General features: G+C 55.0%; 56 protein-coding genes (1 of these 56 running past the window's edge). 22 read left to right on the plus strand and 34 right to left on the minus strand.

Annotation, left to right across the window (positions count from 1 at the left end; all coding sequences use genetic code 11):
- Window positions 1–4: 4 nt before the first annotated feature.
- Both HX773_RS13540 and HX773_RS13545 read right to left on the minus strand, forming a co-directional pair.
- Window positions 5–658, minus strand: coding sequence for a hypothetical protein (locus HX773_RS13540; protein ID WP_176971936.1), 654 nt, complete (start codon window positions 656–658; stop codon window positions 5–7).
- A gap of 514 nt (window positions 659–1,172) precedes the next feature.
- A complete protein-coding gene (locus tag HX773_RS13545) occupies window positions 1,173–2,036 on the minus strand; it encodes an aldo/keto reductase family oxidoreductase (RefSeq protein WP_176971937.1) in 864 nt (287 codons plus the stop codon).
- Window positions 2,037–2,133: 97 nt separating this feature from the next.
- On the opposite strand from HX773_RS13545, the gene HX773_RS13550 reads away from it, so the two are divergent.
- Window positions 2,134–3,042 carry a LysR family transcriptional regulator gene (locus HX773_RS13550; protein WP_176971938.1) on the plus strand — a complete coding sequence of 303 codons (909 nt, stop codon included), beginning with the start codon at window positions 2,134–2,136 and terminating at the stop codon, window positions 3,040–3,042.
- Between the two features lie 55 nt (window positions 3,043–3,097).
- On the opposite strand, the gene HX773_RS13555 is transcribed toward HX773_RS13550, so the two are convergent.
- From HX773_RS13555 to gbpA, 3 genes are all read right to left on the minus strand, one after another.
- Complete coding sequence (locus tag HX773_RS13555) at window positions 3,098–4,564, minus strand: aspartate aminotransferase family protein (protein WP_176971939.1); 1,467 nt, start codon at window positions 4,562–4,564, stop codon at window positions 3,098–3,100.
- 12 nt (window positions 4,565–4,576) lie between these two features.
- On the minus strand, window positions 4,577–5,962 hold the full coding sequence (locus HX773_RS13560) for a diaminobutyrate--2-oxoglutarate transaminase (protein WP_176971940.1): 1,386 nt from the start codon (window positions 5,960–5,962) through the stop codon (window positions 4,577–4,579).
- A 300-nt stretch (window positions 5,963–6,262) separates the two neighbouring features.
- Window positions 6,263–7,690, minus strand: coding sequence for an N-acetylglucosamine-binding protein GbpA (gbpA, locus tag HX773_RS13565; protein ID WP_176971941.1), 1,428 nt, complete (start codon window positions 7,688–7,690; stop codon window positions 6,263–6,265).
- Between the two features lie 285 nt (window positions 7,691–7,975).
- On the opposite strand from gbpA, the gene gspS reads away from it, so the two are divergent.
- Window positions 7,976–8,347 (plus strand): type II secretion system pilot lipoprotein GspS, encoded by a 372-nt coding sequence (gene gspS, locus HX773_RS13570; RefSeq protein WP_218168248.1) that lies wholly within the window; start codon window positions 7,976–7,978, stop codon window positions 8,345–8,347.
- Between the two features lie 46 nt (window positions 8,348–8,393).
- Here the strand turns inward: gspS and HX773_RS13575 are convergent, their stop codons facing one another.
- The 15 genes from HX773_RS13575 to HX773_RS13645 form a co-directional block, all read right to left on the minus strand.
- Window positions 8,394–9,164 (minus strand): A24 family peptidase, encoded by a 771-nt coding sequence (locus HX773_RS13575; RefSeq protein WP_176971943.1) that lies wholly within the window; start codon window positions 9,162–9,164, stop codon window positions 8,394–8,396.
- Window positions 9,154–9,612: a type II secretion system protein GspM gene (gene gspM, locus HX773_RS13580; RefSeq protein ID WP_176971944.1), complete on the minus strand. Its 459-nt coding sequence runs from the start codon at window positions 9,610–9,612 to the stop codon at window positions 9,154–9,156. The genes HX773_RS13575 and gspM overlap by 11 nt, the downstream gene beginning before the upstream one ends.
- The gene (gene gspL, locus HX773_RS13585) at window positions 9,609–10,652 is read right to left on the minus strand and encodes a type II secretion system protein GspL (protein WP_176971945.1); all 1,044 of its coding nucleotides are present in this window, start codon (window positions 10,650–10,652) and stop codon (window positions 9,609–9,611) included. Before gspL ends, gspM begins: the two co-directional genes overlap by 4 nt.
- Window positions 10,649–11,536: a type II secretion system minor pseudopilin GspK gene (gspK, locus tag HX773_RS13590; RefSeq protein ID WP_176971946.1), complete on the minus strand. Its 888-nt coding sequence runs from the start codon at window positions 11,534–11,536 to the stop codon at window positions 10,649–10,651. Before gspK ends, gspL begins: the two co-directional genes overlap by 4 nt.
- Window positions 11,533–12,081: a type II secretion system minor pseudopilin GspJ gene (gene gspJ / locus HX773_RS13595; protein WP_176971947.1), complete on the minus strand. Its 549-nt coding sequence runs from the start codon at window positions 12,079–12,081 to the stop codon at window positions 11,533–11,535. The genes gspK and gspJ overlap by 4 nt, the downstream gene beginning before the upstream one ends.
- On the minus strand, window positions 12,078–12,428 hold the full coding sequence (gene gspI / locus HX773_RS13600) for a type II secretion system minor pseudopilin GspI (protein ID WP_176971948.1): 351 nt from the start codon (window positions 12,426–12,428) through the stop codon (window positions 12,078–12,080). The genes gspJ and gspI overlap by 4 nt, the downstream gene beginning before the upstream one ends.
- On the minus strand, window positions 12,425–12,907 hold the full coding sequence (locus tag HX773_RS13605; protein WP_176971949.1) for a type II secretion system protein: 483 nt from the start codon (window positions 12,905–12,907) through the stop codon (window positions 12,425–12,427). The genes gspI and HX773_RS13605 overlap by 4 nt, the downstream gene beginning before the upstream one ends.
- Before the next feature lie 2 nt (window positions 12,908–12,909).
- The gene (gene gspG / locus HX773_RS13610) at window positions 12,910–13,356 is read right to left on the minus strand and encodes a type II secretion system major pseudopilin GspG (RefSeq protein WP_176971950.1); all 447 of its coding nucleotides are present in this window, start codon (window positions 13,354–13,356) and stop codon (window positions 12,910–12,912) included.
- 6 nt (window positions 13,357–13,362) lie between these two features.
- Window positions 13,363–14,556 (minus strand): type II secretion system inner membrane protein GspF, encoded by a 1,194-nt coding sequence (gene gspF, locus HX773_RS13615; protein ID WP_370463606.1) that lies wholly within the window; start codon window positions 14,554–14,556, stop codon window positions 13,363–13,365.
- The gene (gene gspE, locus HX773_RS13620) at window positions 14,553–16,016 is read right to left on the minus strand and encodes a type II secretion system ATPase GspE (protein ID WP_176971952.1); all 1,464 of its coding nucleotides are present in this window, start codon (window positions 16,014–16,016) and stop codon (window positions 14,553–14,555) included. The genes gspF and gspE overlap by 4 nt, the downstream gene beginning before the upstream one ends.
- On the minus strand, window positions 16,013–17,887 hold the full coding sequence (gene gspD, locus HX773_RS13625; protein ID WP_255433227.1) for a type II secretion system secretin GspD: 1,875 nt from the start codon (window positions 17,885–17,887) through the stop codon (window positions 16,013–16,015). Before gspD ends, gspE begins: the two co-directional genes overlap by 4 nt.
- Before the next feature lie 11 nt (window positions 17,888–17,898).
- The gene (locus tag HX773_RS13630; RefSeq protein ID WP_176971954.1) at window positions 17,899–18,399 is read right to left on the minus strand and encodes a type II secretion system protein N; all 501 of its coding nucleotides are present in this window, start codon (window positions 18,397–18,399) and stop codon (window positions 17,899–17,901) included.
- Between the two features lie 4 nt (window positions 18,400–18,403).
- The gene (locus tag HX773_RS13635) at window positions 18,404–18,841 is read right to left on the minus strand and encodes a hypothetical protein (RefSeq protein ID WP_176971955.1); all 438 of its coding nucleotides are present in this window, start codon (window positions 18,839–18,841) and stop codon (window positions 18,404–18,406) included.
- Window positions 18,842–18,928: 87 nt separating this feature from the next.
- On the minus strand, window positions 18,929–19,438 hold the full coding sequence (locus HX773_RS13640) for a cytochrome b (protein ID WP_176971956.1): 510 nt from the start codon (window positions 19,436–19,438) through the stop codon (window positions 18,929–18,931).
- A 201-nt stretch (window positions 19,439–19,639) separates the two neighbouring features.
- A complete protein-coding gene (locus HX773_RS13645) occupies window positions 19,640–19,849 on the minus strand; it encodes a hypothetical protein (protein ID WP_176971957.1) in 210 nt (69 codons plus the stop codon).
- 243 nt (window positions 19,850–20,092) lie between these two features.
- On the opposite strand from HX773_RS13645, the gene arnB reads away from it, so the two are divergent.
- The 7 genes from arnB to arnF are packed head-to-tail and all read left to right on the plus strand — an operon-like array spanning window position 20,093 to window position 27,433.
- On the plus strand, window positions 20,093–21,229 hold the full coding sequence (gene arnB / locus HX773_RS13650) for a UDP-4-amino-4-deoxy-L-arabinose aminotransferase (RefSeq protein ID WP_176971958.1): 1,137 nt from the start codon (window positions 20,093–20,095) through the stop codon (window positions 21,227–21,229).
- Between the two features lies 1 nt (window position 21,230).
- The gene (gene arnC, locus HX773_RS13655; protein WP_176971959.1) at window positions 21,231–22,217 is read left to right on the plus strand and encodes an undecaprenyl-phosphate 4-deoxy-4-formamido-L-arabinose transferase; all 987 of its coding nucleotides are present in this window, start codon (window positions 21,231–21,233) and stop codon (window positions 22,215–22,217) included.
- Entirely contained in the window at window positions 22,214–24,193 is a 1,980-nt protein-coding gene (gene arnA, locus HX773_RS13660; protein WP_176971960.1) for a bifunctional UDP-4-amino-4-deoxy-L-arabinose formyltransferase/UDP-glucuronic acid oxidase ArnA, read from the plus strand. Before arnC ends, arnA begins: the two co-directional genes overlap by 4 nt.
- Window positions 24,190–25,074: a 4-deoxy-4-formamido-L-arabinose-phosphoundecaprenol deformylase gene (arnD, locus tag HX773_RS13665; protein WP_176971961.1), complete on the plus strand. Its 885-nt coding sequence runs from the start codon at window positions 24,190–24,192 to the stop codon at window positions 25,072–25,074. The genes arnA and arnD overlap by 4 nt, the downstream gene beginning before the upstream one ends.
- An 18-nt stretch (window positions 25,075–25,092) precedes the next feature.
- Window positions 25,093–26,754, plus strand: a complete 1,662-nt coding sequence (gene arnT / locus HX773_RS13670; protein WP_176971962.1) for a lipid IV(A) 4-amino-4-deoxy-L-arabinosyltransferase — start codon at window positions 25,093–25,095, stop codon at window positions 26,752–26,754.
- Window positions 26,751–27,071 carry a 4-amino-4-deoxy-L-arabinose-phosphoundecaprenol flippase subunit ArnE gene (gene arnE / locus HX773_RS13675; protein WP_176971963.1) on the plus strand — a complete coding sequence of 107 codons (321 nt, stop codon included), beginning with the start codon at window positions 26,751–26,753 and terminating at the stop codon, window positions 27,069–27,071. Before arnT ends, arnE begins: the two co-directional genes overlap by 4 nt.
- Window positions 27,068–27,433: a 4-amino-4-deoxy-L-arabinose-phosphoundecaprenol flippase subunit ArnF gene (gene arnF, locus HX773_RS13680; RefSeq protein WP_176971964.1), complete on the plus strand. Its 366-nt coding sequence runs from the start codon at window positions 27,068–27,070 to the stop codon at window positions 27,431–27,433. Before arnE ends, arnF begins: the two co-directional genes overlap by 4 nt.
- A gap of 59 nt (window positions 27,434–27,492) precedes the next feature.
- Here arnF and HX773_RS13685 read toward each other — a convergent pair whose 3' ends face one another.
- A complete protein-coding gene (locus HX773_RS13685) occupies window positions 27,493–28,653 on the minus strand; it encodes an alpha-hydroxy acid oxidase (RefSeq protein ID WP_176971965.1) in 1,161 nt (386 codons plus the stop codon).
- A gap of 377 nt (window positions 28,654–29,030) precedes the next feature.
- On the opposite strand from HX773_RS13685, the gene HX773_RS13690 reads away from it, so the two are divergent.
- From HX773_RS13690 to HX773_RS13705, 4 genes are all read left to right on the plus strand, one after another.
- Complete coding sequence (locus tag HX773_RS13690; protein WP_176971966.1) at window positions 29,031–30,467, plus strand: sugar porter family MFS transporter; 1,437 nt, start codon at window positions 29,031–29,033, stop codon at window positions 30,465–30,467.
- 131 nt (window positions 30,468–30,598) lie between these two features.
- Window positions 30,599–31,420 (plus strand): TIM barrel protein, encoded by an 822-nt coding sequence (locus HX773_RS13695; RefSeq protein WP_176971967.1) that lies wholly within the window; start codon window positions 30,599–30,601, stop codon window positions 31,418–31,420.
- Between the two features lie 11 nt (window positions 31,421–31,431).
- Window positions 31,432–32,442: a Gfo/Idh/MocA family protein gene (locus HX773_RS13700; protein ID WP_176971968.1), complete on the plus strand. Its 1,011-nt coding sequence runs from the start codon at window positions 31,432–31,434 to the stop codon at window positions 32,440–32,442.
- A 228-nt stretch (window positions 32,443–32,670) separates the two neighbouring features.
- The gene (locus HX773_RS13705; protein ID WP_176971969.1) at window positions 32,671–33,891 is read left to right on the plus strand and encodes an aromatic amino acid transporter; all 1,221 of its coding nucleotides are present in this window, start codon (window positions 32,671–32,673) and stop codon (window positions 33,889–33,891) included.
- Window positions 33,892–33,931: 40 nt separating this feature from the next.
- Here HX773_RS13705 and otnK read toward each other — a convergent pair whose 3' ends face one another.
- Together otnK and HX773_RS13715 are read right to left on the minus strand one after the other, a co-directional pair.
- Window positions 33,932–35,212, minus strand: coding sequence for a 3-oxo-tetronate kinase (gene otnK / locus HX773_RS13710; RefSeq protein ID WP_176971970.1), 1,281 nt, complete (start codon window positions 35,210–35,212; stop codon window positions 33,932–33,934).
- Window positions 35,206–35,871 (minus strand): aspartate/glutamate racemase family protein, encoded by a 666-nt coding sequence (locus tag HX773_RS13715; RefSeq protein WP_176971971.1) that lies wholly within the window; start codon window positions 35,869–35,871, stop codon window positions 35,206–35,208. The genes otnK and HX773_RS13715 overlap by 7 nt, the downstream gene beginning before the upstream one ends.
- A 205-nt stretch (window positions 35,872–36,076) precedes the next feature.
- Here HX773_RS13715 and HX773_RS13720 point away from each other — a divergent pair, with 205 nt between their 5' ends.
- A complete protein-coding gene (locus tag HX773_RS13720; RefSeq protein ID WP_008106273.1) occupies window positions 36,077–37,324 on the plus strand; it encodes an alpha-hydroxy acid oxidase in 1,248 nt (415 codons plus the stop codon).
- A 2-nt stretch (window positions 37,325–37,326) separates the two neighbouring features.
- A complete protein-coding gene (locus tag HX773_RS13725) occupies window positions 37,327–38,001 on the plus strand; it encodes a substrate-binding domain-containing protein (protein ID WP_176971972.1) in 675 nt (224 codons plus the stop codon).
- Here HX773_RS13725 and HX773_RS13730 read toward each other — a convergent pair.
- Window positions 37,998–39,032, minus strand: coding sequence for a LacI family DNA-binding transcriptional regulator (locus tag HX773_RS13730; protein ID WP_176971973.1), 1,035 nt, complete (start codon window positions 39,030–39,032; stop codon window positions 37,998–38,000). The genes HX773_RS13725 and HX773_RS13730 overlap by 4 nt on opposite strands.
- Window positions 39,033–39,294: 262 nt before the next feature.
- Between HX773_RS13730 and HX773_RS13735 the strand changes: the two genes are divergently transcribed.
- From HX773_RS13735 to HX773_RS13765, 7 genes are all read left to right on the plus strand, one after another.
- Window positions 39,295–40,602 (plus strand): MFS transporter, encoded by a 1,308-nt coding sequence (locus HX773_RS13735; protein WP_061719470.1) that lies wholly within the window; start codon window positions 39,295–39,297, stop codon window positions 40,600–40,602.
- Between the two features lie 13 nt (window positions 40,603–40,615).
- Window positions 40,616–41,254 (plus strand): aldolase, encoded by a 639-nt coding sequence (locus tag HX773_RS13740; protein ID WP_176971974.1) that lies wholly within the window; start codon window positions 40,616–40,618, stop codon window positions 41,252–41,254.
- A 35-nt stretch (window positions 41,255–41,289) separates the two neighbouring features.
- Window positions 41,290–42,438 (plus strand): beta-propeller fold lactonase family protein, encoded by a 1,149-nt coding sequence (locus tag HX773_RS13745; protein WP_176971975.1) that lies wholly within the window; start codon window positions 41,290–41,292, stop codon window positions 42,436–42,438.
- Between the two features lie 42 nt (window positions 42,439–42,480).
- Window positions 42,481–43,188: a hypothetical protein gene (locus HX773_RS13750; protein ID WP_061719467.1), complete on the plus strand. Its 708-nt coding sequence runs from the start codon at window positions 42,481–42,483 to the stop codon at window positions 43,186–43,188.
- 115 nt (window positions 43,189–43,303) lie between these two features.
- The gene (locus tag HX773_RS13755; protein WP_176971976.1) at window positions 43,304–44,713 is read left to right on the plus strand and encodes a cytochrome c; all 1,410 of its coding nucleotides are present in this window, start codon (window positions 43,304–43,306) and stop codon (window positions 44,711–44,713) included.
- Window positions 44,703–45,221, plus strand: a complete 519-nt coding sequence (locus HX773_RS13760; protein WP_176971977.1) for a sorbitol dehydrogenase family protein — start codon at window positions 44,703–44,705, stop codon at window positions 45,219–45,221. Before HX773_RS13755 ends, HX773_RS13760 begins: the two co-directional genes overlap by 11 nt.
- Window positions 45,218–46,870, plus strand: coding sequence for a GMC family oxidoreductase (locus tag HX773_RS13765; RefSeq protein WP_176971978.1), 1,653 nt, complete (start codon window positions 45,218–45,220; stop codon window positions 46,868–46,870). Before HX773_RS13760 ends, HX773_RS13765 begins: the two co-directional genes overlap by 4 nt.
- 72 nt (window positions 46,871–46,942) lie before the next feature.
- Here the strand turns inward: HX773_RS13765 and HX773_RS13770 are convergent, their stop codons facing one another.
- The 10 genes from HX773_RS13770 to HX773_RS13815 form a co-directional block, all read right to left on the minus strand.
- Entirely contained in the window at window positions 46,943–48,046 is a 1,104-nt protein-coding gene (locus HX773_RS13770; protein WP_176971979.1) for an NADH:flavin oxidoreductase/NADH oxidase, read from the minus strand.
- 97 nt (window positions 48,047–48,143) lie between these two features.
- Window positions 48,144–49,424, minus strand: coding sequence for a type II toxin-antitoxin system HipA family toxin (locus tag HX773_RS13775; RefSeq protein ID WP_176971980.1), 1,281 nt, complete (start codon window positions 49,422–49,424; stop codon window positions 48,144–48,146).
- A 9-nt stretch (window positions 49,425–49,433) separates the two neighbouring features.
- The gene (locus HX773_RS13780) at window positions 49,434–49,883 is read right to left on the minus strand and encodes a helix-turn-helix domain-containing protein (protein ID WP_176971981.1); all 450 of its coding nucleotides are present in this window, start codon (window positions 49,881–49,883) and stop codon (window positions 49,434–49,436) included.
- A 153-nt stretch (window positions 49,884–50,036) separates the two neighbouring features.
- Window positions 50,037–51,422, minus strand: a complete 1,386-nt coding sequence (locus tag HX773_RS13785) for an amidohydrolase family protein (protein ID WP_176971982.1) — start codon at window positions 51,420–51,422, stop codon at window positions 50,037–50,039.
- Window positions 51,419–52,192 carry a cysteine hydrolase family protein gene (locus HX773_RS13790; protein ID WP_176971983.1) on the minus strand — a complete coding sequence of 258 codons (774 nt, stop codon included), beginning with the start codon at window positions 52,190–52,192 and terminating at the stop codon, window positions 51,419–51,421. The genes HX773_RS13785 and HX773_RS13790 overlap by 4 nt, the downstream gene beginning before the upstream one ends.
- Before the next feature lies 1 nt (window position 52,193).
- On the minus strand, window positions 52,194–52,616 hold the full coding sequence (locus HX773_RS13795) for a cupin domain-containing protein (RefSeq protein ID WP_176971984.1): 423 nt from the start codon (window positions 52,614–52,616) through the stop codon (window positions 52,194–52,196).
- 3 nt (window positions 52,617–52,619) lie between these two features.
- A complete protein-coding gene (locus tag HX773_RS13800) occupies window positions 52,620–53,558 on the minus strand; it encodes an ABC transporter permease (RefSeq protein WP_176971985.1) in 939 nt (312 codons plus the stop codon).
- Window positions 53,555–54,670: an ABC transporter permease gene (locus tag HX773_RS13805; RefSeq protein WP_176971986.1), complete on the minus strand. Its 1,116-nt coding sequence runs from the start codon at window positions 54,668–54,670 to the stop codon at window positions 53,555–53,557. The genes HX773_RS13800 and HX773_RS13805 overlap by 4 nt, the downstream gene beginning before the upstream one ends.
- Window positions 54,654–56,207, minus strand: coding sequence for an ABC transporter ATP-binding protein (locus HX773_RS13810; RefSeq protein ID WP_176971987.1), 1,554 nt, complete (start codon window positions 56,205–56,207; stop codon window positions 54,654–54,656). Before HX773_RS13810 ends, HX773_RS13805 begins: the two co-directional genes overlap by 17 nt.
- A gap of 5 nt (window positions 56,208–56,212) precedes the next feature.
- A protein-coding gene (locus HX773_RS13815; protein ID WP_255433229.1) for a BMP family protein crosses the window boundary here: on the minus strand, window positions 56,213–57,179 show its 3' portion. It continues 41 nt past the right edge of the window; the window shows 967 of its 1,008 coding nt (coding positions 42–1,008); its start codon lies off the right edge, out of view — the gene reads right to left on this strand; it ends in the stop codon at window positions 56,213–56,215.

Raw genomic sequence — 57,179 nt, forward strand, 5'->3', positions numbered from 1 at the left:
AAATTCAGTATGCCACTACAGCCCGTGCGCTACCCAGTACAGTGTGGCCGGCGTACAGCGTCACGATTTGGAGCGCGCCTGCGGTGCCATGGAAGGTTGGACGTATATCGTCGCTTTTTTCGCTGGACTCATTACGCAAGACTTGCTTCTCACCAACTTTATCTATAGCTAAGTTGATGACCACAGGCGTGATAGGTTCTTCAGGGGATTCAGGAAGCTCAGGCTCGGAGGGAACAACGGGTAACACAGGTTCTTCGGGGACTTCAGGTTGTGCAGGCTCGGGTTTGACAAAATTAGGGTCAGTAGTGATTTGAATCGTCTCGCTAAATAGTACACCGCTACGGACAGTCACATTGAGTGTATACCCCATAAGATGTGCGGGGGCACCTACAAACCATTCCCCCTCCGCATTAGCTGTTGTTCGGGCCGAAAATACCCCTCCATTAGGGAGCTTAAAAGAAATGGATATAACGCCAAAAGGTTCTGCTTTGCCGGAAAAGTTCGGTACGGATGCTACGGTGTCTCCGTTACCAATTATTTCACCCGAGTTAACGTCGGTAATCTTTAATGTAGGAGCAACAGCGGCGATAGCCATGAGTGTGTTTTGAGTAGAGGGTATATTAGATGTCGAACGTGAGGTGTTCAATTTATCTGTCATTGATAAATTTCCTTTTTTAAATGAACGGAATCATACTTCTTATCAATTATGCAGTTTCATTTTATGAATTATGCCCGAGAACTTTCTCGAATATGACTTATAGCAATAGCGAAAGGGCAAGCGGATGGTGATTGGTTGAATTAATGAAAATGATGGCTTTCAGATTATTCCTCATCAAGTCTCATAAGAATGATTGATGCGATTTAATTTTTTTTGAGAGGGCGTAAGTTAAGGGGTGTTATCTACCGCGCGTGGTGATTCACTTTGTTTATTACACATTTACCTACCTGTTCGCGGGTATAAATACTAATGAATTGATATTGTAGTAAGAGATTTCCGCATCTTCCCGAGAAGCTAATACGAACAATCATCATCAAGCTCACCTTGGCGTATATATTTTATCACGCGGCTCGCGTCTTTAATTCATTCAATTTTACCATTCAGAAATCATAGCGGCAAAAGCCTGACTGCAGCCTTTGCCGAATGGATTACAGCCACGATTTATCGTGTGTAATTATGGCTGAGCAATGCTATCTAAACGCTGCACAATTTCAGGCGTAAGTTTCACTTCGCTACTCGCCATGTTCTGCTTCAGGTGCTCCGGCGATGACGTCCCCGGAATTAGCAGAATATTAGGCGAACGCTGCAGCAGCCACGCCAGCGCCACCTGCAGCGGCGTAGCGTTAAGTTCATTCGCCACCTCGCTCAGTTGATCCGATTGCAGCGGTGAAAATCCGCCGAGCGGGAAGAACGGCACGTAAGGAATGCCTTGCGCTGCCAGCTGGTCGAGCAGCGCCTCATCCTGACGATTAGCCAGATTGTAGAGGTTCTGCACGCAGGCAATCGGCGTCATTGCTTGCGCATCGGCGACCTGTTTAGCGGTAACGTTGCTCAGACCAATGTGACGAACCAGCCCGCGCTCTTTCAGCTTGATCATCGCTTCAACCTGCGGCTCCAGCGAACCCTCTTTCGGTCCATGTACGTCCAACATCGAACGCAGATTAACCACTTCCATCACATCGAGTCCGAGATTGCGCAGGTTATCTTCCACTGCTTGCGTCAGCGCTTCTGGCGTAAATGCCGGTAACCAGCCGCCTTTCTCGTCACGGCGTGCGCCCACTTTGGTAACGATCACCAAATCGTCGGCGTAAGGATGTAACGCTTTTTTGATCAGCTGATTGGTAATGTGCGGACCGTAGAAGTCGCTGGTATCAATGTGATTCACGCCCGCTGCGACCGCATCGCGCAGCACCTGCAAAGCACGCGCTTCATCTTTCGGCGGACCAAACACGCCGGGACCGGCTAACTGCATGGCACCGTAACCGAGTCGTGCAACCTGGCGATCGCCAAGGGTATAAGTCAATGCTGGATGAGACATGGAAAGCTCCTTTGTCAGTGTGTGGTTAGATTGTAATCGCCAAAGCGCTGTGCAACTATCCGTACAAAACGGGACACAGTGTACGAGGTGACGAACAATGGCATTGGATATCGCATTGCTGCATGCGGTGGTGGCGGTGGCAAAAGCGGGCGGGTTTCGTGAGGCGGCGCGCATCACCGGCAGCAATCCGTCGCGCTTGAGTGATGCGGTGCGCCGCGCTGAAGAGCAGCTCGGCGTGCGGCTGTTTAATCGCACCACGCGCACCGTGGCGTTAACTGAAGCTGGTAGGGCGCTGATGTCGCGCCTGCTACCAGCAATGAACGAAGTGGATGCGGCGCTGGATGCGCTGAATACGTTCCGCGATACGCCGGGCGGCACTTTGCGCTTAAACGTGCCGGTCAGCGCCGCGCGCATCGTGTTACCGGCGATTGTGCCGGGATTTCTGCAGCGCTATCCGGATATCCAGCTGGAAGTGGTGGCGGAAAGTAATGTGCAGGATGTGTTCCGCGATAGTTGCGATGCCGGCATTCGTTACGACGATCACCTGGAGCAGGATATGGTGGCGCTGCCAATCGGTCCACGCACCCAGCGCTTTGCGTTAGCGGCATCACCCGCGTATCTGGCGCAGTTCGGTACGCCGCAGCATCCGCGCGACTTAGTGCAGCATCGCTGCTTACACGGACGCTATGCGACCGGCGTGATTGCCGAATGGGAATTCACCTGCGGCGAGGAAACAGTGCGCTTGCAGCCGAAAGGTCCGTTGATTTGCAGTATCGGCGCGGCGATGGACTTGACGGTGGAAGCGGCGATCACCGGCTGCGGCGTGGTTTATCTGTTTGAGGATTGGATAAAACCGGCACTGAGTGATGGCAGCCTGCAGCCGATTCTGCCGGATTGGTGGCAAAGTTTTTCTGGCTTGTGGCTCTATTACAACGATCGCCGATTGATTCCGGCGCCGCTGCAGGCGTTTCTGGATTATGTGCGTGAGTTGAATTCAAGTGCATAAGCGAAAAAAAGCCGATAACCGTTGCCAGTTATCGGCTTTTTCGCATCACAGGTAATTACGCGTTCAGCAACTGATTGGCGGTTTTCTCAACCAGCGCCAGCAGGACTTTAACATCTTCCAGCGTCACGGTTGGGTTCAGCAAGGTCAGCTTCAGGCAAGTCACGCCCTGATTCTCGGTCACGCCAACGTTGGCGCGGCCTGAATCCAGCAGCGCATCGCCGATACGCTGGTTGAACAGGGCAATCTGAGCGGTATCGGTCAGTTGCTCTGGACGATAGCGGAACAGCACGCTAGCCAGCTGAGGCTGCATTACCAGCTCGAGGCGTGGTTCAGAGGTGACAAACTTCGCCACTTCCTGCGCCAGCGTGACGCCGTGATCGATGATCGCCGCATACTGTTTCTGACCCAGCGCTTCCAGGCCCATCCACAGTTTCAACGCATCGAAACGACGCGTGGTCTGCAGGGATTTGGATACCAGATTCGGCACACCGGCCTCTTCGTCAAACTCAGAGTTCAGGTAAGCCGCCTGATAGCGCATCAGCTCGTAATGACGCTCATCTTTCAGCAGGAACGCACCGCAGCTGATGGTCTGGAAATACTGTTTGTGGAAGTCCAGCGTGACGGAGTCCACCAGCTCCAGGCCATCGAGGTAGTCGCGATACTTCTCGGACAGCAGCAGTGCGCCGCCCCAGGCTGCATCAACGTGTACCCAGATGTTGCGCTCGGCAGCAATCCCGGCAATTTCACGCAGCGGATCGATAGCACCGGCATCGGTGGTACCGGCAGTCGCCACGATCGCCAGGATCTGTTCGCCGTTAGCGTCGGCCTGTGCCAGTTTGGCTTTCAGGTCTGACACATCCATACGGGCGAATTCATCTGACTTCACCTGCACCACAGACTGATAGCCGTGGCCAAGCAGCGCCATGTTCTTCTGCACGGAGAAGTGCGCGTTTTCAGAGCACAGCACTTTGATCTTACGCAGATCGCCAGTGATACCGTGCTGCTGCACCGAGTGACCCCGGCGCTGATAGAAGGCGTCGCGCGCCAGCATCAGACCCATCAGGTTGCTCTGGGTGCCGCCGCTGGTGAACACACCGGCGTCGCCAGCCGTGTAACCCACTTGCGCACGCAGCCATTCGATCAGTTTGATCTCAATGATGGTGGCGGAAGGGCTCTGATCCCACGAATCCATACTCTGGTTGGTGGCGTTGATCAGCACTTCTGCCGCCTGGCTTACCACCAGACTCGGGCAGTGCAGATGCGCTACACACTGTGGGTGATGCACTGAAAGACTGTCTTTCAGGAAATATTCAATCGCGCGTTCAATCGCGGCCTGGTTACCCAGGCCGTTTGGATTGAAGTCGAGCGTGATACGCTCGCGCAGTTCGGCAACGGTTTTGCCTTGATACATCTCAGGCTGTTGCAGCCACTGCACAACCGCGGCGCTGCTCTGGGCAATCGCCTGCTGGTACGCCTCAATGCTCTGTGCAGAGGCGGCCAGAATCGGGTTTACTTCAGACATTTACTCTTCCAATCAAACAGGTTTGACGCCAGCGCCAATCAGCGCCTGCTCAAATTTATCCAGGAAAATCGCCAGCTCATCGTTGGTGATCAGCAGTGAAGGCAGTAGACGCAGAACCGCGCCATGACGGCCACCGCGCTCCAGAATCAGACCTGCTTCGAAGCACTTCTTCTGCAGCAGCGCAGAGAGCTCGCCGTCAGCCGGGAAACTGCCCATGTGATCGGCTGCTTCGTTCGGTTTAACGATCTCAATACCGATCATCATGCCGAGACCACGAATGTGACCAATTACCGGGAAGCGTTTCTGCATCGCGGCCAGCTGCTGTTTCAGCCATTCACCCTGCGCGGCCACTTTGCCCGCGATATCCTGCTCTTTGAGGATTTTCAGCGTGGTCAGGCCGGTTGCCATCGCCAGCTGGTTGCCACGGAAGGTGCCGGTGTGATGACCCGGTGACCAAACGTCGAACTGCTTTTTGATGCCCAGCACTGCCAGTGGCAGACCGCCGCCCACCGCTTTAGACATCACGATGATGTCTGGCTCGATGCCGGCGTGTTCGAAGGCGAAGAATTTGCCGGTACGGGCAAAGCCAGCCTGAACTTCGTCGAGGATCAGCAGAATGCCGTGTTCCTGGGTCACTTTACGGATGCGCTGCAGCCACTCAGCGGGAGCTGGGTTCACGCCGCCTTCGCCCTGAACGGCTTCGAGGATAACTGCAGCTGGCTTGCGCACGCCGCTTTCCACGTCGTTGATCAGGTTGTCGAAGTAGTAGGTCAGCGCTTTCACGCCAGCTTCACCACCGATACCCAGCGGGCAACGGTACTGATGCGGGTAAGGCATGAACTGCACTTCTGGCATCAGGCCATCAACCGCTTCTTTCGGTGCCAGGTTACCGGTGACGGACAGCGCGCCGTGCGTCATACCGTGGTAACCGCCAGAGAAGCTGATCACGCCGCTACGGCCAGTGGCTTTCTTGGCCAGTTTCAGCGCGGCTTCAACCGCATCGGCACCCGAAGGGCCGGTGAACTGCAGGCAATAATCTTTACCCTGGCCTGGCAGCAGCGAGAGCAGAGACTCAGAGAACTGATCTTTCAGTGGAGTAGTCAGATCAAGAGTATGTAACGGCAAGCCGCTGGTAATGACATTTTGAATGCTCTGGAGAACATCAGGATGGTTGTGACCCAGTGCCAGCGTCCCTGCGCCAGCCAGACAGTCAAGATATTGTTTATTCTCAACATCTGTGATCCACACGCCATGGGCTTTAGCGATCGCTAAAGGCAGTTTGCGCGGGTAACTCCTGACGTTAGATTCAAACTCAGCCTGACGGGCTAAGAATGCGTCGTTATTTCCGTTGAATGCATTGGCACCAAAACTATCAATACGGACTTTATCCGTCATCATATCTCTCCTTCAACCGGGGCTCGTATGGCTCGCCAATTGACTAATTGAACAAAAAAGTAACAGCTGTGAAAAAACGCGGCCAATATAGAGCCTTTTGACCTACATCACAATGATTAATTTTGTTTAGATTTGTTTATTACTTGTCTATATGAATCAGGGATTTGTTGAAGAATTCGGCGGTTAGATTATTTCGTCAGCATGACGCGGAAATGAATTGTGCATAAATAGCTGCAATTGTGGATAAAAAATGGCAACCCGCAGGTTGCCATTGAGGTTTACACCCGGTTCAAAACAGCAAAATTAGTGCTGATGACCGCCGCCAACTTTGGTCCACGCATCCTGCCAGTTAGAGCCAGTGCCCGGTACGTAATGGTGTGAGTTGATGTTACACCAGCCCGAATACGGGAATGGCTTACACTCAAAGACTTCGCCGGTTGCTGGCTGCTGTACTTTGGTGCCTTCTTTATACTGACCGATGCCCGCTGGATAGATGAAGTCAAAATCACCGCCCGCGTCGTTGCTTACCAGCTTGGTGGTGAACTCTTTCTGGAAGGTTTTGCCATCTTTCATTGCACCGGTAACCACCATGGTGATATCGCCGGCTTCAGCGTTCCATAGGTTCACGGTCATATTCTGCGCGGCATCTTCAACATTGACGCTGCCAAAACCGATGTTCTCTTGCTTCGCGTTGTAGGCTTTCGCATTGATTACCATTGCGCCGCGCGTTTCAATGCCGAACTCAACCGGCGTCAGACCTTCGGTAATGTTGTAGCTGCTGGCGATATTCGTCAGTTCCAAACCTGGGCGGTTATCGGCCTGAGCATTCACCTGCAGCTCGACGCGTGTAATCTGGCTTTCGCTTTGCGCATAAATGGTGTTGCTACCGGCCACCGGCACCACGTCACCGTCTTTATTCTTCACGCCCGCACGGATGTCTTTAAAGGCATCGTTGATCTTATTCGCTAACGCCATTGACCAGGCATTAGGTTCGCCAGCGGCTTCTGAATCGATATTCAGCGTAATGCTCAGATCTTCACGTTCGCCGTTTGCGTCGAAGATACGGGCTTTCACGCTGTCGCCGGTTTCCAGCGTGCGGGAAGGCAGGATAGAACCAATGGTGCGTTTCCACACGGAAGCGACTTCGTCATATTCCACGTCGATGACTTTATAGAAGGTCGCTGCGGTGTCGGAGACATCCCACGCACCGTAAATAATCTGGTAGCCGTTACGCTCAGGTAGATTACAGCTGTGAGTGGTTTTGCCGGTAGAGGCTGCCGGGCCACCTGGGATCACGCAGAACGGCGTCAGTTCGAACGCATCACGCGTCAGCGCCTGGTTTGGATTCCAGTCGGATTTGGTGATGTAGTATTTGAAACTGGCAATCGGATGTGGGGCAGTGAAAGTCCAGGTGATATCCATTGGACCGGCTTCGACTTTATGCTTCACCCAGCGATCGCTGCTCTGGGCATTCAGCGCGGTACCCATCCAGTTGGTGCCGCCGCTGCCGCTGACCAGTTCACCGTTTTTAGGACCTGCAGCCGGGAAACCATCCGGACCTTCACCCACGCTTTGCGGTTCATACTGCGCCTGACCGCAGTTCAGGTTCGGGGTTTTTGCATCACGACACATTTGATCGCGTGATGCCGGTTCGCTGATGTAGCCGTGCGCTAATACACCGCCGCTGAAAGCCAGAGCAGAAACTGCCAGAGCAATTTTGGTTAATTTCATCATTTATTCCCTTATCCAAAGGTTTAAGTAGGCGTGTAGGGCGCCCGTTATTTCCTGACCTGAATATTTCAGGCGCAGGCAGGATAAGAAATTTGTTGGCAGATGCAGACTTAAAGGATATTAGAGGTATTAACGTCGAGAAAATATTATTTATCCTTTGATTAACAACCTCCTTAATAAACCCCTCTAACTTCTTAAAGACCTTAAACAACCTTATTGGCGGTGTTATAAAACTCGCCAAATGGTTAAAATTCCTGCAATTATTTTTACTTTACTGGATTGAAAATGACTAACCGTTTACGCACTTGCGTATTTGTTTTTCTGGCTACCGCGTTGAGTGGTTGCCAGCAGCACCCGCCAGCAAAAACACTGCAGCCGCAGCAATTAAACCAATTATCCGCGTTGGTGGCGGGAAGTAACTGGACGCGCGATTATTGCCAGCGCAGCGATATTCCAGATCAACAAACATTAATGCGTGGCGCATTAGGTCAGGCTAAAACCCGTGGCTGGAATACCGCGCAGATTGAACCGCAAATGCTGAGTAATGCCATTAACCAGCGATACGCTGCGTTGACGAAAGATAATCAAACTAACGCACAGAAATGCGCCGCGCTGAATGTAGCCATAGCGCCGTTTTTAAGTCATATGAGAGGGTAAATTTTTGCTGGTATGCCTGGTGCGCATAAATGCGCACCCTACAAAATTAAATCAACGGATGAACAAACATTAGCGCCCCGGCAAACGCCAGCATCGGGCCAAACGGCAGCGGTTGGTGTAAAGGGCGCTTAAACAGCAGTGTGCGTAAAAAAACCGTGACAATGCCGCCACCTGCGGCAATTAATAAAACCGTCGGCAGCATCTGCCAGCCCAGCCAGGCACCTAGCGCCGCCAGCAATTTTGCATCGCCCAGCCCTAAAGCGTCGATTCCGCGCCAGTAACGGTAGCCGCTAGCAAGTAGCCACAACGCCAGATAGCCGAAGGCCGCACCCAACACCGCATCACTTAATGAGCCCGGCACCCAGGCAAATGCCTGTAGCAACAAGCCCAGCCACAACAGTGAGAGCGTCAGCGCATCGGGTAGCAGCTGATGCTCAATATCAATCAGCGTCAGCGCCAGCAGTATCCAGCACAGCAGCAGCGCGGCAAGCAAGGTCGTATCCCACGGCAATAGCCAGGCTAAAAACAGGCTAAGGATTAACGTCGCCAGTTCCAGTGCGGGATAGCGCACGCTAATCGGATGGGCACATTGATGGCAGCGACCACGCAGCGCCAGCCAGCTAAGCAGCGGAATATTGTCGCGCTTGCGTAGCGCGTTGTGGCAATGCGGGCAGTGCGATCGCGGCAGTGCCAGACTCAACTTTTTATCTGGCTGCAGAATCATCAGTGGCAATCGATAAACGACGACGTTAAGGAAGCTGCCGACGGAGAGCGCGAAGAGGCTGCCGAATAGCAGCATCAACCCATTATTCAGCATGCTTCAGCTCCAGATGTGTGAGCCGGACATGTTGCTTGTCGCGCTGCATTTTCAACTCACTGGCTTCAATACCCCAGCGCGCGTCAAGTTCGCTTAACCATTGCAGCAGAACAGGGAAGGAGAGCGTCACCGCCTGCTTCAGTTGCCAGCGATGCTGATGTGATTCCACTTCAAGCGTTAAACCCTGCTGCTGCGCCAGTATGTTGAGCGCGGCTGTTGAGGGCGCTTCACCAGGTTGACGATAACTTTGCAGCGCGGCTTCCCACGCTGGCAGCAGTTGTAACGCTTGCTGTTCTCGTGCGAATGCCTGCTGGCTGCGTTGACGGTATTCATCGGCTTGCTGCCAGCTAAGTTGCAGCAATAATCCAATGCCGATCAAGATTGCCGCTATCAGCAATCCGCGTTCACGCGGCTGACGTGTCTGCCACCACCCAGATAAAAGGTTCATGATTTCCTGCTCAACATTAATTGTGTCTCCTTCACAATCACCTCAATGCCCTCAGGCGCGTCATTACTGACGGCCGCAGGCAGCGCATCGCGAAACGTTAACTGTAATCGTTGCGTCGCACCATCCCACACCAGCGTTTGCAGTGGGTTTTCATGCAGTTTTCCGAGCAGCGTCGAAGCGTTGTGCAGCAGGGTAAGCAAACCCGGATTGTCGTGCATCTCAGCCGGCTGCGCTGCCTTACGGCTAAACGCGCGGCGCACCAACTCGGGTGATTCAGCAGGAAAATAGTGCTGATAGCGCGTGAGCAATTGTTGGTTCAGCTGCGTTAACGCCTGTTGTGCCTGCCAGCCTTGCCACAAAGGGGGAAATATCACGCTAAACCAACACAACATGATGGCACCTACCAACGCGAACAGCGGTAATCGCAATGCTGGGCGATGGGCAAATTCACCTTGTAGCAGCGAATAGCGACAGTTGCGCGCGCCTTGTGCCAGATGCAACAGGCTATCGCCTTCAATCGCTGTCAGTTCAGACACAGAGGGAAACTGTGCCAGCGCATTGTCCGGCAGCGACAAGCCGGTTCCGTCTGCCGGGCGCAGCAACCATTGATCACCAAGCAGTAAGCGCGTTCCGGCTTCCAGCGCCAGCGTCACGGGCATTACGCGTTGCGGCACAATGCCGTGATCGTTCAGCGTTTCTAGTATCTGTCGTAGCGGGAAGTGGTTGATGGCCGCCATAAGATGCGCATCGCCGTGACGCTCCATACTGACAATGTGCAGATTTTCCACCTCCTCACTCAGCAGCGGTTCCAGTTGCCAGCGCAGAGATTGGCTATTGGCCTTTGGCAGCGTGACGTTAGCGAGTGTCACATGTTCGGCAGCGATCAACACAATCGTCTCGATATCATCGGCTGCGGGTAAGTTCGCCAGAGATTCGCCCTGTTGCGGTCGCTGGTCGGCGTATTGGTAACACCAACGCCATCCCTGCGCTTGCTGCACAAGAACCCGCCAGCCGTTTGGGCGTTTGTTGAAAAATTTCATGGCGCTTCACTTAATCCATATTGTCGGTGATGCAGGGTAAAAAGGTCTTGATGGCGTATCCACTGGCTGCGAATGGCGGCAAACTGCTGTTCGTCGGCCAGCCAAATCAGCAGCTCCCAATGTTGACTTTCCAGCACGGCGATACTTTGCAAGGTACTAACGGCCACTGCCGTACCACCCGGCAAGGCGCTGATAAAGGCATCCAGCGTGGGCCATCCGCGCTCGGGGCGTTTTTGCAGAAGTGAGAGGATTTGTGAACGATCTTTTTCGCCTTCGAGCAGCGCCATCAACAGTGATGCCTGGTCAGCTTGCAGCGCGTTGAGGTTTATGTTGAGTTCGCTGCTGGGTAAGGCACAAAGCAGTGGCGCGAGGTTTGACCAGCGCGGTTCGGCCAGCAAGGATAAATGGCGGATTTCGGTCTTATCGGCCAGCAAAGGCCACTGTTTGTTGTCGCCCGCATTGATCTGCTGGTGGATCTGGGTAAGCAGGATGCTGATCGCCGGTTGATCCATACCTTGTTGCTGCAGCAAATGGGCAAATACGCGTTGCGCCGCGCTGCGATGTAACACGCCATCCTTATCGGTACGGCCATTTTGACCCAGCGCATTGAGGTTGAAACAGCTTTGCCGATCACGCCAGCGATAGCTGACTGTTTGCTGGTCCAGCCGCAGCTGTTGCACGCGCCCATCCAGCGGTTTGCCGCCTTGGTTAAGCAGCCAGGTTTCCGCGCCGCGCAGCGTCCACTGCGCCTGTTGCTGAAATTGCTGGCTCGCGGTACGCGTCAGAGCCTGCACCCACTGACGCTGTCCCGCTACCGCCAGCAGCGTCATCAGCGCGATGATCAGCAAAACCGTGATTAACGCCATGCCGCGTTGCGCCGTCATCGCCCATTTCCCACTATCAGCACGCGCGTAATTTCACCCCAGTGCGCCGTGGTCAGCGTCATTTCAATCGCCTGCGGCAGGCTGAATTGTGAGGTCCAGCGATCCTGCCAACGGCCAGTTGAATAGAAGCGCAGGTTGACATGCTGAATGGCGGGAAAAGTGAGGGTGAGACCATCGTCCAGCCGTTGCCGCGACAAAGTTTGCTGGCTGAAATCCCATCGAACCTGCTGCAGAGCCGCGCGCGCATCGCCCTGCGGGTTGAGCCAATTCCGGCGGGTAAATTGCAGCAGCGTGGCTTGCTGCTGGGCAACAAAAGCCGGTTGTTGCTGAATGACGGCATTGGGCAGAATCAGCGCGTGTTTGAGATCCTGTTCGAGGATCGCAAACAGGCGATTCAACGCACTCAACTGTTGCGTATGTTGCTGCGATTGCTGTTGTGCGCGCAGGCTGCCCTGTAAAAGCTGATATCCCGCCAGGCTCAGCAGCGCAAAGATCGCCAGCGCCAGCAGCATCTCCAACAGCGTAAAACCGCGTTGTGGATTCATTGCGCAACCCAACTATATAGGCGCGCCAGCGGTGCACCCTCAACGCTATTTCGCCATACCGCGATTTCAACACGCTGCACGTTGGGTTGCGTGGTGGGTAAACTCTGCACTTGCCAGTGCCAGCGTTCACCTGCCATTTGAACCTCCTGCAGGCCCGCATGCGGCAGCGCCGAAAGCTGCAGCAGCACGAGCTGGTTCTCTGCAACCCAGCTCGCGATCTGTTTCTGCTCCAGATAGTGCAGATTACGCACTCGCTCATGCTGCGTTTGCATCAGCGCCAGCCCGGCTATTGCCAGCAGTGCGAGCGCAATCATCACTTCGAGCAGCGTCATCCCTTGCTGTTTCATAGCGGTAAGGTGGCGGATAAGCTGGCGGGATTGAGCGCCAGCTGATGCACTTCTCCTTCAGCCGAATGAAATTCAATCTCAGCCAGCGTCATGTCGCCATCCGGCAAAAACCACAACGTGGCGGGCAGGGCGTGTGCTGCCGCGCCACGCAGGCGAAGTTCACCGTTTTTAATCGTTCCCTGTGCTAACGCGCCTACCACCGGATGCCAGACAGTGCCGGGCAACGGTCCTTTTTCACCGGCTTCGTCGCCGGTGAGCGTCGAGAGCTGCCAGCGATCGCTGTGCAGCTGTAAACGCCAAATGCGTGCTTCGAGCTGCGCCTGTTCCCATGCCCAGCGCGCACTATCCTGCAACTGTTCCAGCGGTTGCGCGGTTTTGCTCTCGGGCATCGCCGCGACCACTAAACGCGTCACCACGCCCAGCAGCAGCAAAACCATCATGATTTCTAACAGCGTGAAACCCTGACTTCTGTTCTTCATGGTTATTCGCTGCCATCCAACTGCCAGTTATTCACATCATCCTCGCTGCCGGCTTCGCCATCCGCGCCTGCCGAGAACAGATCAATAGCACCCTGTTTTCCTGGACTGACCAGGCGATAATCGTTACCCCAGGGATCTTGTGGCAGGCGGCGAATATAGCCATCGCTGCGATAGTTGCGCGGCTGCGGAGCGATTGCCGGTGCTGTGACCAGTGCTTTCAATCCCTGTTCGGTGGTGGGATAGCGGCCATTGTCCAGCTTGTACATGTCGAGCGCATTTTCCAGCGTGACAATGTCACTTACGGCTTTCTGCCGATCGGCACGATCTTTATTCCCCATTAAGCTTGGGATCACCAAACTGGCGAGTACGCCAAGAATCACAATCACCACCATGATTTCCAGCAGCGTAAAGCCACGCTGGCGTTGAGTGTTAACCGACGCTAATTCCATTGAGTTTTATCCTGTCAGTGAGTTGAGCTGCAGTATTGGCTGCAAAATAGCGAGGATGATGAACAGCACAACTACCGCCATCACCACAATCAGTAAGGGTTCGAACAGGCTGACGGCCAGCGTCATCTGGCTGACAAAAGCCTGATCCTGAATATCGGCGGTGCGCTTCAGCATCGCATCCAGTTCACCGCTGCTTTCGCCGCTGGCAATCATATGGCGCATCATCGGCGTGAGCAGTTGTGAAGCATCCAGCGCCTGCGTCAACGTTACGCCTTCGCGTACGCGTTCAGCAGCCAGTTGCAGGCGTTCACGAATAAAGACATTGCTCAGCACGGCCGCGCTGATGGCCATGCCTTCCAGCAGCGGTACGGCGCTGTGAGTAAGAATGCTGAGAGTACGCGCATAGCGCGCCAGGTTGAGATTTAGCGTGATGCGACCCATTAATGGCAGCTGCAGCATGCGCTGATGCCAGCGCAGTTGCAGTGTTGGACGTCGCAGGGCGGTTTGGTACAGCAGCACAAGCGTAACGATGACGATCAGCAGCGCCGGTCCGAACTGTTGCGCTGCATCGCTCAGCTGCATCAGAATCCGCGTGCTGGCAGGCAAGTTCTGTTGCATATGGCTGAATTGCGCTACCACTTCAGGTACCACCGCGACCAGCAAAATTCCCACCACCGCCATCGCCACCACGGTGAGCAACAGCGGATAGATCATCGCCTGCAACAGTTTGCTTTTTAGTTTCTCGTTTTGCTCGCTGTAATCCGCCAATTGCTCGAGCACGCGATCCAGACGTCCGGAGGCTTCGCCCGCGCTGATCATCGCCTGATACAAGGGAGAAAAAGTTTTCGGGAACAGCGCCACCGCTTCCGCCAGCGAACTCCCTTCCAGCACGCGCTGACGCAAGGTGTCGATTAGCTGTCGTTGCTGCGGTTTTTCACTCTGCTGGGCCAGCGCCTGCAGCGACTGCGCCAGCGGTAAGTTCGCACCGGTTAAGGTGGCGAGCTGGCGCATCATCAAGACGAAATCGCGGGATTTAATACAACCTGTCTTGGCGGATGAAGCCGTTGCACGCTTCAACGATAGCGGCTGCCAGCGACGCTCACGCAATTGCTGGCGCGCGTGACGCGCATTATCGGCTTCGAGCGTGCCGCGCTGGGTTTTACCCTGATCGTCTCGCGCCACATAGCGGAAGTGCATCAATATCCCTCCCGTGAGACGCGCAGCACTTCTTCCAGTGAGGTGATGCCTGTCAGCGCCTTCTCCAGACCGTCTTGCATCAGCGAGATACGCTGAGTGATATGTTGTTGTAAAACCTGCTCACTCAATCCCTGGCTGATAGCGCTGCGCAGCGCATCATCCACGATTACCAGCTCATGAATGCCGGTGCGGCCGCGATAGCCGCTGTGATTGCACGCGGCGCAGCCTTGCGGCTGAAAAAGCGGTGCGCTGAGCGTTAGGCCACCGAGTCCGTAGCGGGTTAGCACATGATCATCGGGTTGCCACGGCTGTTTACAGGCTTCACAGAGTTTGCGAACCAGACGCTGGGCCAACACTGCGCTCAGCGCATTCGCCAGCAAAAAGGGTTCGATGCCCATGTCACGTAGGCGTTCTACCGCACCTAACGCGCTGTTGGTGTGAAGCGTTGAGAGCACCAGATGGCCGGTCAACGAAGCCTGCACGGCAATTTGTGCCGTTTCGCTGTCGCGGATCTCACCAATCATCACCACATCCGGATCCTGACGCAAAATGGCGCGCAGCCCGCGGGCGAAAGTCATGTCAACTTTGGCATTCACTTGGGTTTGACCGATGCCTTCCAGCTCGTATTCCACCGGATCTTCGATGGTAAGAATGTTTTTTTCCGGACGATAAAGCGCGCGCAAGGCGGCATACAGCGTAGTGCTTTTTCCCGAACCGGTTGGGCCGGTAACCAGAATGATGCCGTGCGGCAGCTGCAATTGCTGCTGTAAACGCTGACACAGGGGCGCCTGCATGCCGGTATTTTCCAGCGCTACATCGAGGCTGTTTTTATCGAGAATACGCAGTACCACGCGTTCACCGTGACTGGCGGGCAGCGTTGACACACGCACATCCACGCTGCGGCCGGCAACGCGCAGCGTAATGCGACCATCCTGCGGCAGCCGTTTTTCCGCGATATCCAGTTTTGCCATCACTTTGAGGCGGGAAATGAGATAGCGGCTGAGCTGTACCGGCGGCGTCAGCACCTGGCGTAACATGCCATCAATGCGGAAGCGCACGCTCAACAACTTTTCGAACGGCTCAATATGGACGTCTGAAGCGCCTTCACGCACCGCTTCACTCAGGATCGCATTGATCAAGCGGATGACTGGCGCACCATCGTCGCTGTCGAGCAGTTCATTTTCATCCGGCAAGGCATCAACCAGTTCATCCAGATCGAGGCTTTGACCGATTTCGCTCACCATTTGCTGCGATGCGTTGTTCTGCTGATAGCAGGCGCTAGCGAGTTGCTGAAACTGGTCATCACTGACCGTTTCAATCAGCGCATCAGGACAACGGCGTCGCGCCTCGGCCAGCGCAGCAAAGCTGATGCTCGATTTGCAGCAGAGGCGCGGTGGATGTTCTGGCAGCAGCACTATGTGGTGTTGCTGCACCCAATTCCACGGCAGAAGCGGGGCACTCATCGCGCCGCCCGATTGAAGTCGTTAATCAGTTGCAGCGTCTCATCCAGCGCCTGATTGTTCTGGCCTCCACCGAGGATCTGATTAAAACCGCGATCGATGTTGCGCGCGGCGGGTGAGCCTTGCAGCGCATCGCCAAATTTATTTCGCTGCGAGTCGGTGCTGGCGTTGTAATCCGCCTGGCTGCGAATGATGGTCGGACGAATAAACAGCATCAGATTGCGTTTGCTGCTTTTCTCCGACTGATAGCGGAACAAGCCGCCAATCAGCGGAATTTTGCCTAGCAGCGGCACGCTGTTGGTGATGCGTGAACCGCTGTTATCCAGCAGTCCGCCCACCACCACGGTGTTGCCGCTGCTGACCTGCACCGCATTGCGCACGGTGCGGGTATTGAACGTCGGGCCGAGATTATCTTTGCTGGCCGCTTCTGACACGCTCGAGACTTCCTGCTCAATCTCCATCATCACCGCATTGCCTTTACTGATTTGCGGTTTCACTTTGAGCTTAATGCCCACGCTGCGGCGCGATACGGTTTGGTAAATGTTGTCGCCGCTGGTGGTTTGGGAACCGGTCAGCACCGGAACATCCTGGCCGACGGTGAATTCCGCTTCCATGTTGTCGAGTGTGACGATGCTCGGCGTGGCGAGAATATTGTTTTCACTGTTGGTTTGCAGCGCGGTGAATAAACCTGACCAGTTGCCGCGATAAAAACCGGCGGCGAGGCCGTTCATCTTTGCCAGCGCCTCGCCCATACCGCCCGGTGAGAGTCCGGTTACCGGTGCGCCGCTATCCGTGAACTGCGTACCGCCGCCGCGCTGATTAAACCACTGCACGCCAAGCGCCAGACCATCGGCATCTTCAACTTCAACAATAATGGCTTCGACTAAAACCTGCGCACGATCGATATCCAGCAGATGAATCACGTGTTCCAGTTCGGCAACACTCTCCGGCGGTGCGTTGATCACCAGTGAATTGGTGTGTTTGTCGGCTTTTACCACCACGTCTTTCATCACGCTGATGGCCGGAATCGCGGTGCCGCCTTCGGTGCGGGTGTCGCCTTGCGGATTGATGCCCGTTAACACCTCCAGCAGGTTTTCGGCTTTAGCGTGTTTGAGGTAGATCACTTTGGCGTTGCTGCGTCGCACCTGCTTTGCATCAAGTTCGCGGGCGGCCTCAAGCAATGATTGACGGGCTGAGGCCTCGCCGCTGATTAGCAACGCATTGGTTCGGCTGTCGGCCACCGCTTTAGCCGCAGCTTTGCTGTGCAGATTGTTGAGCAACTCCGCGACCTGCGGCGCTGCGGCATTTTCTAACGTGATTTTATCGACGCTGTGATCGTCGGGCAGATCGACGCTCTCCACAATCGCCACCAATTGTTCGATAACGGCTGCGCGCCCGGTCATCAGCAGCACGTTGCTGGGATCGTAATGCACCACGCTGCCAGCGGCGGCATCATTCAGCTGGCGCAGCAGAGGCGCGAGATCTTTGGCGGTGACAAATTGCAGCGGCACCACGCGGGTAATCAACTCATCTCCGGCGCGGATCTCGCCATTTTTGGAGAGGGGAATCACGCCGCTTTTGGCATTCTTCGACGGCACCACTTTCAGCACGCCGTTTTTCATGTTGAGAACTGAGAAACCATACACATCCAGCACGCTGAGAAAGAACTGGTAATACTGCTCTTCATCCAGCACTTCATGGCTGCGCACGCTGATATGGCCTTTGACGCTAGGGTCAAGAATGATGGTTTTCCTGAGGTTTTTGCTCACCGTATTAATAAATTCGCCCATCTCGGCGTTCTTAAAGCTGGCGTCATACTCTTCTGCCTGAACCACAAACGTCATCAGACAGAGCAACAGAAGAAATTTTTTCATAATTGGTGCAATCATCGCTGACTGCCTGATTCCATTAAGAGCGATTCGTAGTGGCCGCGATATTGCACGATTACGCGATCGGGGAAGATGCGCGCCACTTTCGCGGCATAGCCCGGCAGCGCTTCACCGCTGGATACGGTGAATTGCTGTTGGTTTGCGGCAAGAATTGCCAGACTTTGATCTGCTTTTCGTTGATGAACAATGCCGACCACCTTTACGGGCAAAGCGCTGCGCGGCGCATCGTGTAGACGCGCATCGTCAGAGGTCATCTCACCCACCGCAAAAGGCGACCACGCCTGTTTTTCATTGAATAACGCGAGATTGAGCCCAGACGCGCGCGGAGCGTTTTGCCCGTTTTCGGGCGAAACTGGCAGCTCGATAGTGAATGCGTGGCCTGCAGTGAGCGTCATTATCAACCGCATCAGCGCCGCGATGAGCAGCAGCGCGCTGAGCAGCCAGATGAAAAGAGATCGCCATTGGATGCAGGCATGCGCAATTAAGCGAATATCCATTTGCTTAGAACAGTGAACGCGCAAAGGAGAGCAGTTGCGGCAGCAATTTACGCCGTTCTTCTGGCATTGCGGATCCGCAACTGTTCAGTTCGCGCAATAAGGGTTCATTCAACTTCAAACCGTAATAGGGCACGGTGACAATTAAGTTTGCCGGTAAACCATTGCGTTGTAACAGAGCGCGAAACTGAAACACCAACTGATGATAATTGTTATCGCGGATGCGCTGATGATTATCGTTCCACACCACTTGAATAATCTCGCGCTTGCAGCTTATTTTATTCAGCAGGCACAGCATTAAACGCTTTTGTGCTTCGTTAACTGAAAAAGTGATCGATTGCTTGGGTAGCGTAATTTTATTATAGGCAGAATCTAACAGCAGGATATCTTCGTAATTGTGCTGTCCAGAAATGAGTAATGTTTGTGCCTGTTCATCAGTGAGCATATGAATTGTCTCTGTGAATTTTTTTGCGCTAAAGTAATAAGATAAGAAGGCCTAAGCTATAAGAGCACTCTCGGAATGATCTTAAGATCACCAGCTCATACGACGTAGCAGTGCTTTGCCTTTCATTTGATGTTTTACTACCGCCAGCACATGGCCGATGACTAATAATCCCAGCGTGGCACATGAGAAGATATGAACGCGGTTGAAAACACGCGTAATCGATTCATTTTCAATCGGTTGTGGTAGAGAGAACCAATCAAATACGTTGATAGGGCGATCCATCATCAATACGCCACTGAGCATCACGATGGTCATATTCAGATAGAGTAAAGCATGCCCGATGGCGGATAATTTCTCTTCGCGTGAGGAGAGCAGATGATCATTGGGTTTACCGTGACGGAATGCAAACCACAATCTCATCACGAAGAAAGGAATAAATAGCGTAGTCAATGAAACATTGACGAAGCCCACCCAGGCTTTATGTTCAAAGGCGGGTTCAAAGAGCGCGACCATAAACCCGGAGAGAGTACCCCAGATAATAATTACGGCGGATAGCCAATGCAGAAATACCTGCGCGGCGGAGTATTTTGATTTCATGATTATTTGCCTGGTAAATAAAAATGGCTGAGGGAAATCTCCCTCAGCCTAAAAGGTCAACAGACCGAATGAGGATTAACGCATAAAGAATTGCATTCGCGGATTAAAATAATTTTTTGCAGGCGTTAAGAATATGAGAGCGCTCTCAAAAAGAACGTTCTGAGATCATCGGGTGAAAGGAAAAATAATAACTATTAAGTGTTATGACTGCTGCTTAAACAGCTGAATCGCTTCCTGCACGTTGCTGGTATTCAGTGACATCACGCGGTCGTTATTCAGGAACACATCGTAGTGACCGGCGTTATAGCGGAAAACATACAGATCGCCACGATAGCGCAATCCTTTGGTTTTCACCCCAATATGGTGGCGGCGCAGCGCTGCCTGAGAAAGTCTGTCAGTAGCCGTACTCATCGCATTATCCTCCAGACGTTATAAGACATATCCTGACTTAGTATAGGGTCAAAACCTTAGTTTAACCTTAAGAAATGTGCTGTTTAACGATGATAAACCGGCAAATTTGTCCCTTCCTCTACCAATCCTCAACGTGTCAGAAAAAGCCGACTTAGTACCATCCCCATTTAATGTTGCGTTAAGTTAACCCGCGTATTTTGGAATAAATGGCCGTTAAATAGTGCTTAATTCCAAGGTAACGTTATGAATTTTTTACCATTCTCACGTCCCTCGTTGGGCGAGGAAGAGTTAGCCGCCGTTAAATCGGTGTTTGAGTCGGGGTGGATCACCACCGGCCCGAAAAATGCCGAACTGGAAGAGGCTTTTTGCCAGCTCACGGGTAATCAGCATGCGATTGCCGTCAGCTCTGCCACGGCGGGCATGCACGTCACGCTGCTGGCGCTGGGCATCCAGCCCGGCGATGAAGTGATCACGCCATCGCTGACCTGGGTTTCCACCATCAACATCATCACGCTGCTCGGTGCGACGCCAGTGATGATCGATATCGATCGCGACACCTTAATGGTCACGCCCGAGCTGATTGAAGCGGCGATCACGCCGCGTACGCGCGCCATCATTCCGGTGCATTACGCCGGCGCACCCGCCGATGTGGATGCCATCCGCGCCATCGGTGAGCGTCATGGCATTCCGGTAATTGAAGATGCGGCGCACGCCGCAGGCTGCTACTACCAAGGCAAGCACGTTGGTGCGCAGGGCACGGCGATCTTCTCGTTCCACGCCATTAAGAACATGACCTGCGCCGAAGGTGGCTTGATAGTTACCGATGATGCAGCGCTGGCCGACCGCATGCGCAGCCTGAAATTCCACGGACTCGGCGTCGATGCCTACGATCGCCACACGCACGGCCGCAAGCCGCAGGCCGAAGTGACCATGCCGGGCTTCAAATACAACCTGCCGGATATCAGCGCTGCCATTGCGTTGGTGCAGCTGAAAAAGCTGCCTGCTATCAATGAACGCCGCGCGGCGATTGCGCAACGCTATCTCACTGAACTGGCGGATACGCCGTTTCTGCCGCTGGCGCAGCCAAAATGGGCGCATCAGCACGCATGGCATCTGTTCATTATTCGCGTTGATGAGGCGCAATGCGGCATTACCCGCGATGCCTTGATGGAAACACTGAAAGCGCAGGATATCGGCACCGGGCTGCATTTCCGTGCCGCGCACACCCACAAATATTACCGCGAACGCTATCCGCAACTCTCGTTGCCGCACACCGAATGGAATAGCGATCGTATCTGCTCAATCCCGTTGTTCCCTGATATGCGCGATGAAGATGTCACGCGCGTGATTAGCGCATTACGTCATATCGCTGGAGTTTGACATGCTGGAAGAAAAAGCCATTCGCAAAGTCTCCGTGGTGATCCCGGTCTACAACGAAGAGGAGAGCCTGCCGGAACTGGTGCGTCGAACCGATGCGGCCTGCGCAGGATTAAACTTGGCGTACGAGATTCTGCTGGTCGATGACGGCAGCAGCGATCGCTCGGGCGAGATGATTGCTGATGCCGCCGATATGCCGGGCAGCCATGTGGTTGGCGTGTTGCTGAACCGTAATTACGGCCAGCACTCAGCGATCATGGCGGGCTTTAGCCACGTCAGCGGCGATTTAATCATCACGCTGGATGCCGACCTGCAAAACCCGCCGGAAGAGATCCCCAATCTGGTGAAAGCCGCGCAGCAGGGTTACGACGTGGTGGGCACCGTACGTCAAAACCGTCAGGACAGCTGGTTCCGCCGCCGCGCCTCACGCACCATCAATCACCTGATTCAGCGCGTCACCGGCAAAGCAATGGGCGATTACGGCTGCATGCTGCGCGCCTATCGCCGCCATATCGTCGATGCGATGCTGAACTGCCACGAACGCAGCACCTTTATCCCGATCCTCGCTAACACCTTTGCGCGCCGCACCATTGAGCTGCCGGTGGCGCACGCCGAGCGTGAGTTTGGCGATTCGAAATACAGCTTTATGCGGCTGATTAACCTGATGTATGACCTGGTGACTTGCCTGACCACCACGCCGCTGCGTCTGTTGAGTATCGTCGGCAGCCTGATTGCGCTGGCCGGTTTTGCCTTCTCGCTGATTCTGATTGTGCTGCGTCTGTTCCTCGGTGCGGCCTGGGCCGGTGACGGCGTGTTCCTGCTGTTCGCGGTGCTGTTTATCTTTGTCGGCGCGCAGTTTATCGGCATGGGATTACTCGGCGAATACATCGGCCGTATTTACAACGACGTACGCGCCCGTCCGCGCTACTTCATCCAACGTGTGATTCACCCACAGCAAAACGCCTCATCTGTACAGGAAATTGAGCAATGAAAACTGTCGTCTTCGCCTACGCCGAAATGGGCTGTGCGGGTATTTCTGCACTTCTGAACGCTGGCTATGAAATCAGCGCTATTTTCACCCACTCAGACACTGGAACTGAGAGCCACTTTTTCGACTCCGTTGCGCGTTTAGCCGCTGAGCAGGGCATTCCGGTGTATGCGCCGGAGGATGTGAATCATCCGCTGTGGGTCGATCGCATTAAAACTATGGCGCCGGATTACATCTTCTCCTTCTATTACCGCGCTTTGTTGAACGACAGCATTCTCAGCAGTGCGCGTTTGGGTGCCTTTAACCTGCACGGTTCGCTGCTGCCTAAATACCGTGGCCGCGCGCCGCTCAATTGGGTGCTGGTCAATGGCGAAACCGAAACCGGCGTAACGCTGCACCGCATGGTTAAGCGCGCCGATGCCGGTGACATCGTGGCGCAACAGCGCGTGGCGATTGACGAGCAGGACAACGCGTTAACGCTGCATCGCAAGCTGGTTGCCTGTGCAACGCAGGTGCTGGAAGGCGCATTACCGGCGGTGAAACGCGGCGATATTGTTACCACGCCACAAAATGAGTGCGAAGCCACGGTTGTGGGTCGTCGCACGCCAGAAGATGGCCGCATTAAATGGGAACAACCGGCGCAGACGGTCAACAATCTGGTGCGCGCGGTGACTTATCCGTGGCCCGGTGCGTTCGCCTTTGCTGGCACAGTGAAATTCGTGGTGTGGAAAAGTCGCGTGCACAGCACTGAATATCAGGCCAAACCGGGCACCGTGCTCTCCGTTGAGCCATTCCTGATCGCCTGCGGTGAAGGCGCGCTGGAAGTGGTGACTGGTCAAAGCGATAACGGCGTGTTTATGAACGGCAGCCAGCTGGCGCAAAACCTCGGCATGGTGAAGGGCGCTTTGCTCTATTCACAGCCGGTGGCGGCGGTGAAACGTCGCACCCGCGTGCTGATCCTCGGCGTCAACGGTTTTATCGGTAACCACCTCACCGAACGTCTGCTGCAGGATGATAACTTCGAAGTGTACGGTTTAGACATCGGTTCTGACGCCATCAGCCGTTTCCTCGATCAGCCTCGCTTCCACTTTGTCGAAGGCGACATCAGCATTCACTCAGAATGGATCGAGTATCACATTAAGAAGTGCGACGTGGTGCTGCCGCTGGTCGCCATCGCCACGCCGATTGAGTACACCCGCAATCCGCTGCGCGTGTTTGAACTCGATTTTGAAGAGAACCTCAAAATCATTCGTGACTGCGTGAAGTACAAAAAGCGCATCATTTTCCCATCGACTTCCGAAGTGTACGGCATGTGTACCGATCAGCATTTCGATGAGGATCACTCCAATCTGGTGGTGGGGCCGATCAATAAACAGCGCTGGATCTACTCGGTGTCTAAGCAGCTGCTGGACCGCGTGATTTGGGCTTACGGTGAGAAAGAAGGACTGCGCTTTACGCTGTTCCGTCCGTTTAACTGGATGGGACCGCGCCTTGATAACCTCAACGCCGCGCGTATCGGCAGCTCTCGTGCTATCACGCAGCTGATCCTAAATCTGGTGGAAGGTTCACCGATTAAGCTGATTGATGGCGGCGCCCAGAAGCGCTGCTTCACCGATATTCGCGACGGCATTGAAGCGCTGTTCCGCATCATCGAGAACAAGCAGAACAACTGCGATGGCCAGATCGTCAACATCGGTAACCCGGAAAACGAAGCCAGCATCAAGGAGCTGGCCGAGCGTCTGCTGGCGAGTTTTGAACGTCACCCGCTGCGCAGCAACTTCCCGCCGTTTGCCGGTTTCCGTGAAGTGGAAAGCAGCAGCTATTACGGCAAAGGTTATCAGGACGTGGAACACCGCAAGCCGTCGATCAAAAACGCGCGACGTCTGCTGGACTGGACGCCCACCGTCGAGATGGATACCACCATCGATAACACGCTGGACTTCTTCCTGCGCACCGTTGAGCTGCAGGATAAGCCATGAAAAAAGTGGGTTTGCGTGTCGATGTTGATACCTGGCGCGGCACCCAATTCGGCGTTCCGGCGTTACTGGAGCAATTCAGTTTGCATCAGCTGCAGGCCAGTTTTTTCTTCAGCGTTGGGCCGGACAATATGGGGCGTCACTTGTGGCGCCTGTTAAAACCGCGCTTCCTGTGGAAAATGCTGCGTTCGCGCGCAGCATCACTCTACGGCTGGGATATCTTGCTGGCAGGCACCGCCTGGCCGGGACGTGAGATTGGTCGCGGTCTGGAAGAGATCATCAGCGCCACCGCCGATCATCACGAAGTTGGTTTGCATGCGTGGGATCACTTTGCCTGGCAAACCTGGGCGGGCGTGTGGCCGCAAGAGAAGCTGATTGAGCAGATTGCGCGCGGTAAACAGGCGCTGGAAGCGATCATCGGTGACAATGTCACATGCTCAGCGGTGGCAGGCTGGCGCGCCGATGGCCGCGTGGTGGCTGCCAAGCAGCAATTTGGTTTCAGCTACAACAGCGACTGTCGCGGCAGCGGTCCTTTTCTGCCAATCCTCAGTGACGGCAGCCTCGGTACAGTACAAATCCCGGTTACCTTGCCGACCTGGGATGAAGTGGTTGGGCAATCCGTTAGCGCGGAAGGTTTTAACGATTTCATCCTCGAGCAGATCCATGCCGCAAGCGGTTCGCCGGTTTACACCATTCATGCCGAAGTAGAAGGGATTGTCGGGCTTGAGGCGTTCGCCGATCTGCTGAGGCGTGCTGAGCAGCAAGGCATTCAGTTTTGTCCACTCAGCGCCTTGTTACCCGACGATCTCACTACGCTGCCACATGGCAACATCGTGCGCGGGCATATTCCCGGGCGTGAAGGCTGGCTAGGCTGCCAGCGCTAATTTTTACAGGAACCACGGATGCGTACAGGCACTAAAACCGCGTTACTCATCGCGCTCTTCGCGCTGTTTTACCTGATCCCGATTGAGTTCCGCGCCTTGTGGCAGCCGGACGAAACCCGCTATGCCGAAATCAGCCGGGAAATGCTGTTCAGCGGCAATTGGGTAGTGCCGCACTTCTTCGATTTGCGCTACTTCGAGAAACCAATAGCCGGTTATTGGGTCAATAACCTCGGCCAGTTGCTGTTTGGTCACACTAACTTTGGCGTGCGCGCCGGATCGATTTTCAGCACCACGCTGAGTGCGATATTGGTGTATTGGCTCGGCACGCAGATGTTCGCCAGCCGTAAAATCGCGCTGAGCGGCAGCATTATTTTTCTCACCTCGTTGCTGGTGTACGGCGTCGGCACGTACGCGGTGCTCGATCCGATCCTGATGCTGTGGCTGGTCGCCGCGATGTGCACTTACTGGCTGGCGTCGCAGGCCAGCAGCACGCGGCAACGATTGATCGGATATGTTTTGCTGGGTGCGGCCTGCGCGATGGGCTTTATGACCAAAGGTTTTCTCGCGCTGGCGGTGCCGGTGTTGGCGATTCTGCCGTGGGCCATCTGGCAACGTCGCTTTGGTGAATTGCTGCGTTGGGGACCGCTGACGATGTTGGTCGCTGCGCTGCTCAGCTCGCCGTGGGCGCTGGCCATCAATCAACAGGAAGGGGATTTCTGGTACTACTTCTTCTGGGTCGAGCATATTCAGCGTTTCGCCGAGTCGGACGCGCAGCACAAAGCGCCATTCTGGTATTACATTCCGGTGCTGCTGGCGGGCTGTTTGCCGTGGCTGGCGCTGCTGCCGGGATCGCTGATTGGCGCGTGGCGTCAGCGCAGCCAGCAAGCCGGGCCGATCTATTTATTGAGCTGGGTGCTGCTGCCGCTGCTGTTTTTCAGCATCGCTAAAGGCAAACTGCCGACCTATATTTTGCCGTGTTTCGCACCGCTGGCGCTGCTGATGGCGCATTACGCACACCGCGGTTCGGCGCAGGTGATTAAAGCGCTGAAGGTGAATGGCTGGATCAATCTGCTGTTCGGTTTGATCATCACCATTGTGGTTTTAGTGGTGCTGGCACCGTGGGGCGTTGCGCATCGTCCGGTTTATAGCGGCGATGAATGGCTTGGCGTGCTCTGCGCGGCGCTCTCCTTTATTGGATGGGGCATGATGGGCTGGTTGAGCCGCAAGCCGGAGAAGGGTCGCTGGCAGTTAGCCGCGCTCTGTCCGCTGGCGCTGGCGTTACTGGTGGGATTTGCCATTCCTGACAAGGTGCGCGATTCCAAGCAGCCACAAAGTTTTGTTAGCGCGGTACACGATCAGCTGGCGGATAGTCGTTACTTGCTGGCCAACAATCCGGGCGTGGCATCGGCGGTGGCCTGGGAATTGCAGCGCAGCGACATCAATTTCTACGATGCCAAAGGTGAATTGCAATATGGCCTGAGCTATCCGGATGCACAGTCACACTATATTGATGCGGATAACTTTGCCGACTGGCTGCGCGTGCATCGTCGTCTTGGCAAGGTTTCACTGGTGTTGATGATGAATTCCAGCGATAGCACGCCGGATAAAAACCTGCCGGAACCGGATGATGTCTATCGTCAGGGCCGCCTGGTTTACTACGGCTACGATGCTAAACCATGAATCTGCTGCTGATTTTACTGGTTAGCGTGCTGAGCTGTGCCGCCCAGCTGTGTCAGAAGCAGGCGGCCCATCTCGGCATCAAAAAGGGGATTTTCTGGCTAGCGCTCAGCATCCTGCTGTTGGGCATCGGCATGCTGCTGTGGCTGGCGGTGCTGCGCGTGGTGCCGGTAAGCGTGGCGTATCCGATGTTGAGTCTCAACTTTGTGTTGGTTGCCATCGCCGCGCGGCTGATCTGGCGCGAAACCTACAGCGTGCAGCAGTGGATCGGTACGTTGGCGATTGTGGCTGGCGTGGCGCTGATGGGAAGTCATCTATGAAAGGCGTGATGCTGGCGCTGTGCAGCGTGTTGCTGGTTTCGCTGGCGCAGCTGGTGCTGCGATTGGCGATGCTGGATTTCCCGCCGTTAAGCGAATTGCTCACTGTGCAGCACTGGAAAGCGCTGCTGCTGTTGGCTGTAGGTCTCGGATCATATGCGCTGTCGATGCTGTGCTGGATGCTAGCGCTGCGCCAGCTGCCGCTTAACCGGCTCTATCCGCTGCTCAGTTTGAGTTATGTATTGGTGTGGCTGGCCGCGATTTCCTTGCCGATGCTGGGCGAAACCTTCCGCTGGAGCAGCTTTGCCGGCGTGGTGCTGATTGTGTTTGGCTTGCTGCTGGTTTCGCTGCCGCGCCGCAGGTGAAGGTGTTTATTTATGCACATACCGTAGCGGCGCAATTCATTGCGCAATAAATTGCGCCGCTACAGTATTTGCGCTCGAAGATGCCTTTCCCCTAAATCCGCCAGCGACGCCGCGCCTAACATACCTAAATCGCGGCTCACCTCGCTGGTAATCAAATCAATGGCTAAATTGACGCCCGCTAAACCGCCCACCGCACAAGCATAATTAAACGGCCGCCCGACAAAACAGGCTTGCGCGCCCAGCGCGATGGCTTTGATGGCGTCGGTGCCGCGGCGAATCCCGCTATCAAACATCACCGTCATTTCACCGGCCGCTTCGACGATTTCTGGCAACACATACAACGGTGGGATCACTGTATCCAGCTGTCGCCCGCCGTGATTGGACACCACAATGCCGTCGATGCCAATGGCTTTACAGCGCAGCGCATCGTTGCGGCTGAGAATGCCTTTAATCACCATCGCGCCGGGCCAGCGCGCGCGGATATGCTCGATATGCTGCCAGGTTAAGTGGCTGCGGCCGCTGAAATCCCGCACCGCGTTTTTCGAAAACAGTGGCGCGCCACGTTGCGCATTATTGTTCTCAAAATAGGGCATGCCGCTTTTCAGCAGTGTTTTAAATAAAGTTCCAGTTAACCAGCGCGGATGCGTGATGCCTTGCCACGCCAGACGCAGGCTGGGACGGAACGGCGTGGCGAATCCGGCGCGCACATTGTTTTCCCGATTGGCTTTAACCGGCGTATCCACGGTGATCACCAGCACCGGGATGGCGGCACGCTTTACGCGATCGATCAGCGCATCAATCTCCTCCAGCGTTTTCGGCAGATACGCCTGGAACCACATATCAGGATTCACCTGCGCCACATCTTCCAGCCGCGTCAGCGAGGAGCCGCTCATGATAAACGGCACCTTCTTCTCCGTCGCCGCGCGGGCCAGCGTGCAATCGCCGTCAAACCCAGTTAACGCCGAGATGCCCATCGGCGCGATGCCAACCGGCGCCGCGTAGCGCTGCCCAAACAGCTCAACCCCAATGCTGCGCTGCGACACATCCACCATGGTTTCCGGGATCAGGTTGTAGCGCGCGAAGGACGCCAGCGTGTTGCGCAGGGCGATATTGTCCTCGACGCCGCCAGAGACATAGGCGAACAGCGGATGCGGCAGATAACGTTGGGCGTACTTCTCGAAGTCGTTCAGGGATAGGCAACGCGACTGCATATTGCGCATGAAGGTGATGATCCAGTTGGCGAGTCGGCAGGGGAAAACCAAAGGAATCAATGCTATTGCACTGGCGGGATTTCGCAAATCCATAATCTGGCAATGTTAATGCGCGATTTGCATAAAGGCGGCCGCCACAAATGGTCGCTATTTTCGTAGGGTCGCCATTTATGGCGACCTTCTATTTATATTCTTCAAAACCCGCCCCAAATAAACACATCCCCCCGTGATGTAAATCCATCAAAATAAAAATCCCAAAATGCTTGAAATCACATTTCGGAAAACAAATTCTAAATAAAAATTAACATGAAATAAAAACACCGTTAGCGTGAACGCTCTGTTTTGTTCTGCCGTATTTCCTTAATTGTTTTTCACCAGGAGGTATTATGGAAAGAGAACTTTATATATCCACCAACACCGCTTCCGGCCCCAATAGCACCACGCGCACCGAGCCATTTGTTAAAATTATTGCGCTGGTCGCCACGCTGGGTGGATTGCTGTTCGGCTACGATACCGGCGTGGTATCGGGCGCTTTACTCTTTATGCGTGACGATCTGCAACTCACGCCTTTTACCACCGGATTAGTCACCAGTTCACTGCTGTTTGGCGCTGCTTTTGGCGCGCTGCTCGCTGGTCATTTCGCGGATGCGCTGGGACGCCGCAAGATCATCATTTCTCTGGCCTTTATTTTTGCCCTTGGCGCCATCGGTTCGGCCTTCGCGCCGGATGTCATCTCAATGATCGCTTCACGTCTGTTCCTCGGTATCGCCGTCGGTGGCGCAGCGGCCACGGTGCCGGTGTATATCGCGGAAATCGCCCCGGCCAACAAGCGCGGTCAACTGGTCACCTTGCAGGAGCTGATGATTGTTTCAGGTCAGCTGCTGGCGTACGTTTCCAACGCCACTTTCAACGAAATCTGGGGCGGAGAACACACGTGGCGCTGGATGATCGCCATCTCAACTGTGCCAGCGGTATTGCTGTGGTTTGGCATGATTTTTATGCCGGAAAGCCCGCGCTGGCACGTGATGCGCGGTAATAGCCAGGAAGCACGCAAAGTACTGGAGAAAACCCGCGCGGCCGATGACGTTGAATGGGAGCTGGAAGAGATTGAAGAAACCATTGAAGAGAACCGGCAACAGGGCAATGGCCGCCTGCGCGATTTGCGTACCCCGTGGCTGCGCAAAGTGTTCCTGCTTGGTATCGGCATCGCGGCGATTCAGCAGCTGACCGGCGTCAACACCATCATGTATTACGCGCCGACCATGCTGACGGCAACCGGCTTGAGCAACGATGCCGCGCTGTTCGCCACCATCGCTAACGGCGTGATTTCGGTGCTGATGACGCTGGTCGGAATCTGGATGATCGGCAAAATCGGCCGTCGTCCGCTGGTGCTGGTTGGTCAGATGGGCTGCACCGCGTGCCTGTTCTTTATCGCCGCGGTGTGCTTCTTCATGCCGGAATATCATCAGGCGGGCGACGTCAATCTGCTGCGCGCCTATCTGGTGCTGGCGGGCATGCTGATGTTCCTGTGCTTCCAGCAAGGCGCGCTGTCGCCGGTCACCTGGCTGTTACTTTCCGAGATCTTTCCAGCACGCATGCGCGGTATTTGCATGGGCGGCGCGGTGTTTGCGCTGTGGATGGCCAACTTCGCCATTTCGATGGCGTTTCCGCTACTGCTGGCGGCATTTGGTCTGGCCGGAGCCTTCTTAACCTTTGCCGTGATTGGTATTGGCGGATCAATGTTCGTGTTGCGCACCATCCCGGAAACCAAAGGGCGTAGCCTGGAGCAGGTCGAGCACTATTTCCATGAGTTGTATAAATGATGTTGCGTTGATGTAAATCAATCAAAGTTCCGGCAGAGCAGCAAAACAACATCGCTTACTATCGCAAGATATCGACGCGCCATAACAAAACAGAAGCTAATAAATATTACTCTTTCAGGATAGAACACACCATGACCTACAAAATAAGCCATGACCGACTCTGCGTTAATCGTAAAATCGCGCCTAACCTTAGCCTCGATCGTTTTTTCTCGCTGGTTGAAAATCTTGGGTTAAATAAAGTCGAAATTCGCAATGATATGAAAAGTGGTAGCGTGACCGATAATTTAACTGGCGAAGAAGTTCGCCATCTCGCAACTCAGCATGCTTTCACCATCGAAACTATTAATGCGGTTTATCCGTTTAACCAATTAAGCGATGACGTGCTGGAGAAAACGCGCGATTTATTAAAAGACGCGCGTGCAACCGGTGCGAAAGCGTTAGTCCTTTGCCCATTGAATGACGGCACCGTTATTTCCCAGCAGCAAACCGTTGATGCGTTAAAAACCCTGGCGCCGCTGTTTGCCGAATATGGCATTGCCGGTCTGGTGGAGCCGCTCGGTTTCCCGCAAAGCTCGCTGCGTTCTGCCGCGCTGGCACAACAGTTGATCAAACAAGCCGGTGCGCCGTTCAAAATCGTGCTGGATACCTTTCACCATCATTTGTACGAAGGCGCTGAACAAGATTTTGCCGGCGGCGTCGACGTCAACAATATCGGGCTGGTGCATCTGTCCGGCGTAACCGACGCGCGTCCAACGCATCAGTTAACCGACGAAGAGCGCATCATGCTGAGCGCCGACGATCTGCTGAAATCGAAACAGCAAGTGCAGCGTCTGGAAGAGATGGGCTATCGCGGCATTTACGCTTTCGAACCGTTTTCCTCCGTGATGGATAACTGGAGCGAAGAACAAATTGCTCATGAAATCCAATCCAGCATTGCTTACCTGAATAACTAAGGAACACTTCCATGACGCTCAATATCGGTGTAATTGGCACGGGCGCGATCGGTCGCGAACACATTCGTCGTTGTAGCCAGGTGCTGCAACATTCGCGCGTGGTGGCGCTGAATGACATCAACCGCAGTAATTGCGAGCAGATCATCAACGATCTCGGCATTCAGGCGGAGATTTACGACAACGCACATGACCTGATTAACGCGCCAGAGGTGCAGGCGATTCTGGTCACCTCGTGGGGCCCAACCCATGAAGAGTTTGTGCTGGCAGCAATTAAAGCCGGCAAAGCGGTGTTCTGCGAAAAGCCGCTGGCGGTTACCGCGCAGGGTTGCATGAACATCGTGGAATCGGAAATCGCTGCCGGTAAGAAGCTGGTGCAGGTGGGCTTTATGCGTCCTTACGACGCGGGCTACCGCGCGCTGAAAGCGGTGATTGAGAACGGTGACATCGGCGAACCGCTGATGCTGCACTGCGCGCATCGCAACCCCGAAGTGGGCGATTCCTACACCACCGATATGGCGATCACCGATACGCTGATTCATGAGCTCGATGTGCTGCGCTGGTTGCTGAAAGATGATTACGTCAGCGCCCAAGTGATCTACCCGCGCTCAACCAGTAAAGCGGCTTCGCATCTGAAAGATCCGCAAATCGTGCTGCTGGAAACCGCCAAAGGCGTGCGCATCGATGTTGAAATCTTCGTTAACTGCGCTTACGGCTACGATATTCAGTGTGAAGTGGTCGGCGAAAGCGGGATTGCGCGACTGCCTGAACCGATGTCGGTACAGACGCGCAGCGCAGCCAAACTCTCCACCCGTATTCTTACCGACTGGAAAAAGCGTTTCATCGATGCCTATGACGTGGAGCTGCAGGACTTCATCAATAACGTGTTATCGGGTGAGATGACCGGCCCATCTGCGTGGGATGGCTACGCTGCGGCGGTTGCTGCCGATGCCTGCGTTGCCGCGCAAAACTCTGGTGACATCGTGCCGGTCAGCATGCCGGCGAAACCTGCGTTCTATGACTAAGTTCTTTTCCCTTCCTTAAACGCGCGTCTTGATGGCGTAATGCTCGTCAGTTAAGCGTCTTTCGGTCACCATAAATGGCGACCCTACAAAGGATTGGCGCTTTTTTCGTAGGGTGCGCATTAATGCGCACCTGCATTATGGCGCGCGTTTTGTCTCGTTTCAAACTCTCTTCTCAGCGTTTTCCCGTGTATCATCGCCGCCTTTAAGTGGTTTTGTAGGGAATAAGTGATGACGGAGATGACATTCTCCCGCCGCCAGCCTTCCGTATGGTGGGGCGCGATGATTATTTGCGGCACCGTGGTGGGGGCAGGGATGTTTACGCTGCCGGTGGTGATGGCGGGCGCGTGGTTTGGCTGGGCGATGGTGTTACTGCTGATCAGCTGGGGCGGTATGTTGCTGTCTGGCTTGTTGTTTATGCGTGTCAGTTTGAACTATCCCGCTGGTGCGGGCTACGACACCTTAACCAAAGATTTGCTCGGACGCGGCTGGGCAACGCTCAATGGGCTGAGCATCTTTTTTGTCCTCGGCATTCTGACGTACGCCTACATTTCGGCCAGCGGCCCGGTGTATCAGCACTCAATCAGTCAGTTGGGATTACCGATCTCAACCGCAGAAGCCAAAGTGTTGCTAACGCTGTGCGTCGCCGCCGTTGTTTGGCTCGGTACGACGGGCGTTAGTCGCTTGATGACCTTCTGCGTGCTGGCGAAAATTCTGCTGTTGATCGTGCTGTTTGGCGGCCTTCTGACGCAAGTGAACGTGCCGTCGTTACTCAGTGGGCCCGCTGCCGGTGAACGTTACTGGCCTTATGCACTCGGTGTGCTGCCGTTTTGTCTCGCTTCGTTTGGTTACCACGGCAACATCACCGGTCTGGTGAGCTATTACGGCGGCAATAAGCAGAACATCACGCGTGCTTTGGTGTTGGGAACGCTGCTGTCGCTGGCGTTGTATCTGTTTTGGCTGACCAGCACCATGGGAAATCTACCGCGCGACGGGTTTCCTGAGATTGTGAAGCAGGGCGGCGACATCGCTGCGCTGATGGCGGCGCTGCGTGCGCATCTGCACGTCAATGCGCTGGCGCTGATGATGTCGATCTTCTCGCATTTCGCCGTGATTGCCTCATTCCTTGGCGTCACCGCCGGTCTGTTTGATTTCATCGCCGATCGCCTGGGATACGGGAATTCACCCGGCGCACGCCTAAAAACCGCCAGCCTGACTTTCCTGCCGCCATTAATTGCCTCGATTTGCTGGCCGAATGGCTTTGTCGCCGCGATTGGTTTTGCCGGACTGTTTGCCACCTTGTGGGCGGTGATCATCCCCGCGCTGCTAGCGTGGAAATCTCAGCAACGTTGTTCGCTGGCGGTGGTTTTGCTGTTGGTGTTTGGCGCGATGAATATTCTTGCCTGGCTGTTGAGCTGGTTTGAGGTGCTACCGGAATTTGGTGGCCGTTAGAGTGATAAGAAGACAACGTCAGCACGACGTTGTCTTAAATTTAATGCGCAGAACCGGCTAATACGTTAAGTGCATGCAAGAAGAAGTCGCGCCGACCAAAATTCCCCGATTTAAGCGCCAGCGCCAGCGGCCGCTCGCCCTGAGCAAACAGAGCGGGCACACCAGGATCGATTTCGCGTCCAACCTGCAGCGAACCTAAATTCAGCGCGCTAACCACGGCCCCCGAGGTTTCTCCGCCGCCAACCACTAAACGCTCAATGCCCGCTTCAAGCACCAACTTGCGTGCCGTATCGCCAAATAGCCGATCAAGTCGCTGCGAGATGTTGTGTTGCCCAAACTGCTGCTGTGCTTGCTTCACCGTTACCGGATCGCCTGAGGAATAGATCAGCGGGCAACGGTCCTGATGGGTGAGGATGAAATCCACGAGATCGTCAGCATCAATACGTTCCGCCATCACATCCTCAATCCCAATGGCCAGCACCGCATGCTGTTTTTGGTGTTCCTCTATTTGTCCACGCGTCGCACCTGAACAGCTGCCAACTAAAATGGCGCTGGAACCTTCAATGGCAGGAAACTCACTGTTGTTACCTTGCGCTTCACCAGCGCTAATAAAATTGTGCGGCAGGGCCAGCGCGATGCCCGATCCACCACTGATCAACTTCTCACCCGCAGCAGCGATGCCGATCAGCGTTAAATCGTGATCGCTGATGGCATCCACCACCACCAATTGCGGCTCCTCGTCTGCGCGGGCTTGCAGAATCTCGCGCAATGCATCACTGCCTTGCACCACTTGCTGCCAGCTAATGTGGCTGACGCGCGTTTTGGCCTGACGCGCCAGCAAACGGCGGATATCCGCATCCTTCATTGGCGTCACAGGATGATGTTCCATGCCAGATTCATTCAGCGGACGGTCGTGCACAAACAAATTGCCCTGATAAAGCGTACGGCCCATCGCGGGAAAGGCCGGGCAGACAATCACATTGCGCGCCGCTAATCGCTGAGCCAGCGCGTCGAGTACCGGACCAATATTGCCGGCATCGGTCGAGTCGAAGGTCGAGCAATACTTAAACACGATCTGCGCACAACCTTGCTGCAACAGCCATTCACAGGCAGCCAGCGATTGTTGAACGGCTTCCTCGGCCGGCAATGAGCGTGATTTCAAAGCAATAACGCCAGCCTCCACCGCTTCGCCGGCCGGCTGGTGCGGTACGCCAAGATATTGTGTCGTGCGCAAACCGCCTTCGCCCACCAATCCTTTCGACAGCGTGACGGCGATATCGCTGGCACCGGTAAAATCATCGGCGATGACCCCAATCAGCATGATGAACCTCCAATCGCTAACTGAATTTTTTTCACCGCGGCATGCGGTGCCGTTAACACCGGAATCGAGACTTTCTCACGCACGGCATCGGCGGCGCGTGAGGTGGAGAAGTGCGCCAGCATAATTACATCGCAGTGACTCAACTGCGGCGCGAACTCTGCGACCAGACGATTGTGGCTGGCGACATCGCCTTTACGTAGCAGGTCGATGGCATTCGGAACCAGCACGGTTTCCAGCGTCGCAGATGAGCCAATTTGTGCGGCATAGTGCTCAAACTCATCGCACATCGTCACTAATGACGGACCAAAGGTCGCCAGCATGCCGATGCGTTCGCCTTGCTGCAGTGCAGCCTCGAACATCGCTTCATTCGGTTTCAGCACCGGCACCGGCAACGCCGCAGAGAGTTCATCAATCGCCGGGCCAAAAGCTGAGCAGGTCACCAGAATACCTTGCGCATTCATCGCATAGCCGTAGCGACCAAAAGCAACAAAGCGATCAATCAACTGGCGCGAAAGCTGTTCCTCTTTAGCGCGATCCAGCGTCAAACCATCATCCAGCAAATTCACCACTTCAGCCTCTGGCCAAAGATCGTTAAAGGCTTCCTGAATAGGGGACATCGCCACCGGCGTGGCATGCAGTAAAACTATGCGTTGGCTCATCATTTTCTCCGACACCAGCGATACATAAGTGAATTACAGCACACCATACCTGAGGCAAAATGAAAATGTAAGGGCTTACATTTGTCTTCATAAGGTGATGCTCGTCACACAAAAAAACTGCGTATCTGTCAGGATAGAAATGAATGCATTCGTCGGAATGTCTATTTTGAAATCGCTTACTTTTAGCTAACCCTGAGAACGCACTATGACCATTCGTGGAGAAACCACCGCTATTAACGTTAACGTGACACCCGAAGCGCAGGTGCGACCTGCGAATACGGTGCCACGCCATTTTCGTGATTTGCTGGCGCTGGAAGATTTTGAACGCCATGCGCGTAAGCGGTTGCCGAATATGATTTATCAGTATGTGAAAGGCGGCGTGGAAACCGGCAGAGGACTTGCTGCCGCGCATGAGGCTTATCAGCAATACGTCTTTGTGCCGCGTATGTTCCGTGATGTTTCGGGCCGGGATCAGCGGGTGAACTTGTTGGGCCATGATTGGGCGCATCCCTTCGGTGTGGCTCCGCTTGGCGGCGCGTCGTTTGTTAGCTACCGCGCTGACTTAATGCTGGCGAAAGCCGCACGGGCCATGAATGTGCCGATGATCCTGAGCGCCTCGTCGCTGATTCCGCTGGAGGAGGTGATCGCCGCGAATCCGGACGCCTGGTTTCAGGCCTATCTGGCGGGCGATCAACCGCGCATCGATCGATTAGTCGATCGCGTTGAACACGCAGGCTATAAGACGCTGGTGGTGACCGGTGATACGCCGATGCTGGGTAATCGTGAACACAACACCCGCAGCGGCTTCAGCATGCCGATAAAAATCACGCCGAAAGTGATGTGGCAAAGCGCCATGAGTCCGCGCTGGCTGCTGGGCACGGTGGCGCAAACCTTCCTGCGTCATGGTGCGCCGCACTTCGAAAATACCGATGCTGAACGCGGCCCGCCGATGATGTCGAGCAAAGTGCGTAACACCAATGCACGCGACAAACTGAGCTGGAAGCACGTTGAAGCGATCCGTAAAAAATGGAAAGGCAATCTGGTGATTAAAGGGCTGATGTCGCCGGATGATGCCTTCATCGCGCGTGATCTTGGCGCCGATGCGGTGATTCTCTCCAACCACGGCGGCCGTCAGCTGGATCACACGGTGCCACCGCTGCATACGCTCGCTGAAATCGCGGCGGCGAAGGGCAATATGAAGGTAATTATTGATAGCGGCATCCGTCGCGGCACCGATGTGATGAAAGCGATGGCGCTGGGCGCGGACTTCGTATTTCTGGGTCGTCCATTCCTGTATGGCGCGGTGATTGGCGCTCAGGCGGGCGTTGAACATGCCATGCATATCCTGCGGGATGAAATCGATCGTGATTTAGCGCTGATTGGCGTGACACGGCCTGAGCAACTTAATGCTGCGCTGCTGCGTCGAGCTCCCTTTTTCGCACGCGAGGATTAATCATGGCGTTAACGATTTATAGCGCGCTCGCACTGAGCGCGCCGTTTAACACGCTGGTTGCCCAATGGCAGTCGCAACATCCCGATATACCGCTGGCGATACGCTGGCATCCCAGCACCATCATCGAAAAAGAGCTCAACGCCGGCGCCGAAGCGGATGTAGTGATCGCCACGGTTGAGACGCTGGACCGCCTGACACAATCGGGTACGCGCATCGAACTGGTCGATTCTCCCATCGGAATTGCGGTGCGGGCGGGCTCTGCGCAGCCTGATATCAGCAATCGTGAAACGTTGATTCAGACTTTGTTAGCTGCGCGTTCGGTGGCCTGGTCAGAAGCCGGAGCCAGCGGTGTCTGGTTCTCGCAATTGTTGAAACAACTCAACATTGATGCGGAACTGCGCGCGCGTGGCACGGTAATTCCTGCTGGTTTCACCGCCGAGCAACTGGTGCAGGGCAACGCTGACCTGGCAGTACAGCAGATCAGCGAACTGTTGATGGTGGAAGGCATTGATGTTGTTGGACCGCTGCCTGCGGGTACACAGCAGGCGATTTCGCTCTCGGCTGCGGTGTTAAGCCGCGCCCAACAACCGGAGCAGGCGCAGGCATTTCTGAGCTGGCTGAAAACGCCGTCAGTTACTGAGGTGTTCAACCGTTTCGGCATGGACAGGCGCGATTAGCGTTCCTGACGGGGCACCGAGCCGCTGCTGCCCCGAACAATCAACTCGGTGCTTATCTGCGTCTGCGTTTGCGCAGGTAAGTTATTCAGCGTGTTCAATAAATAATGCGCCGCGTGTTCACCAATCGACGCTAAATCCACGCGCATGGTGGTCAGCGGATGCTCCAGATGCTCGGCGTATTCATAGTCGTTGAAGCCTACGATGGAGATATCATTCGGAATGCGCAGATAACGCTCGCTCGCCGCGCGCATGGCACCAAACGCCAGCAGATCGTTCCCGCAGATGATGGCGGTGGGCGGCTGCGGCGCATCGAGTAAACGAAACACCGCTCTGCGCGCATCATTCATGGTGAAGGCGTTATCAATTAAATGCGTATCCGGCAGCGTCAATCCATACTGCTGCAGGGCGCGGCGCGTACCGTTCAGACGTTCTGAAATACGATCGTTCGAGGGCGGCGTGCCGACAATCACCGCAAAACGCTGATGCCCCAATCCCAGCAAATGCTGCGCCAGGGTTTCAGCCGCACCCTCGCTGTCATAACCGACACATGGTCTTTCGCTGTCCTGCGAAAAGGTCTGTACGCAGGCGATATCCTGCTGAATGATGCGCTCCCACAGCTTTGGATGATGGGTATTGCCCACCAGCATTAAACCGTCGATACCGTACTCAATCAGCTTATTGACTTCTTTCAGCTCGGTTTCCGGATCAAAGTTGGAGTTGGCCAATAGCAGCGTGTAGCCGGCTTCATGAATCAGTTGCTGAAACGCCGCCAGCGGACGCGAAAAGGTTTCTGTCGCCAGCGTGGGGACCACCGCGCCAATTGTCATGCTGCGCCGTGAGGCGAGGGTGCGCGCGGCGCGGTTAATCACATATCCCAACTCTTCGCAGGCCTTTTCCACCGCTTCACGGCGTGACGCTTTGACCGTGGTGCTGCCGTTCAATACGCGTGAAACCGTCGCCGTTGAAACGCCAGAGAGACGCGCAACATCATCCAGTGATACGCGGCCAGATCCATTTTGCTTCTCACTCATCAAGTCACTCCTGCAGAAAGAGTGAGCTTGCCCACAAAAATTGCAGACAACTCACAATCAATTTTGAAAGCGCTTACTTTTGGCTTGACTGAACTTTGTAATCGCTTACTTTTGACATCATGTTATCAGTTTGGGTGTGCCTGCTCACGTTTTTTTAACAGGTTCGCGAACTGTCACCCCCAAATTTAACCCCAACGCGGGCTGCAGCCGCCCAAGGCCGCATAACCTCGTTAACCCTATATAAATCATAAAGGAATTCACCATGCGCAGATATCCACGAATTCGCTGGCTGATGATCGTGTTCTGCTTTTTCGCCATCGCAATCAATTACATCGATCGTATCAACCTCGCGATCGCCGCACCGCACATCAAAGCAGATTTAGGCCTCGATGACACCAGCATGGGACTGATTTTGGGCGCCTTCTTCTGGACCTATGCGCTGATGCAAATTCCGGCCGGACGGTTACTCGATCGTCTTGGTGCCCGTGCCGGACTCGCCATCGCCGTCGGCTGGTGGTCGTTGTTTACGGTGTTTACCTCATTTGGTAAAGGATTCACTTCTCTTTTTGCGGCGCGCTTAGCATTAGGTCTGGGCGAAGCAGGGGGAAATCCGGGCTGTGTCAAAGTGGTTTACAGCTGGTTCCCAAAAAAACAGCGTGCAACGGCCAGCGGGATCTTTGATGCCGGTCCGCGTGCTGGCAGTGCGCTGGCGCTGCCGCTGGTTGCCTGGCTGATCAGCGTGTGGGATTGGGAAACGTCGTTCATCGTGACTGGCGCATTGGGCCTGATTTGGGTGGTGATCTGGTTAGTCTTCTATCGTGAGCCTGAAGAGATGAAAGGCCTCGATGAAACTGAGCGCCAAAATCTGCTGGAAGATCGTGCTCTGCCCACCACGCAGGCCGACGCCAAAGTTGAACTGTGGTCACTGTTCCGCCATCGCAACGTGTGGGGAATGATGATTGGTTTCTTCTGCATGAACTTCGCTACCTATTTCTTTGTGACCTGGTTCCCAACTTATCTGACTGTGGCACATGGTTTCTCGTTGAAAGAGTTAGGGACGCTGGGTGCGATCCCTGCGCTGATGGGGATTCCGGGAAGCCTGCTTGGCGGGATTGTGTCAGATACCCTGTATCGCAAAGGATTTAGCCTGACGGCGGCGCGTAAAACTTGTCTTATCAGCGGCATGTTGCTCTCCAGCGTGATTGCTTTCGCCGCATTCACCGACAGCATTACGGTGATCTTGACGTTGTTCTCCATCACTTACGCCGGTTTAGCCTTCACCGCCGCCAACATCTGGACGCTGCCGGCCGATGTTGCGCCTGCTAGCAATTATGTGGCCACGCTGGGCGGTATCCAGAACTTTGCTGGCAACCTGGCCGGGATTGTTACGGCTTCCTTCACCGGCCTGATGCTGAGCCTCAGCCACGGCTCATTTGTAGTGCCGTTGCTGGTCGCGGGCGGCATCTGCGTGCTGGGTGCGCTGACCTTTATGTTTGTGCTCGGCAAATTGGAGCCATTACCGATCAGCCCCAAATCTGATGCCAACGTCATTGCCACCGCCAATCAATAACAGGAGAAACCGCATGCAAAACGAACAGGTCTTGCGAGAAGAGATTTGCCAGGTAGGAGCCGATCTGTTTAACCGCGGCTATACCACCGGCACCGCGGGAAACATCAGCGCTCGGCTGGAAGATGGCTGGCTGATTACGCCAACCGATGCTTGTCTGGGACATCTGGAGCCCGGCCGGATTGCCAAGGTTAATCGCGCCGGTGAATGGGTTTCAGGCGACAAGCCATCGAAGACATTGCTGTTGCATCGTCAGATTTATGATCGCAACCCGGAGGCGCACGGCGTGGTGCACACCCATTCCACGCATCTGGTGCAACTGACGTTAGCGGGCGTGTGGCAGCGCGACAGCATTTTGCCGCCGCTGACGCCGTATCAGGTGATGAAAGTCGGGCGGATTCCGTTAATCGGCTATCGCCGCCCTGGCCATGCCGATGTGGCTGCGCAGGTGGCTGAGCTGGCCAATGACGTGCGAGGCGTGATGCTGGAGAGACTTGGCCCGGTGATGTGGGGGAAATCCGTTTCAGCGGTGAGCTTTGCCCTTGAAGAGCTGGAAGAAACCGCGCGCCTTTGGCTGAACTGCGTGGATAAGCCCGCCGCGCTGCCAGAACAAGCCGTATTGGAGCTGTGCGAACACTTTAATACGCGCTGGTAATACCCGCATTGTTCCCTACAAAAACGAGATCCAAGATGAAAAAGACGGTAATAGCCGCAGGCATGATGCTTTTTGCATCAACGGTATTGGCGCAGGAGAAATCCTTTGTCTACGTATCCAACGGCGACAGCGGAACGGTGACGGCCTACGAGCTGCAAAAGGCGCAGCGCCAGCTGAAACCGATTGGCGAATACCCCAGCGGCCTGAAAAGTATGCCGATGGTGGTATCGCAGGATAACAAGACACTTTATGTCTCCGTTCGCAGTAAGCCTTACCATGTTTCGGCCTGGCATATTCAACCTGACGGCTCGCTGCAGCATTTTGCGGATACGCCGCTGCCAGAGGCGATGGCGTATGTCGCGCTGGATAAGAGCGGGAAATTCCTGCTTTCATCTTCCTACGGCGGCGATCTGTTTAGCATCAATCGCATTGCCGCGGATGGCAAAGTTGAGAGTGCGCCGGTGCAGGTGGTGCATACCGGAAAGCGTGCACATTCCATTCAGACCGATCCCAGCAACCAGTTTCTCTTTGTGCCGCTGCTGGGTGCCGATCAACTGCTGCAGTACCGTTTCGATAGCCACAGCGGAACCGTTACGGCGAACACGCCAGCTTTTGTGAATATTCAACGCGAGGCGGCAACCGGACCGCGTCATTTCACCTTTGCACCGCAACGGGATGAGAAGGGTGAGCAGAATCTCTATGTGCTGACCGAAATGGCCGGCAACATCTCCCGCCTGACTTTGAACAAAGATGGCACCTTGACGGAACATGAAGCGACACCGTCACTCGATCCGGCCATTGCCGCCAACATGCAGCGTGGCGAAGCGCGACCACTGACCGGCGATGATGATTTGCCAAAATCCGCCAAACCGCGTTTATGGCAAGCCGATATTCATATCACGCCGAATGGACGTTTCCTTTATTCCACTGAACGCACCAGCAGTCATATTACTGCATTTCATGTTTCACCGAGCGATGGTCGATTGACGTTGATTAATAGCACGCCAACAGAAGCTCAGCCGCGTGGATTTGCTATTGATAATTCCGGGCGCTATTTAATTGAATCGGGTCAGAAGTCGACACAAATTTCGCTCTATTCCATAGATCAAACCACTGGCAAACTGACATTAATTGAGCGCGTCCCCACCGGCAAGGGCGCAAATTGGGTCACACTCGTTGAGTAAATTTCTGCTCTACTTAATTCATTCGTAAGAAAAGGAGTGTTTATGTCGACTATTCGCAAAACATTATTCAGCACATTATTGTGCTCGACGCTGTTAAGCGCAGGATTACCGACACAAGCGGCTGAAAAAGGGGTTGCCACCGATCTGGAACCACTGCATCACGTCATTCTGGAAAATAAATATGTCACGGTGATGCGCGTATTAATTCAACCCGGACAATCGACGCTATTTCATGAGCAGCATCTGGATTATGTTAATACGCACATCGAAGGGAGCCCGGTCAAAATAGAGTATCCCGACAAGCCGGTTAACATGACAGAAATGAAAAGCGGCAATGTTAAATTTGGTGAGCATCAAGGAAAATCGGATACGGATAAGGTCACCAATACCGGAAATAACGTCAATCATCAGGTGGCATTCGAAATTAACATCCCAGGCCCGCAACATTTTGGTAACGCTTCGCGGCCTGCCAATGCCGCATTTAGTCAGGTTCTGGATAAGAAAACCGTGAGAGGCTGGAAGGTCACGCTCAAGCCTGGTGCCAGTACCGGCGAATATACGCAACACGGGCCTGGCGTGCGCGTGTTCTTTACCGAAGGGCGGGTACTGATTGCCGATCAAACTCATACCAATCGGGTAAAAGAAGTTTGGGTACATCCCGGCGATGCCTTTTTAACCGAGCCAGGTAAAGTCGATATAACGGCCGCAAGTGGCGAAAATATCATCTTCAATGATTATGAATTGTTATAGCACTGTTTGTATTTTGTGAATTGACGTTGTCTGATAATGTGCACTTCTGTGGGTTGCCATAGAAGTGCATTATTGTTTTTACCATACTAATAATTATTTACCGGAAGCAATTACAATGAAAGCAAGAAAGGTGAGACAGTGTTGTCTGCCTTTCGCGTTGAGCATTCTGATGTCTGCCACATTTTCAGCTCACGCTGAAGATGCGGCTGAGTCTGCGGCTCTTATTGCGAAAGGCAAGTATCTGGCTATTGCTGCGGACTGTGGAGCTTGCCACACCGCACCGAATCAGGGCAAAGAAATGTCGGGTGGCTATATTATCTCCTCGCCGTTGGGGAATATTGTTGCCAGTAATATCACGCCATCAAAAACCGCCGGCATTGGCGATTATAGCGAACAAGATTTCGTTAAAGCCGTGCGAAGTGGCATTAATAAACAGGGGCAGCATCTTTATCCGGCGATGCCTTACACCTCATACGCGAAAATTTCCGATGCCGATATGCATGCGCTGTATGTTTATTTTATGCACGGTGTAAAAGCAGACGATAATGTACCGCCAGCAACGGATTTGCCTTTCCCGTTTAATATTCGTTCAAGTATGTTTTTCTGGAATATGCTGTTTGCCGATAATAAGCCGTTTATTCCGGCAAACGATAAATCGGATGTGGTTAATCGCGGTGATTATCTAGTCAATGCATTGGCGCACTGCGATACCTGCCATACGCCACGTAATGCGCTGATGGGGCAAAACAATGCTCAGGCCCTCAGCGGTGGCAGCCTGGGCAGTTGGTACGCGCCGAATATCACTCCCGATCAACAAGCCGGCATTGGCAACTGGAGCGATGCGCAGATCGCGCAATATCTCAAAACGGGTCATGTTGCAGGCAAAGCGCAGGCAGCAGGTCCGATGGCGGAAGCGGTCGAGCATAGCTTACAGCATCTGTCTGATGACGATATCAATGCGATAGTGGCTTATCTGCGGCAGATCCTCGCAGTGACTCAGGCCACCAATTCGCCACGCGACGCGCTTGGCAAACCCGCAACAGATGAAGCAGCGCTGCGAGCGGTTAAAAATCCTGATGCGGGCTGGCAGGTTTACGCCAGCTCTTGCGCTAACTGCCATCAGGCGGATGGTGCGGGCAATCACTTCTATCCTTCGCTGTTCCATAACACCGCCACCGGCGCACCGCAGGCCGATAACCTGATTGCCACCATTGTCTACGGCGTACATCGCCAGGTTGATGGCAAAGATGTGGTAATGCCCGCTTTCGGCCCGGATGGATTATTTACCGATCGACTGAGCGATCGGCAAATTGCCGACGTCAGCAACTACGTGCTGAAAAACTTTGGTAATGCTCAACTGAACGTAACGCCTGAACAGGTGAAAACCGTGCGTGAAGGCGGCGAGCGCCCACTGATTGCACGCCTGGCGCAGCCTGCTGTGTGGGGCGGTGGTGTGGTAGTTATCATTATTTTACTGGTGCTGCTGGTTTCTATTTCGTGTAAGGGGAAAAAACATGGCGCATAACCTTTCCCGACGTCGTTTGCTGCAAGGCATGGGCATTTTGTCACTCGGCGCGATGTGTAATTCCCTGTTTCCGGCGCGCGCTCTGGCTGCAGATCAGCTGGCTGAAAATGGCTTTCTGACCGTTTCGCAGTTCCTGGTCAGTCGCCCGGTCGGCCCGATTTTGGGGCAGCGCTATTTCGATGCCTTAAATCGCCATAATGCCGACTTCACACACCGGCTCAGCAGCCTGCAGGCATTGTTGCAGCAGCATAATTTTGCCCATGTCGACGATTTTCTTGCCGCTTTTGGGGCCGATAATTCTGACTGGCAAACGGCAAAACGCATCATTTCTGCGTGGTACACCGGCGTGGTCGGCGACGGCAGCGATCTGGAGTTGATCGCTTATGCCGATGCGATGATGTACCTGCCCACCAAAGATATTCTGGTGGTCCCAACCTATGGCGGCGGGCCGTTCTACTGGGCAGTAACGCAAGATGGCAAAGTGGCAACCACAGGAGAAGGCGCATGAGTGCACAAAAAGTCGATGCCGATGTGATCATCATTGGCTCGGGCGTGATGGGCGGGTTGATCGCCTGCCAGATGGCGAAAGCGGGTAAATCGGTCATCATCCTTGAGGCGGGCCCGCGAGTTTCTCGTCAGGAAATCGTCGAACGTTTTCGAAATTCCCCGTTCAAGATGTCGTTAATCAACATCAAATTACAGGGCGTGGGTTCGCCTTACCCCAATCCACCGCATATTCCGTCCACCTACGGTGACTATTTGCAGCAGGTTGGGCCGGTTAAATATCCCACCAAATACCTGCGCGTTGTCGGTGGCACAACCTGGCACTTTGGCTCGGCGCTGTGGCGCATGATCCCTAACGATTTCAAACTTAACACCCTTTATGGTCGTGGCCGCGACTGGCCTTTTGGTTACGACGAGCTGGAATCGTGGTATGGCAAAGCCGAGCATGAACTGGGCGTTTCGGGCGTTGATGGACAAGATGAAAGTGGGCAGGGCGGCAAAGCCTGGCCACCGCGATCTACGCCATTCCCGATGCCGGGTTTGCCAACCAGTTATCTGTTTGATCGCCTCACCGAGATGCTGGGTAAAGGCGGTTATAACCCGGTGCTGGAACCGAACGGTCGCGCGACTAAGCCGTGGGGCAAGCGCCCGATGTGTGGCGGCAATAATAACTGCAATCCGGTTTGCCCAATCGCCGCCAAATATGATGGTTCGATGCACATTGATGAAGCGGAACGCTTGGGAGCAAAGCTGCTGGATAACGCGGTGGTCTACCGCATTGAAGCGGCGGATGACGGCAAAATCACCGGCGTTTGGTACAAAAAGCCAGATGGTTCCGAGCACCATTTAACCGCCGACTACTTTGTGCTGGCGGCCTACGGCATTGAATCGCCCAAGCTACTGTTGATGTCGACGTCGGAGAAATATCCCAACGGCATCGCCAACTCTTCCGATCAGGTTGGCCGCAATTTGATGGGCCACACCGGCATTAGTATGAACGTGATGATGTCGGAAGATGTGTGGCCAGGTCAGGGGCCGACCGAATTGCTGGTGTATCTGAACAACCGCGATGGCGCCTTCCGCAAGGATTTCCCCAGCTACAAGATCAAAGTGCGTAACACGGTGCCAACCGCTGATTATGCTGCATCGCTGATTGAGAAAGGCGTGCTGGGCTCCAAACTGGATGCTGAGATCCGCCGCCAGTCGGCGCGCTCGCTGAACTTTGCTATCGATTTTGAAACCTTGCCGCTGGCGGAAAACCGCGTTACGCCAAGCAAGACGAAAAAAGATGCGATTGGTATTCCGTTGCCGGAGATTTACTACAGCGTGACGGATTACTGGCATGCCGGGAAAGAAGCGGGCATCAAAGATTTTCACAAGTTTGCAGAGCTGCTGAATGCGGAGATATTGTCGATCGATACTAAGTTTCAGGATCGCCAGCACATCATGGGCACCACCATTATGGGCGATGACCCGCACAATTCGGTGGTAGATCGCGATTGCCGCACGCACGATCATCCCAATATGTGGATTGCCGGAACCAGTGTGATGCCGTCGGCGTCATGCATGAACCCCACATTAACCGGTGCGGCGTTGAGCTTGCGTTTGGCTGAGCATATGTTGCAGACCATGAAGTCGGAAGTAGCAGGTTAGGTGTGAATCGGTCGCCATAAATGGCGACCCTACGTTGTAGCGGTGCGCATTGATGCGCACCGGGTCAAACAATCACTTTTTATTCGAAATCAATGTGCCTTTCAGGCCGTGCGGCTCGGAGCGCAGATATTGCGGTGGCGCTTTGGCCTGCGCGCCCAATTCAGCGGCGGCATGCCACGGCCAGCGTGGGTCGTAAAGCACCGCGCGCGCCAGCGCGATCAAATCAGCATCACCTTCCTGCAATGCTTGTTCTGCCTGCTTCGGTTCGGTAATCAAGCCAACGCCAATCACCGGAATCGCCACCTGTTTGCGGATGTCGCGTGCGAAAGGCAACTGATAGCCGGGACCGACCGTGATTTTCTGCTGCGGTGACAAGCCGCCGCTGGAAACGTGCACGTAATCGCTGCCCGCCGCTTCGAGTTGCTGGCTGAAGACAATTGACTGCTCAACATCCCAGCCACCTTCAACCCAATCCGTTGCCGAGAGGCGCACACCTACCGCCACCGAATCCGGCAGGGCGCTGCGTACCGCATGGAACACTTCCAGAGGGAAACGCAGACGATTCTCCAGCGAGCCGCCGTATTCGTCCTCACGCTGGTTACTCAGTGGCGACAGGAACTGATGCAGCAAATAGCCGTGCGCGGCATGCAGTTCAATCAACTGGATACCGAGTTTGGCCGCACGCTGCGCGCTGTCAACGAAGGCCTGTTTCAGGCGCTCAAGATCCTGTTTAGTTAACGCCACCGGTGCGCGATCTTCAGGATTAAAGGCTTGCGCGGATGGCGCAACGGTTTGCCAGCCGCCTTGCTCCAGCGATAGCTGATTGCCACCTAACCACGGCGCGGCGCAGGACGCTTTGCGTCCGGCGTGACCGAGTTGAATACCTAAGGGAATGTCAGAATAGTGGCGGATATCTTGCAGAACGCTGGCCAGCGCCGCTTCCGTTGCATCGTCCCACAAGCCTAAATCGCCCGGAGAAATACGTCCGGCGGCTTCCACTGCTGTCGCCTCAATGATCAGTAAACCGGCGCCGGAAAGCGCCAGTTGCCCGAGATGAATGCGGTGCCAGGCGCTGGCTTTGCCATCCTCCGCAGAGTATTGGCACATCGGCGCGATCACGATGCGATTATCGAGCGTTAACTTACCCAGTTGCGTTGCACTAAACAGTAAACTCATTGAAACCTCATCTTCAGTGGCTGAATGGCTTTAAGCTTAGGGCTAAAAGCGCATTTTGCAGAGGGCTATGAGTTTGAATGTTGTAGCAAAAAGTAAGTTAAGCGGAATGTGCCGCAGCAAGTCGAAACGCATCAGACATTTTTTCCTGCTCACGTTGTGATAACCCCAAATGTCGGGCGACCACGCGCCATTGCGCAACAATGCTGCTGAAGTTTTCAATAATGGTTTCGGCTTCAGATGCCTTCAGCCGGAAATAGGGCGCAACTTCACGCGCCAAATCGAGATCAAGCGCATTATCAGCTGCCGTCACATTTAATTTCAGACCATCAGCATAGGGCACTGGATTGAGATCGAAGGCGGCAGATAACCGCCAGCCCTTGCCTGGAACCAGAATAAATCCATGATTGCGTAGATGATCATCGGTGTTAGAAACCAGCATATTAAAGACAATCCGCGACCACAGCTCGCGTAAATCAGCATTGGTTTGGGAGCCATGACGAATCAATACTTCCGCCAGTTCGAGATAACTCACTCCGGTGGATGCATCTTCGCCATCAATATGGCCAGTCATGGTCATCGCGGAGGCAAAGTGCAGACGCTTCCCTTCGGGCGTGCGATCGAAACGGCGCACCATGAAACAGTGATAATCGCTGGCAAATTTTTTTGCCATCGCAGTGGCAACGTTAAGTTCACAAGCCGTGGCGAGAGCATTGACGACCATTTCCCATCCACCCACATCATATTCATCGCGGATGCTGGGGAACTTGGCGATAAATAGCTGACCTTGCTCATCAACCACACTGGCTTTTGGTCGTGCGCCACCCAGAGAACCACCTGGAGCGATCAACATCCTGAGCCATTCATGTCCCTGAACAGCACGGTTATCCGGATCGCTTTCCAGCGCGCGGCTTGCACGTTCAAGTGCTGCGATTTCAGTAAATGGAGGAGCCGCAGTTTCCAATCTGTTATCAAGAAATTCCCCCTGATCCTCCAGCCGGTAACGCAAAGCACCCACGCGATACAGGTCATGAACCCCCAGTAAAAAATCGGATTCAAACATGCGCGTGCCGGAAGGCAATAATCCGCCACGGATATCGCGTTCCAGACGGCGTTCCATCAGCAAGCGTCCCCATCTGTCGGGGCTGGAGTCACCAAACACACCAAATCCAGCACGATTGTTGGCAGGATATTGTGGCCCTTCGAATAAGTGGATGCCGGGATCTAACTGGATCAACAGCAAATCGGGATCGCGAAGCGCTTGCGGATCATACTGAAATTCAAAAGATTCACGCGCCCGGCTGCGGCGAATATGCAGATAACCGAGACGTTTTGGTTGCTTGAGTCCGCTCCAGTCGGCGTAGACGCTAATCATGGTCATTGTCGGGTCCTATTTTTTCTTCCCTGAAATTAGCAGTGAGGCGAGGCCGGCAGAGGTGACTGTCTGAGCGTTTTTTTGCTCAACTCCGCGCTCATTAGCCTCAGCTACCTGCGTGCTGCTCTCACCCTCATCAACCTTATACGCTGATTTAGCTGCAAATAATTTAGTCGTTGAGGTAAGACGTGCATCCTGCAGTTGGCGACCCAAAGTATCCTCAGCAGCCAGCAGATTGAGATCCTGTTCGAGTCCTAACACCTGCATCACAGCCAGATAGGCTCCGATAGTCACACCCGCGCTACCCGCTTCAAGCGAACGCAACGTCATCGGGGTCATTCCCGCGCGTTCCGCCACCTGTTTAGCCGTAAGTTTTCTTCTTTTACGAGCGAGTTTTAATCGCTCTCCAAAAGCGGCAAGCATTTCGCTCGTTTGAGGAAGAAGCAGAGAAGTTCGCTGGGCCATTGTGTCACTATTTTATCTTTAAATGGGGTTAATGGATAAAATATTAGCACTTTGTCGATCTGCATTCCATTTTTAATGATTAAAATAAAAACGAAAAAGTGCTAATAAATTATCATTTAATGAACCTAAAGGATAAAATATTAGCACTTCAATTCAAAACGCCGCCGATCGCCAGCCGCGCGCTTTATCATTGCCGGTGCGCACCGCCAGTGAATGCGCTGCACGTTGCGAATGCGCCATCACCTCTTTTTGATTGAGCTGGGTAAACTCACCATTCCGTAGCAGATAAGCGCCATCAACAAACACATCGCTGACTTCGTGGCCGAGCGCCGAGTAGACCAGCGATGAAACCGGATGATGGATCGGCGTCATCGCCGGATGCGAGGTATCAACGATCACCACATCGGCGCGTTTGCCGACTTCCAGCGAACCCACCAGATGTTCGAGCCCGATTGCCCGCGCACCGTCAATGGTGGCCATCTCCAGCACCTTTTCCGCCGTCATAATGGTGGGATCGCGGTGCACGCCTTTTTGCAGCAGCGCCGCCACTTTCATCGCCTGGAAAAGATTGTGATTGTTGCTGCTGGCCGGGCCATCAGAACCTAAACCAACGGTTAAGCCGGCAGCCAGCATCTGCGGAATCGGCGGCACGCCGGAGGCGAGATAGAGATTGCTGCAGGGATTGTGCGACACGCGCGTGTCGTGATGTTTGAGTGCGCGGATGTCGCGCGAGTTGCACTGCACGCAATGTACCGCCAGCACATCCGGGCCGAGGAAGCCGATATCGCTGAGGAATTCGGTATCGCTGGCCTGAAAACGCAGCTTTGCCTGCTCGATCTCAAAATCGGTTTCCGCCACATGCGTAGTGATCAGCACGCCGGTTTCATTCGCCAGCTGGCGCGTGCCGCGCAGCACTTTCTCATCCAGCGCCCAAATCATGCTCGGCGCCAGACCGACTTTTACCCGGCCATCGACGTGGTGATAACGATTGATCACCGCGCGCGCATCGGCCAGCGCCTGTTCAGGCGTTTCGATCAGCTCAGCCGGAATACCATGCTCAGCGCCGCTGGTGAGAAAACCGCGACAAACATGGCCGCGAATGCCGCTGACTTCAAAGGCCTCAATCACTTTGGCAGTCAATCCCGGTCGCGGATGCGCGTACATAAAATCGACCAGCGAGGTGACGCCCGAACGCAGTGACTCCATGCAGCCGTGCAGCGCCGCCGCGTAAACGTCCTCTTCGGTCAACGCCAAGGCGCTGGGGCCGGTCATGCAGGTGAACCACTTTTTCAGCACCATGTCATCGCCGAGACCTTTCAGCAGCGTCTGAAACAGATGCGTATGCGTGTTCACCATACCCGGCATGATAATGCGTTCACGGCAGTCGATAATCTCCGCTTCGGGATAGCGCTGCTGCAAAGCATCGCGCGTGCCGATGGCGCGAATGGTCTTATCTTCAATCAGCAAACTGGCCTGTTCGAGAATCTCGCGCTGCGGATTCATGGTGATAATCCAGCCGTCAGCCAGCAGGTAACTCATGAGGCGTTCTCCAGTTGCTGCTGTAATTCGGCGGCATTGACCACAAAACCAAAGCATTGCTGCACGTTGTACAGCGTGGCATCGCGGCAATAAGCGGGCGAGGTGGTGGCGCTGCAATCTTCCAGCAGCAGGCAGTCGTAACCACGAAAGTTGGCATCCTGTAAGGTGCAAAGTACGCACTGATCAACGTTAACACCGGCAAACAGCAGGGTGGTAACGTTGAGATTGCGCAGAATGCTGTCGAGCTCGCTGTCCTGAAAACCAGACATGCGGTATTTGTTGACGCGAATATCCCCGGCGTCCGGCGTCAGTTCGTCCACCACTTCCGCCGCCCAGCTGCCCGCTTGCAACACCGGCGCACCGGAAACCGGCAGCGGATCGCCTAATCCCACGCCATCACCGTTCGGGTTATAGACGTGCAGCAGCGCGGGGCTGAGATTAAGTTTATCAGCGCGATTGCCCCAGTTGAGCCAAATCACCGGCACCTCAGCGGCGCGCAACGTCGGCAGCAAGGCTTGCAGCGGCGCAATCGGCGCGCGCGCGGGCGTGACATCGACGCCGATATGCCCGAGCCAGCCTTCGGGATGACAGAAGTCATTCTGCATATCAATCACCACGATCGCCGTACGCTGCAGATCAAAAATCACCGAACGTTCACGCGATCTGAGCTGCACGCTGCGCGACGCCTGCGCCGGACGCCGCGTATCAACCACTTGCGGTGAAACGCGCCACTGATTGTGTCGACTGCTGCCTAAAACGTTCTCCGGCATATCAGGCTCCCGTTAACACGCGGATATCTTCTGCATCGAGCGTGACAGGGTCACCGCTACGAATCAGTTCGGAGAAGCCTTCATTCGGCGTCATCACCGTCAGCGTATAGAGCTTGCTGCTGCCGGTGTTACGAATGGCGTGATCGTTACCCGGATGCAGCAGCAGTGAATCGCCTTTGCTTATCTCAAGTTCATCATCGTTGCAGCGCGCCACACCTTCGCCATGAAGTACATAGAAGAACTCGTGCGCGCTGGCGTGCTCATTCGGTGGCGTAGCGCCGCCGACGTTGAAGATCTCCACCACGAAGATGTTCTCAATGCCGTCTAACGGCTTGTCGAACAAGATGGCGAAATAGTTGCTGCTATCCGGACTGATACGGAACGCCTTAACATCCGCAAGATTGTTGAAACGAAACGATTTCATAAGTTATTCCTTTCGATAAGGCTGCGTTAATGCGCCGGGTTGCAATGTGCGTCCCACCACGCCGGACATCGCCAGAATAGTGAGCAAGTAAGGCAGCGCCAGCAGCACCTGCGGCGGCAGCGTGTTTTCAAACAGCTGCAGCGAGAGTTGCAGGGCATCTGCAGCGCCAAAGATAAAAGCGGCGACCAGCGCTTTGAGCGGGCTCCAGCGACCAAAGATGACAATCGCCAGCGCGATAAAGCCTTGCCCGCTGACGATGTTGTCGCGGAACAGGCCGATCTGCGCGGTGACCAGATAGCTGCCGGCCAATCCAGCGCCCACGCAGGAGAACAGCACGCCCCACGTGCGAATCTTCAACACGTTAAGTCCAGCCGCATGTGCGGCGCGGGGATTTTCGCCCACCGCGCGCAGCGACAGACCAAAACGGGTGTGAAACAGACCAAAGTGCGCCAGCACCGCCAGCAGCAAGGTGAGATAGAGCGGCAGCGGCTGCTGGAACAGAATCGGACCAACCAACGGCAGCGAAGAGAGCAGCGGCACATGCCAGGGTTCGAGCATTGGTATGGTAGGCGAGGATTCATTGCCCATCACCAGGGCGTAAATCCAGGTGGCCAATCCCGCGGCCAAAATATTGAAGACGATGCCTACCACAATCTGGCTGGCGTGGGCGCGCAAATAGAGTGCGGCCAGCACGCAGCCAACCAGTAATCCGCCGACGCCTCCGGCGATAAAGCCCAGCGCGGTCGATCCGCTCTCCACCGCCATCATATAGCTAGAGAGCGCGCCGAGCAGAATGGTGCCTTCAATGCCGATATTCAGTACGCCTGAGCGCTCGGCATAGATTTCGCCCAGCGCCGCCAGTAACACCGGACCGGCAAGGCGCACCGCAGCGGCCAGCCAGCTGACGAAAAAGGCGGTATCGAGATTTATCCACAAATTCATGATTGTTCCTCCGCCAGTTGGCTGCGCGATTTCCGCCCGCCGGGCAGGTTGATGTGGTAATAGCGCAGCAGATCGCCCGCCAGAATCAGTAACACCACCAGACTTTGCAGAATCAGTACCACCGACGTGGGCAAGCCGGTTTGACGCTGCATAGCGCTGCCGCCCACTTCCAGCCCGCCGTAGAGAATGGCGGTTGGGATCACCAGCAGCGGGTTGAGGCGCGCCAGTAAGGCCACCACCACGCCGATAAAGCCGACGCCGCCGGAGATGCCTTCCATCAGGCGATGCTGCACGCCTAATACGGCGCACAATCCTGCCAGCGCGGCTAATCCACCGCCGAGCAACACCGCGCTCATTTGACGGCGATTAACATCCACGCCGCTGTAGCGCGCCGCGCGCGGATTGAGTCCGGCGATTTTGATTTCGAAACCGGCGGGCGTGGCACGCATCAGCCAGAAGACGAACAGGGTGGCAACCAGCGCGATGGCAATGCCCCAATGTGCGCGCATCCCTGTCATCACAAACGGCAGCCAGCTCTCCATCGGCAAACGTGGCGTCTGCGGCAGATCGCCCGGCGCGCGCATTGGGCCGGAGACCAGATATTGCACCATGAACAGCGCAACATAGTTGGCCATCAGCGAAATCAGCACATCGTTGCCGCCAAACTTAACGCGTAACGCGCCGACCCAACCGGCCCAAAGGGCACCCGCGAGGAAGGCGGCGATCAGCACCATCGGCCAGTAGAGAGGCGCGGGAATCGCCCACGGAAAGCCTTGCGGCGTACCGGACAGCGCGATCCAACTGGCCGCCGCGGCACCCAGCAGAAAACAGCCTTCAAAGCCGATATAACCGAGCCCGGCGCGCCACACCACGATGGTTGCCAGCGCGATCAGCATCAGCGGCGTGGATTGCACCAGGCTGAGACCGAAGCTGCGCAGCGAGCCAAAGGCGGCATCAAACAGGAAGCCATAAGCCGAGAGCGGATTGCCGCCAAACGGGATAAACAGCAAACCGGCGATGAGGAAAGCGGCAAGGATGCCGCAGAAACTGGTTAGCACCAGCGCGCCGCTTGACTCGGCAGGCGCCAGACGTCGCTCAAGCAGCTTCTTCATGGTTGCCTCCGCTTTTTTTCAGGTGCGCGCCCGCCATCAGCTCGCCGAGGCGTTCCGGCGTGGCGTCGGCGGCGTCCATTTCTCCGGCAATCTGGCCGCTGTACATCACCGCGATGCGATCGGAGAGATTGATGATCTCCTCCAGCTCGGCAGAGATCATCAGAATGGCGCAGCCACGATCGCGCGCCGCCATCAAACCTTGCCACACGCTCTCAATCGCGCCGACATCCAGCCCGCGCGTAGGCTGTTCAACCACTAATAAGCAGGGATTGCTGGCGACTTCTCGCCCGAGAATCAGCTTCTGCAGGTTGCCGCCGGAGAGTTTCCCGGCTTCAAAATCGGCATCTGGCGTGCGAACCGCAAAACGGGCGATGATGTCGCGCGCATGTTGGCTGATGCGCTGGCGATCCAGCAGCCAGCCGCCCGCGCGGGTAAAGGTGCGTTGGCGGCCGAGCATGGCGTTATCGGTAATCGATAAATCGGTTACTGAACCGACGCCGCGCCGATCCGCCGGGATAAAGCTGATGCCTTTATGGCGGCGCGTAGCGGGGGAATCGTCGCTGATGTCTTCGCCATTCAGCAGAATGCGACCGGCCTCCAGTTCGCGCAGGTTGAGCAGCGCTTCCGCCAGCTCCGATTGACCGTTGCCTTCCACACCGGCAATGCCGAGGATTTCGCCGGCAGCGACGCTGAGCGAAACGCGCCAGATTTTCTGCTGTCCGCTGGCATCACGCACTGCGATGCTATCCACCTGCAACACGGTTTTGCCCGGCTGGCACGGCGTTTTCTCCAGGCGCAGCACCACATCGCGGCCAACCATGCGACGCGCCAAATCGCGCTCCGAGGTGTCTTTAATATCCACCGAATCAACCATTTTGCCGCCGCGCATCACCGAAACGTGATGGGCGATCGCCATAATTTCATACAGTTTGTGAGTGACGATGACCACCGAGCGGCCTTCTGCGCACAGCGATTTCAGGGTAGCGAACAGGCCGGCTTTCTCCTGCGGCGTCAGCACCGCCGTCGGTTCGTCGAGAATCAGCACCTGCGCGTCACGATATAAAAGCTTGAGGATCTCCACGCGCTGCTGCACGCCAATCGGCAGATGCTGCACTTTCGCCCAGGGATCGATCGCCAGCCCGTGTTTATCCGACAGCGCCTGCAAACGCGCCGCCGCCGCGGGCAGATTAAGTACGCCGCTGGCGCTCTCTTTCAGGCCCAGCACCACGTTTTCCACCACGCTCATCGGCTGCACCAGCATAAATTCCTGATGCACCATGCCAATGCCGCAGGCGATGGCATCGCTGGGGTCGCGAAAACGCTGCGCCTGGCCATCCACCTCAATGCTGCCTTCATCGGCCTGATACAGGCCGTAAAGGATTTGCATCAGCGTGCTTTTGCCCGCGCCGTTTTCACCCAGCAGCGCGTGGATTTCACCGGCTTTAATGCTGAGCGAGACGTCGTCATTAGCCACCACGCGCGCAAAGCGTTTGGTGATGTTTTTCAGCGCGACGCGGATATTTGCTGTTGCTGTCATGATGGTTAAACCACTGGCTTCAGCGCGCCGCTGTCGAGCTGCTGCCAGATCTGCTGGAAGCTCGCCCATGCGCTGGCGCTCACCAGTTTGGCGTTGTAGTGCTCGCTGCCATTGACCACCGACCAGGCTTTGCCGACGGTAGGATGCCATTCGTCGCCGCCTTTGAAGGTTTTATTCGCCACCGATTTGCCAACCTGTTCCACCATCCAGTCAAGATTCTGGCGGAAGCTGCAGGCAACATAATCGGGCGCGACATCACGCTGATCGACATAGCAGCCGATAGCTTTGACTTTCGCCGCCGCCGCGCCTTGCATCGCGCCGAGGCCAGTAACGTCCGCTGCATGCCAAATCACATCCGCGCCGTTACCGATCATGGTGGTGGCGGCTTCGCGGCCTTTGGCGGCGTTATCGTAATCGCCGGTCACCACGCCCATGCCTTTGATGCCTGGACGGGTTTTCTCAGCGGCCTGAATAAAGGCGCGCATCATCGCCTGCTGCGTGGGGTTATCCCCGCCGCCAACAAAACCAACCGCTTTGCCATTTTCCGAGATCAGCGCCGCCAGCGCACCGGCGGCATAGGCGCCTTGCAGATAGGCGAGGTTGACGTATTCGACGTTGCCCGGTGATTTCTCGCCTGGCTTGAAGGTGGACGCGAAGAAGTAGGTGTCAGGATATTCCGGCGCGATTTCGGCAAACGCCGAACCGTATTCAAAGCTGTGACCGATGATCAGCGTGTAACCATCATCGGCATAGCCTCGAATGGTTTGATCCATCTGTGCCTGCGATACGCTTTCGCTATGCGCCACGCTGAAACCGGCTTTTTGCAGGCTCTGCAAACCGGCATACGCCAGCGAACTCCAGCCGCCATCGGCAACCGAGCCGGGCAATAGCAAGGCGATTTTTATGGTGTTATTCGCCGCCAATGCTTTACGCGACAACATCGGTGCCAGCGCGGGTAACACCAGCGCGCCT

Source organism: Pantoea sp. B9002, from assembly GCF_013385945.1.
Classification (GTDB): Bacteria; Pseudomonadota; Gammaproteobacteria; order Enterobacterales; family Enterobacteriaceae; genus Pantoea.

Coding starts and splice junctions, on each gene's coding strand:
- HX773_RS13540 (WP_176971936.1), bottom strand. CDS start 658: ATGACAGATAAATTGAACACCTCACGTTCGACATCTAATATACCCTCT.
- HX773_RS13545 (WP_176971937.1), bottom strand. CDS start 2,036: ATGTCTCATCCAGCATTGACTTATACCCTTGGCGATCGCCAGGTTGCA.
- HX773_RS13550 (WP_176971938.1), top strand. CDS start 2,134: ATGGCATTGGATATCGCATTGCTGCATGCGGTGGTGGCGGTGGCAAAA.
- HX773_RS13555 (WP_176971939.1), bottom strand. CDS start 4,564: ATGTCTGAAGTAAACCCGATTCTGGCCGCCTCTGCACAGAGCATTGAG.
- HX773_RS13560 (WP_176971940.1), bottom strand. CDS start 5,962: ATGATGACGGATAAAGTCCGTATTGATAGTTTTGGTGCCAATGCATTC.
- gbpA (WP_176971941.1), bottom strand. CDS start 7,690: ATGAAATTAACCAAAATTGCTCTGGCAGTTTCTGCTCTGGCTTTCAGC.
- gspS (WP_218168248.1), top strand. CDS start 7,976: ATGACTAACCGTTTACGCACTTGCGTATTTGTTTTTCTGGCTACCGCG.
- HX773_RS13575 (WP_176971943.1), bottom strand. CDS start 9,164: ATGCTGAATAATGGGTTGATGCTGCTATTCGGCAGCCTCTTCGCGCTC.
- gspM (WP_176971944.1), bottom strand. CDS start 9,612: ATGAACCTTTTATCTGGGTGGTGGCAGACACGTCAGCCGCGTGAACGC.
- gspL (WP_176971945.1), bottom strand. CDS start 10,652: ATGAAATTTTTCAACAAACGCCCAAACGGCTGGCGGGTTCTTGTGCAG.
- gspK (WP_176971946.1), bottom strand. CDS start 11,536: ATGACGGCGCAACGCGGCATGGCGTTAATCACGGTTTTGCTGATCATC.
- gspJ (WP_176971947.1), bottom strand. CDS start 12,081: ATGAATCCACAACGCGGTTTTACGCTGTTGGAGATGCTGCTGGCGCTG.
- gspI (WP_176971948.1), bottom strand. CDS start 12,428: ATGAAACAGCAAGGGATGACGCTGCTCGAAGTGATGATTGCGCTCGCA.
- HX773_RS13605 (WP_176971949.1), bottom strand. CDS start 12,907: ATGAAGAACAGAAGTCAGGGTTTCACGCTGTTAGAAATCATGATGGTT.
- gspG (WP_176971950.1), bottom strand. CDS start 13,356: ATGGAATTAGCGTCGGTTAACACTCAACGCCAGCGTGGCTTTACGCTG.
- gspE (WP_176971952.1), bottom strand. CDS start 16,016: ATGAGTGCCCCGCTTCTGCCGTGGAATTGGGTGCAGCAACACCACATA.
- gspD (WP_255433227.1), bottom strand. CDS start 17,887: ATGAAAAAATTTCTTCTGTTGCTCTGTCTGATGACGTTTGTGGTTCAG.
- HX773_RS13630 (WP_176971954.1), bottom strand. CDS start 18,399: ATGGATATTCGCTTAATTGCGCATGCCTGCATCCAATGGCGATCTCTT.
- HX773_RS13635 (WP_176971955.1), bottom strand. CDS start 18,841: ATGCTCACTGATGAACAGGCACAAACATTACTCATTTCTGGACAGCAC.
- HX773_RS13640 (WP_176971956.1), bottom strand. CDS start 19,438: ATGAAATCAAAATACTCCGCCGCGCAGGTATTTCTGCATTGGCTATCC.
- HX773_RS13645 (WP_176971957.1), bottom strand. CDS start 19,849: ATGAGTACGGCTACTGACAGACTTTCTCAGGCAGCGCTGCGCCGCCAC.
- arnB (WP_176971958.1), top strand. CDS start 20,093: ATGAATTTTTTACCATTCTCACGTCCCTCGTTGGGCGAGGAAGAGTTA.
- arnC (WP_176971959.1), top strand. CDS start 21,231: ATGCTGGAAGAAAAAGCCATTCGCAAAGTCTCCGTGGTGATCCCGGTC.
- arnA (WP_176971960.1), top strand. CDS start 22,214: ATGAAAACTGTCGTCTTCGCCTACGCCGAAATGGGCTGTGCGGGTATT.
- arnD (WP_176971961.1), top strand. CDS start 24,190: ATGAAAAAAGTGGGTTTGCGTGTCGATGTTGATACCTGGCGCGGCACC.
- arnT (WP_176971962.1), top strand. CDS start 25,093: ATGCGTACAGGCACTAAAACCGCGTTACTCATCGCGCTCTTCGCGCTG.
- arnE (WP_176971963.1), top strand. CDS start 26,751: ATGAATCTGCTGCTGATTTTACTGGTTAGCGTGCTGAGCTGTGCCGCC.
- arnF (WP_176971964.1), top strand. CDS start 27,068: ATGAAAGGCGTGATGCTGGCGCTGTGCAGCGTGTTGCTGGTTTCGCTG.
- HX773_RS13685 (WP_176971965.1), bottom strand. CDS start 28,653: ATGCGCAATATGCAGTCGCGTTGCCTATCCCTGAACGACTTCGAGAAG.
- HX773_RS13690 (WP_176971966.1), top strand. CDS start 29,031: ATGGAAAGAGAACTTTATATATCCACCAACACCGCTTCCGGCCCCAAT.
- HX773_RS13695 (WP_176971967.1), top strand. CDS start 30,599: ATGACCTACAAAATAAGCCATGACCGACTCTGCGTTAATCGTAAAATC.
- HX773_RS13700 (WP_176971968.1), top strand. CDS start 31,432: ATGACGCTCAATATCGGTGTAATTGGCACGGGCGCGATCGGTCGCGAA.
- HX773_RS13705 (WP_176971969.1), top strand. CDS start 32,671: ATGACGGAGATGACATTCTCCCGCCGCCAGCCTTCCGTATGGTGGGGC.
- otnK (WP_176971970.1), bottom strand. CDS start 35,212: ATGCTGATTGGGGTCATCGCCGATGATTTTACCGGTGCCAGCGATATC.
- HX773_RS13715 (WP_176971971.1), bottom strand. CDS start 35,871: ATGAGCCAACGCATAGTTTTACTGCATGCCACGCCGGTGGCGATGTCC.
- HX773_RS13720 (WP_008106273.1), top strand. CDS start 36,077: ATGACCATTCGTGGAGAAACCACCGCTATTAACGTTAACGTGACACCC.
- HX773_RS13725 (WP_176971972.1), top strand. CDS start 37,327: ATGGCGTTAACGATTTATAGCGCGCTCGCACTGAGCGCGCCGTTTAAC.
- HX773_RS13730 (WP_176971973.1), bottom strand. CDS start 39,032: ATGAGTGAGAAGCAAAATGGATCTGGCCGCGTATCACTGGATGATGTT.
- HX773_RS13735 (WP_061719470.1), top strand. CDS start 39,295: ATGCGCAGATATCCACGAATTCGCTGGCTGATGATCGTGTTCTGCTTT.
- HX773_RS13740 (WP_176971974.1), top strand. CDS start 40,616: ATGCAAAACGAACAGGTCTTGCGAGAAGAGATTTGCCAGGTAGGAGCC.
- HX773_RS13745 (WP_176971975.1), top strand. CDS start 41,290: ATGAAAAAGACGGTAATAGCCGCAGGCATGATGCTTTTTGCATCAACG.
- HX773_RS13750 (WP_061719467.1), top strand. CDS start 42,481: ATGTCGACTATTCGCAAAACATTATTCAGCACATTATTGTGCTCGACG.
- HX773_RS13755 (WP_176971976.1), top strand. CDS start 43,304: ATGAAAGCAAGAAAGGTGAGACAGTGTTGTCTGCCTTTCGCGTTGAGC.
- HX773_RS13760 (WP_176971977.1), top strand. CDS start 44,703: ATGGCGCATAACCTTTCCCGACGTCGTTTGCTGCAAGGCATGGGCATT.
- HX773_RS13765 (WP_176971978.1), top strand. CDS start 45,218: ATGAGTGCACAAAAAGTCGATGCCGATGTGATCATCATTGGCTCGGGC.
- HX773_RS13770 (WP_176971979.1), bottom strand. CDS start 48,046: ATGAGTTTACTGTTTAGTGCAACGCAACTGGGTAAGTTAACGCTCGAT.
- HX773_RS13775 (WP_176971980.1), bottom strand. CDS start 49,424: ATGACCATGATTAGCGTCTACGCCGACTGGAGCGGACTCAAGCAACCA.
- HX773_RS13780 (WP_176971981.1), bottom strand. CDS start 49,883: ATGGCCCAGCGAACTTCTCTGCTTCTTCCTCAAACGAGCGAAATGCTT.
- HX773_RS13785 (WP_176971982.1), bottom strand. CDS start 51,422: ATGAGTTACCTGCTGGCTGACGGCTGGATTATCACCATGAATCCGCAG.
- HX773_RS13790 (WP_176971983.1), bottom strand. CDS start 52,192: ATGCCGGAGAACGTTTTAGGCAGCAGTCGACACAATCAGTGGCGCGTT.
- HX773_RS13795 (WP_176971984.1), bottom strand. CDS start 52,616: ATGAAATCGTTTCGTTTCAACAATCTTGCGGATGTTAAGGCGTTCCGT.
- HX773_RS13800 (WP_176971985.1), bottom strand. CDS start 53,558: ATGAATTTGTGGATAAATCTCGATACCGCCTTTTTCGTCAGCTGGCTG.
- HX773_RS13805 (WP_176971986.1), bottom strand. CDS start 54,670: ATGAAGAAGCTGCTTGAGCGACGTCTGGCGCCTGCCGAGTCAAGCGGC.
- HX773_RS13810 (WP_176971987.1), bottom strand. CDS start 56,207: ATGACAGCAACAGCAAATATCCGCGTCGCGCTGAAAAACATCACCAAA.